The 57,671-nt window shown below is 40.1% G+C and carries 56 protein-coding genes (1 of these 56 running past the window's edge); 49 read left to right on the top strand and 7 right to left on the bottom strand.

The annotated features are described in order from the left end of the window. The 41 genes from FNZ24_RS07800 to FNZ24_RS07600 all read left to right on the top strand — a co-directional run. Window positions 1–308: the 3' end of a flagellar basal body P-ring protein FlgI gene (locus tag FNZ24_RS07800; protein WP_228768418.1), read on the top strand. Its footprint begins 754 nt before the window's first position; the window shows 308 of its 1,062 coding nt (coding positions 755–1,062); the start codon falls outside the window, past its left edge; it ends in the stop codon at window positions 306–308. A gap of 17 nt (window positions 309–325) precedes the next feature. After that, a complete protein-coding gene (gene flgJ / locus FNZ24_RS07795; RefSeq protein WP_153913923.1) occupies window positions 326–1,420 on the top strand; it encodes a flagellar assembly peptidoglycan hydrolase FlgJ in 1,095 nt (364 codons plus the stop codon). Then, window positions 1,420–3,354 (top strand): flagellar hook-associated protein FlgK, encoded by a 1,935-nt coding sequence (gene flgK, locus FNZ24_RS07790; RefSeq protein ID WP_153913922.1) that lies wholly within the window; start codon window positions 1,420–1,422, stop codon window positions 3,352–3,354. The genes flgJ and flgK overlap by 1 nt, the downstream gene beginning before the upstream one ends. An 11-nt stretch (window positions 3,355–3,365) precedes the next feature. Then, window positions 3,366–4,568 carry a flagellar hook-associated protein FlgL gene (gene flgL, locus FNZ24_RS07785; protein WP_153913921.1) on the top strand — a complete coding sequence of 401 codons (1,203 nt, stop codon included), beginning with the start codon at window positions 3,366–3,368 and terminating at the stop codon, window positions 4,566–4,568. Between the two features lie 111 nt (window positions 4,569–4,679). Further along, window positions 4,680–5,501 carry a flagellin gene (locus FNZ24_RS07780; protein WP_153913920.1) on the top strand — a complete coding sequence of 274 codons (822 nt, stop codon included), beginning with the start codon at window positions 4,680–4,682 and terminating at the stop codon, window positions 5,499–5,501. A 252-nt stretch (window positions 5,502–5,753) separates the two neighbouring features. Then, the gene (locus FNZ24_RS07775; RefSeq protein ID WP_153913919.1) at window positions 5,754–6,572 is read left to right on the top strand and encodes a flagellin; all 819 of its coding nucleotides are present in this window, start codon (window positions 5,754–5,756) and stop codon (window positions 6,570–6,572) included. A gap of 151 nt (window positions 6,573–6,723) precedes the next feature. Further along, complete coding sequence (locus FNZ24_RS07770; protein ID WP_153913918.1) at window positions 6,724–7,107, top strand: flagellar protein FlaG; 384 nt, start codon at window positions 6,724–6,726, stop codon at window positions 7,105–7,107. An 89-nt stretch (window positions 7,108–7,196) separates the two neighbouring features. Further along, the gene (gene fliD / locus FNZ24_RS07765) at window positions 7,197–8,564 is read left to right on the top strand and encodes a flagellar filament capping protein FliD (protein ID WP_153913917.1); all 1,368 of its coding nucleotides are present in this window, start codon (window positions 7,197–7,199) and stop codon (window positions 8,562–8,564) included. Window positions 8,565–8,586: 22 nt separating this feature from the next. Next, on the top strand, window positions 8,587–8,907 hold the full coding sequence (locus FNZ24_RS07760; RefSeq protein ID WP_153913916.1) for a hypothetical protein: 321 nt from the start codon (window positions 8,587–8,589) through the stop codon (window positions 8,905–8,907). 12 nt (window positions 8,908–8,919) lie between these two features. Beyond that, the gene (gene fliS / locus FNZ24_RS07755) at window positions 8,920–9,324 is read left to right on the top strand and encodes a flagellar export chaperone FliS (protein ID WP_153913915.1); all 405 of its coding nucleotides are present in this window, start codon (window positions 8,920–8,922) and stop codon (window positions 9,322–9,324) included. A gap of 471 nt (window positions 9,325–9,795) precedes the next feature. Next, entirely contained in the window at window positions 9,796–11,226 is a 1,431-nt protein-coding gene (locus FNZ24_RS07750; protein WP_153913914.1) for a sigma-54 dependent transcriptional regulator, read from the top strand. 133 nt (window positions 11,227–11,359) lie between these two features. After that, window positions 11,360–12,583, top strand: coding sequence for a sensor histidine kinase (locus tag FNZ24_RS07745; RefSeq protein ID WP_228768416.1), 1,224 nt, complete (start codon window positions 11,360–11,362; stop codon window positions 12,581–12,583). Further along, window positions 12,576–13,925: a sigma-54-dependent transcriptional regulator gene (locus FNZ24_RS07740; RefSeq protein WP_153913913.1), complete on the top strand. Its 1,350-nt coding sequence runs from the start codon at window positions 12,576–12,578 to the stop codon at window positions 13,923–13,925. Before FNZ24_RS07745 ends, FNZ24_RS07740 begins: the two co-directional genes overlap by 8 nt. A 204-nt stretch (window positions 13,926–14,129) precedes the next feature. Beyond that, window positions 14,130–14,471, top strand: a complete 342-nt coding sequence (gene fliE, locus FNZ24_RS07735; protein WP_153913912.1) for a flagellar hook-basal body complex protein FliE — start codon at window positions 14,130–14,132, stop codon at window positions 14,469–14,471. A 109-nt stretch (window positions 14,472–14,580) separates the two neighbouring features. Further along, window positions 14,581–16,200 (top strand): flagellar basal-body MS-ring/collar protein FliF, encoded by a 1,620-nt coding sequence (fliF, locus tag FNZ24_RS07730; protein WP_416384828.1) that lies wholly within the window; start codon window positions 14,581–14,583, stop codon window positions 16,198–16,200. Beyond that, the gene (gene fliG / locus FNZ24_RS07725; RefSeq protein WP_153913910.1) at window positions 16,190–17,236 is read left to right on the top strand and encodes a flagellar motor switch protein FliG; all 1,047 of its coding nucleotides are present in this window, start codon (window positions 16,190–16,192) and stop codon (window positions 17,234–17,236) included. The genes fliF and fliG overlap by 11 nt, the downstream gene beginning before the upstream one ends. Before the next feature lie 72 nt (window positions 17,237–17,308). After that, window positions 17,309–18,445 (top strand): flagellar assembly protein FliH, encoded by a 1,137-nt coding sequence (gene fliH / locus FNZ24_RS07720; RefSeq protein ID WP_153913909.1) that lies wholly within the window; start codon window positions 17,309–17,311, stop codon window positions 18,443–18,445. Next, window positions 18,414–19,751 carry a flagellar protein export ATPase FliI gene (gene fliI / locus FNZ24_RS07715; protein WP_153913908.1) on the top strand — a complete coding sequence of 446 codons (1,338 nt, stop codon included), beginning with the start codon at window positions 18,414–18,416 and terminating at the stop codon, window positions 19,749–19,751. The genes fliH and fliI overlap by 32 nt, the downstream gene beginning before the upstream one ends. After that, window positions 19,751–20,197, top strand: a complete 447-nt coding sequence (gene fliJ, locus FNZ24_RS07710; protein WP_153913907.1) for a flagellar export protein FliJ — start codon at window positions 19,751–19,753, stop codon at window positions 20,195–20,197. Before fliI ends, fliJ begins: the two co-directional genes overlap by 1 nt. A gap of 210 nt (window positions 20,198–20,407) precedes the next feature. After that, window positions 20,408–22,042, top strand: coding sequence for a flagellar hook-length control protein FliK (locus FNZ24_RS07705; protein ID WP_153913906.1), 1,635 nt, complete (start codon window positions 20,408–20,410; stop codon window positions 22,040–22,042). A gap of 96 nt (window positions 22,043–22,138) precedes the next feature. Beyond that, on the top strand, window positions 22,139–22,666 hold the full coding sequence (gene fliL, locus FNZ24_RS07700) for a flagellar basal body-associated protein FliL (RefSeq protein ID WP_153913905.1): 528 nt from the start codon (window positions 22,139–22,141) through the stop codon (window positions 22,664–22,666). A gap of 27 nt (window positions 22,667–22,693) precedes the next feature. Then, the gene (gene fliM, locus FNZ24_RS07695) at window positions 22,694–23,722 is read left to right on the top strand and encodes a flagellar motor switch protein FliM (RefSeq protein WP_153913904.1); all 1,029 of its coding nucleotides are present in this window, start codon (window positions 22,694–22,696) and stop codon (window positions 23,720–23,722) included. Window positions 23,723–23,732: 10 nt separating this feature from the next. Beyond that, complete coding sequence (fliN, locus tag FNZ24_RS07690) at window positions 23,733–24,119, top strand: flagellar motor switch protein FliN (protein WP_153913903.1); 387 nt, start codon at window positions 23,733–23,735, stop codon at window positions 24,117–24,119. Window positions 24,120–24,177: 58 nt separating this feature from the next. Beyond that, window positions 24,178–24,582, top strand: coding sequence for a flagellar biosynthetic protein FliO (fliO, locus tag FNZ24_RS07685; protein ID WP_153913947.1), 405 nt, complete (start codon window positions 24,178–24,180; stop codon window positions 24,580–24,582). 5 nt (window positions 24,583–24,587) lie between these two features. Further along, on the top strand, window positions 24,588–25,334 hold the full coding sequence (gene fliP, locus FNZ24_RS07680; protein WP_153913902.1) for a flagellar type III secretion system pore protein FliP: 747 nt from the start codon (window positions 24,588–24,590) through the stop codon (window positions 25,332–25,334). 12 nt (window positions 25,335–25,346) lie between these two features. After that, entirely contained in the window at window positions 25,347–25,616 is a 270-nt protein-coding gene (gene fliQ / locus FNZ24_RS07675; RefSeq protein WP_153913901.1) for a flagellar biosynthesis protein FliQ, read from the top strand. 3 nt (window positions 25,617–25,619) lie between these two features. Beyond that, window positions 25,620–26,426: a flagellar biosynthetic protein FliR gene (gene fliR / locus FNZ24_RS07670; RefSeq protein ID WP_153913900.1), complete on the top strand. Its 807-nt coding sequence runs from the start codon at window positions 25,620–25,622 to the stop codon at window positions 26,424–26,426. A gap of 7 nt (window positions 26,427–26,433) precedes the next feature. After that, window positions 26,434–27,564: a flagellar biosynthesis protein FlhB gene (gene flhB, locus FNZ24_RS07665; protein WP_153913899.1), complete on the top strand. Its 1,131-nt coding sequence runs from the start codon at window positions 26,434–26,436 to the stop codon at window positions 27,562–27,564. A 116-nt stretch (window positions 27,565–27,680) separates the two neighbouring features. Next, a complete protein-coding gene (gene flhA / locus FNZ24_RS07660) occupies window positions 27,681–29,780 on the top strand; it encodes a flagellar biosynthesis protein FlhA (protein WP_153913898.1) in 2,100 nt (699 codons plus the stop codon). Window positions 29,781–29,810: 30 nt separating this feature from the next. Continuing rightward, window positions 29,811–31,196 (top strand): flagellar biosynthesis protein FlhF, encoded by a 1,386-nt coding sequence (gene flhF, locus FNZ24_RS07655; protein ID WP_153913897.1) that lies wholly within the window; start codon window positions 29,811–29,813, stop codon window positions 31,194–31,196. 4 nt (window positions 31,197–31,200) lie between these two features. After that, window positions 31,201–32,082 carry a MinD/ParA family protein gene (locus tag FNZ24_RS07650; protein ID WP_153913896.1) on the top strand — a complete coding sequence of 294 codons (882 nt, stop codon included), beginning with the start codon at window positions 31,201–31,203 and terminating at the stop codon, window positions 32,080–32,082. Next, window positions 32,075–32,794, top strand: a complete 720-nt coding sequence (locus tag FNZ24_RS07645) for an RNA polymerase sigma factor FliA (protein WP_153913895.1) — start codon at window positions 32,075–32,077, stop codon at window positions 32,792–32,794. The genes FNZ24_RS07650 and FNZ24_RS07645 overlap by 8 nt, the downstream gene beginning before the upstream one ends. A gap of 44 nt (window positions 32,795–32,838) precedes the next feature. Further along, window positions 32,839–33,222: a chemotaxis response regulator CheY gene (gene cheY, locus FNZ24_RS07640; protein WP_080916243.1), complete on the top strand. Its 384-nt coding sequence runs from the start codon at window positions 32,839–32,841 to the stop codon at window positions 33,220–33,222. Window positions 33,223–33,236: 14 nt separating this feature from the next. Next, window positions 33,237–33,974: a protein phosphatase CheZ gene (locus tag FNZ24_RS07635; RefSeq protein ID WP_153913894.1), complete on the top strand. Its 738-nt coding sequence runs from the start codon at window positions 33,237–33,239 to the stop codon at window positions 33,972–33,974. Window positions 33,975–33,990: 16 nt separating this feature from the next. Further along, window positions 33,991–36,264 (top strand): chemotaxis protein CheA, encoded by a 2,274-nt coding sequence (locus FNZ24_RS07630; RefSeq protein ID WP_153913893.1) that lies wholly within the window; start codon window positions 33,991–33,993, stop codon window positions 36,262–36,264. Window positions 36,265–36,288: 24 nt separating this feature from the next. After that, the gene (locus FNZ24_RS07625; RefSeq protein WP_153913892.1) at window positions 36,289–37,470 is read left to right on the top strand and encodes a protein-glutamate methylesterase/protein-glutamine glutaminase; all 1,182 of its coding nucleotides are present in this window, start codon (window positions 36,289–36,291) and stop codon (window positions 37,468–37,470) included. Window positions 37,471–37,483: 13 nt separating this feature from the next. Continuing rightward, window positions 37,484–37,927, top strand: coding sequence for a membrane anchored protein in chemotaxis locus (locus tag FNZ24_RS07620; protein WP_153913891.1), 444 nt, complete (start codon window positions 37,484–37,486; stop codon window positions 37,925–37,927). 31 nt (window positions 37,928–37,958) lie between these two features. Beyond that, a complete protein-coding gene (locus FNZ24_RS07615; protein ID WP_153913890.1) occupies window positions 37,959–38,750 on the top strand; it encodes a ParA family protein in 792 nt (263 codons plus the stop codon). Beyond that, entirely contained in the window at window positions 38,734–39,837 is a 1,104-nt protein-coding gene (locus tag FNZ24_RS07610) for a chemotaxis protein CheW (RefSeq protein ID WP_153913889.1), read from the top strand. Before FNZ24_RS07615 ends, FNZ24_RS07610 begins: the two co-directional genes overlap by 17 nt. A gap of 8 nt (window positions 39,838–39,845) precedes the next feature. Continuing rightward, entirely contained in the window at window positions 39,846–40,340 is a 495-nt protein-coding gene (locus FNZ24_RS07605) for a chemotaxis protein CheW (RefSeq protein ID WP_102529032.1), read from the top strand. 99 nt (window positions 40,341–40,439) lie between these two features. Further along, window positions 40,440–40,838: a DUF2802 domain-containing protein gene (locus tag FNZ24_RS07600; protein ID WP_153913888.1), complete on the top strand. Its 399-nt coding sequence runs from the start codon at window positions 40,440–40,442 to the stop codon at window positions 40,836–40,838. A gap of 51 nt (window positions 40,839–40,889) precedes the next feature. Here the strand turns inward: FNZ24_RS07600 and FNZ24_RS07595 are convergent, their stop codons facing one another. Further along, window positions 40,890–41,189 carry an EscU/YscU/HrcU family type III secretion system export apparatus switch protein gene (locus FNZ24_RS07595; RefSeq protein WP_153913887.1) on the bottom strand — a complete coding sequence of 100 codons (300 nt, stop codon included), beginning with the start codon at window positions 41,187–41,189 and terminating at the stop codon, window positions 40,890–40,892. A 189-nt stretch (window positions 41,190–41,378) separates the two neighbouring features. Beyond that, the gene (locus tag FNZ24_RS07590; protein WP_153913886.1) at window positions 41,379–43,406 is read right to left on the bottom strand and encodes a hypothetical protein; all 2,028 of its coding nucleotides are present in this window, start codon (window positions 43,404–43,406) and stop codon (window positions 41,379–41,381) included. Window positions 43,407–43,755: 349 nt separating this feature from the next. Between FNZ24_RS07590 and FNZ24_RS07585 the strand changes: the two genes are divergently transcribed. After that, on the top strand, window positions 43,756–44,538 hold the full coding sequence (locus FNZ24_RS07585; RefSeq protein WP_153913885.1) for a VacJ family lipoprotein: 783 nt from the start codon (window positions 43,756–43,758) through the stop codon (window positions 44,536–44,538). Between the two features lie 50 nt (window positions 44,539–44,588). Continuing rightward, window positions 44,589–45,734 (top strand): response regulator, encoded by a 1,146-nt coding sequence (locus tag FNZ24_RS07580; protein ID WP_153913884.1) that lies wholly within the window; start codon window positions 44,589–44,591, stop codon window positions 45,732–45,734. A 372-nt stretch (window positions 45,735–46,106) separates the two neighbouring features. Here the strand turns inward: FNZ24_RS07580 and FNZ24_RS07575 are convergent, their stop codons facing one another. Next, the gene (locus FNZ24_RS07575) at window positions 46,107–47,579 is read right to left on the bottom strand and encodes a peptide MFS transporter (RefSeq protein WP_153913883.1); all 1,473 of its coding nucleotides are present in this window, start codon (window positions 47,577–47,579) and stop codon (window positions 46,107–46,109) included. Between the two features lie 606 nt (window positions 47,580–48,185). On the opposite strand from FNZ24_RS07575, the gene FNZ24_RS07570 reads away from it, so the two are divergent. The 5 genes from FNZ24_RS07570 to FNZ24_RS07555 all read left to right on the top strand — a co-directional run bounded on the left by FNZ24_RS07570 (window position 48,186) and on the right by FNZ24_RS07555 (window position 52,152). Then, window positions 48,186–48,749, top strand: a complete 564-nt coding sequence (locus FNZ24_RS07570; RefSeq protein WP_153913882.1) for an OmpA family protein — start codon at window positions 48,186–48,188, stop codon at window positions 48,747–48,749. 22 nt (window positions 48,750–48,771) lie between these two features. Continuing rightward, entirely contained in the window at window positions 48,772–49,596 is an 825-nt protein-coding gene (locus FNZ24_RS07565; protein ID WP_153913881.1) for a mechanosensitive ion channel family protein, read from the top strand. 153 nt (window positions 49,597–49,749) lie between these two features. After that, window positions 49,750–50,775, top strand: a complete 1,026-nt coding sequence (gene ltaE / locus FNZ24_RS07560; RefSeq protein WP_153913880.1) for a low-specificity L-threonine aldolase — start codon at window positions 49,750–49,752, stop codon at window positions 50,773–50,775. A 560-nt stretch (window positions 50,776–51,335) separates the two neighbouring features. Next, window positions 51,336–51,461, top strand: a complete 126-nt coding sequence (locus FNZ24_RS21825; protein ID WP_267463722.1) for a hypothetical protein — start codon at window positions 51,336–51,338, stop codon at window positions 51,459–51,461. 322 nt (window positions 51,462–51,783) lie between these two features. After that, entirely contained in the window at window positions 51,784–52,152 is a 369-nt protein-coding gene (locus FNZ24_RS07555) for a hotdog domain-containing protein (protein WP_153913879.1), read from the top strand. 132 nt (window positions 52,153–52,284) lie between these two features. On the opposite strand, the gene FNZ24_RS07550 is transcribed toward FNZ24_RS07555, so the two are convergent. The 4 genes from FNZ24_RS07550 to FNZ24_RS07535 all read right to left on the bottom strand — a co-directional run bounded on the left by FNZ24_RS07550 (window position 52,285) and on the right by FNZ24_RS07535 (window position 56,828). After that, on the bottom strand, window positions 52,285–53,586 hold the full coding sequence (locus tag FNZ24_RS07550) for an NAD(P)/FAD-dependent oxidoreductase (protein ID WP_153913878.1): 1,302 nt from the start codon (window positions 53,584–53,586) through the stop codon (window positions 52,285–52,287). A gap of 451 nt (window positions 53,587–54,037) precedes the next feature. Further along, complete coding sequence (locus FNZ24_RS07545) at window positions 54,038–54,403, bottom strand: cytoplasmic protein (RefSeq protein ID WP_153913877.1); 366 nt, start codon at window positions 54,401–54,403, stop codon at window positions 54,038–54,040. Between the two features lie 390 nt (window positions 54,404–54,793). Then, entirely contained in the window at window positions 54,794–55,942 is a 1,149-nt protein-coding gene (yiaY, locus tag FNZ24_RS07540; RefSeq protein WP_153913876.1) for an L-threonine dehydrogenase, read from the bottom strand. A 265-nt stretch (window positions 55,943–56,207) separates the two neighbouring features. Continuing rightward, on the bottom strand, window positions 56,208–56,828 hold the full coding sequence (locus tag FNZ24_RS07535; RefSeq protein WP_153913875.1) for a peptidylprolyl isomerase: 621 nt from the start codon (window positions 56,826–56,828) through the stop codon (window positions 56,208–56,210). Between the two features lie 267 nt (window positions 56,829–57,095). Here FNZ24_RS07535 and FNZ24_RS07530 point away from each other — a divergent pair. Then, a partial coding sequence (locus FNZ24_RS07530) for a DEAD/DEAH box helicase (protein WP_153913874.1) occupies window positions 57,096–57,671 on the top strand: 576 nt, incomplete at its 3' end.

Below are 57,671 nucleotides of genomic sequence, written 5' to 3'. Positions count from 1 at the left end.
TAGTTGGTCAAAATGTAAAATTGATGCCAGCTGCGGTAACGCATGGTGGATTAACGGTAACCATAGCAGAAGCAACGCAGGTCTCCCAACCTAATGCATTTGCAAATGGTCAAACTGTTGTCACTACTGAAAGCACCATAGATGTGGCTGAAGCCGACAGCAGAATGTTTTTATTCGACCCAGGTACAACCTTAGATGAGCTTGTACGTGCAGTTAATTTAGTCGGAGCAGCTCCTTCCGATGTACTTGCAATACTTGAAGCGTTAAAAATGGCAGGCGCTTTGCATGGTGAACTTATCATCATCTAAAAATTGTCGGTACGACTATGGAAAAGCTGTCAAATTCATCGCACTTTCTGGATCTAGGAGGACTAGATTCATTACGTTCTCAAGCCCAGAAGGACGAGAAGGCGGCGCTCAAAGAGGTCGCCAAACAGTTTGAAGGGATATTTATTCAAATGTTGATGAAAAGCATGCGTGATGCAAACGCTGCTTTTAAATCTGACAGCCCAATGAATAGTCAAACTACCGAATTCTTCGAAAACATGCGTGACCAGCAAATGTCAGTAGATTTATCTGACAAGGGAATGCTTGGTATTGCTGACCTGATGGTGCAACAGTTATCACCGCAAGATACTCCATTTAAGCCTGCATCAGTATTACGTGGCGATATCGATGCCAAAATCAATCACTCATTATTTGACGCAGCTCCTAAAGAAGCTTCAGTAAATCAAGCTTCTACTATGAATACATCGTCATTAAATGCGATTGAATCAGGTAAACCTGCGGTTAATATTAATCAGTTGTCCAGTAGCCATAGCGTTATTGATGAACAAACCTTTGAAAAAATACTCGCCGGTAATGCCGCTCCTTCTGTTGCCTCCAGTGGCAATCAATTGCCGCAAACCATTCATCAGGCGCCAACAGAGTTTGAAAATCCAGAACATTTTGTTTCGGTGTTATATCCCCATGCAGAAAAAGCTGCCAAAACCTTAGGGACAACACCTGAAGTGCTTTTAGCTCAGTCAGCACTAGAAACCGGTTGGGGCCAAAAAATGATCCGCCGCCAAGATGGTAGTGCCAGCAACAACTTATTTAACATTAAAGCTGATAGCCGTTGGCAAGGTGATAAAACTTCTGTGAACACTCTGGAATATGAACAGGGGATTGCGGTGAAGCAAAAAGCGGATTTCAGAATGTATGACAACGTCGAACAAAGTTTTAATGATTTTGTGTCATTTATTTCAAATGGCGAACGTTACCAAGACGCTAGAAAAGTAGCAGCTGAGCCTGCCAAATTTATTAATGCATTACAAAAAGCCGGTTATGCCACAGATCCTCAATATGCACAAAAAGTGTTGAAAGTGATGGAGTCAGTGACTAATGGACTTAAGTCTGTACTGCCTGGAGAGACTAACTAATGGCTGTTGATTTATTAAATATCGCCCGTACGGGTGTACTGGCGGCGCAATCTCAGATGGGCGTGACCAGTAATAACATTGCTAATGCCAATACTGTGGGTTATCACCGCCAAGTTGCAGAGCAATCGACATTAGAATCTCAGAAAATTGGTAATAGCTTTTATGGACAGGGTACTTATGTATCTGACGTAAAGCGTATTTATAACGACTTTGCAGCACGTGAATTACGCATTGGCCAAACCGCTATGAGTGGTGCTGAAACCCGTTACACCAAAATGAATGAGATGGATCAGCTTTATTCACAAATTGGTTCTATGGTGCCAGATAGGCTTAACGACTTTTTTGCAAGTATCAACAGTGTTGCTGATCTACCTACAGATCTCGCTATGCGTGACAGTATGCTCGGGGCTGCGCAGCAAACTGCAACCAGTTTAAATCAAATGCAGTCACATCTTGATTCACAGATGAAGCAAACAAATAGCCAAATCGGTGCTGTTGCGGATCGTATTAATGAAATTAGTAATGAACTGGCCAATATTAACTTAGAACTGATGAAAAGTGGCAATCAAGATAGTCAATTACTTGATCAGCAAGATGCACTTATTCTTGAACTAAGTGAATACTCTGAAGTGAATGTGATCCCACTAGATAATGGTGGCAAGAGTGTCATGTTAGGTGGGTCTGTGATGCTTGTATCTGGTGAAGTAGCCATGCAAGTGGGAACGACTACCGGTGACCCTTATCCAAATGAAGTGAGATTAACCACATCGACTGGCAATCAAACATTAGTCATAGATGGCTCAAAGTTAGGTGGTCAACTTGGCGAATTATTCAAGTTCAGAGACGAAACACTTATCCCTGTTAATCAAGAGTTAGGGCAGCTTGCTCTTGGTGTTGCTGATGCATTTAATGAAATGCAGTCTAAGGGTTTTGATTTAAATGGTGAGCTAGGGCAGAACATTTTTACTGATATTAATGATCCAACGATGGCAGCTGGCCGAGTAGGTGAATATGAAGGTAACACTGGGACTGCAAAATTAAGAGTTAATATTGATGATGTGAGCCAACTCACTGGCAGTTCATACGAGCTATCTTACACAGCGCCTTCTACATATGAACTGAAAGATACTAAAACTGGTGATATCCAAGCGTTAACTTATGATGCTGTGAATAACCAATTAACGGGTGGGGATGGTTTTTCTATTCAAATTGATTCAGTTCCAGCGGGTTTCGCTGATGGTGATACTTTTGAAATTAGACCTAACGCAGGTGCAGCAGCTGGGATCGGTGTCGTAATGACTGACCCGAAAGGCATCGCAGCAGCGGGGCCGCAAATTACTGCTGAGCCAACTAACTCTGGTGAAACAAGCGTAAAACTAACGAGTATTGACAGAACGAATCCAAACTTCCCAATTACAGACAGTGAATTAACTTTTCAGATTGATACTGTCACGAATACCTATCAAGCATTTGACTCAACAGGAGCTGCTGTTGGAGGCCCAACTGCATTTACACCTCCTCAAATCAGCACGCCTTATGGATTTGATTTCGAAATCGATGATAGTTCTACAGGCGGTGTTATTGATACTTATACCTTTGATTTGTCATTTGCTGAAGGTGATAACAGTAATGCAGTCGAAATGGCGAAATTAGTCGATGCAAAATTGATGAATGGTGGTTCTACCACGCTAGCCGGAGTTTTCGAAGGTACAAAGCTAGATATTGGTAGCCAAACTAAGGCTGCCTCTGTGTCAGTTGCTTCAAATGAAGCGGTTTATCAACAAGCTTATAACCGAGTACAAAGTGAATCAGGCGTTAACTTAGATGAAGAAGCGGCAAACCTCATGCGCTTTCAACAATCTTACCAAGCGTCCGCCAGAATAATGTCAACTGCGCAGGAAATGTTTAACTCACTGCTTAGTTCAGTTCGCTAGGAGAATCAGTTATGCGAATTTCAACCGCTCAGATGTTTAATCAAAATACGAGCAGTATTTCTAAAGGGCAGTCGGCAACTAATAAGATTCTTGAACAATTAGCCAGCGGTAAAAAAATCAATACTGCAGGTGATGATCCCGTTGCCGCTATCGGTGTTGATAATTTACGACAGAAAAACTCGTTAGTAGACCAATATGTCAAAAATATCGATTATGCCCAAAAGCATCTTGGTTTAAGTGAAAGCAAGCTTGGAAGTACTGAAACGATATTGAGCAGTATGCGTGAGCAATTTCAACGGGCTGCAAACGGTAGTTTGTCTCAATCTGAACGGCAAATGATTGCCGATGAAATGAAAGATAGCTTAGAAGAGCTAATGTCAATTGCCAACACAAGAGATGAATCGGGTAATTACATCTTTGCTGGTAATGATACTAATAATCCACCGTTTGCTTTTGATAGTAACGGTCAAATTGTATATAGCGGTGATAGCGGAGAGCGGCAAAGCGTTGTTGCCTCTGGTGTTACCGTCGGAACAAATGTGCCAGGTGATACGGTATTTATGAACGCTCCAAATCCGTTAGGTGATTATGGCGTCAATTATTTGCCATCACAACAAGGCGAGTTCACCGTTGAAAAGGCAGCTATTTTTGACTCTGCCGCCCATATTGAAGATACCTACACGTTTAACTTTGTTGATAATGCTGGGGTGATAGATTTACAAATTCAAGATTCTGGCGGCACAGTGGTTTCTACAGTACCTAATTTTGACCCAAGTAACCCTGTGAGCTTTAACGGGATAGAGGTTAAGTTGTCTGGGCAGCCTGTTGCAGGTGACTCTTTTACCATGGAACCTCAAGAAACTGTCAGTATTTTAGATACCTTGAATGAAGCGATTTCAATGCTTGAGGACCCTACAATTCCAAATACTTCCCAAGGGAATTCAAAGTTGGCACAGCTATTGAATAATATTGATAGTGGTCAAATTCAAGTCAGTACAGCAAGAAGTATTGCTGGCAATAGCTTGAAGAGTTTAGAGAGTATTTCTACTCATCACGCTGAAGAAAAAATTGTTAATGATAGTGCACTCTCCATGCTTGAAGATTTGGACTATGCAGCGGCAATAACTGAGTTTGAAAAACAGCAACTGGCATTAAATGCCGTGTCGAGTGTATTCGGCAAAGTAGGTTCTATTTCATTGTTTGACTATATCTAGCTAGGCGTTTGAATCTCGTAAGATATATGAACAAGAAAAACCAACGTTAAATTGTAAAATTTAGCCAAGCTCCAAAGTCTTGGCAACAAAACTAAGAATGAGGATAAATTTATGGCTATTACAGTAAATACCAACGTTACATCAATGAAAGCGCAGAAAAATTTGAATGCTTCTACCCAAGGATTGGCGACATCGATGGAACGCTTATCAAGTGGTTTACGCATTAACAGTGCAAAAGATGATGCCGCTGGTTTAGCGATTTCTAACCGTTTGAACTCACAAGTTCGTGGCTTAGATGTTGGTATGCGTAATGCAAACGATGCTATTTCGATTGCGCAGATTTCTGAAGGTGCGATGCAAGAACAAACCAATATGTTGCAGCGTATGCGTGATTTAACCATTCAATCTGAAAATGGTGCGAACAGTACTGCAGACTTAGCTGCTCTGAAAGCCGAAATGGACCAATTAGCAGAAGAGATTACTGCTATTGGTGATAGTACTGCTTTTGGTGATACTAAATTATTAACAGGTGGCTTTTCTGCTGGTAAAACTTTCCAAGTTGGCCATCAAGATGGTGAAGATATCAGCATCACAGTAAAAACAAGCAACGCGGCAAGTCTATCTGTAGGCGCTTTAACTAATGCGACTTCAGCAGGACGTGCCTCAGCGCTTACCAAAATTGATGCGGCAATTAAAAATATTGATACCCAGCGGGCAGACTTAGGTGCGAAACAAAACCGTCTAGCTCATAACATTGCTAACAGTGCAAATACTCAAGCTAACGTTGCAGATGCAAAGTCACGTATTGTTGATGTCGACTTTGCCAAAGAAACTGCTGAAATGACTAAAAATCAAGTGTTGCAACAAACGGGTAGCTCAATGTTAGCCCAAGCTAACCAACTGCCTCAAGTCGCGTTATCCTTATTAGGTTAATAAACTAATTAAGCTAATACGCAACTTTTTCGTTAGTCATTAAATTAAGCCATATTTTCTTTTTAAGATAAATATGGCTTTTTGCATCTGTAAGTTGTTGTTTTTAAATAAAGTAAGGCTTTGAGTGAAAAATGTTCAAAAAAAACTAAAGTATCTAAAATTGCTGCCGTTAAAGTATTTGTAACCCAATAGACCCGCCTGGCAATAGAGACAGGCAAGTTTTAAAGCCAGGTATAAAGAGGAAATCAAATTATGGCTATTACAGTAAATACAAACGTCACTTCAATGAAAGCGCAGAAGAACTTAAATTCTTCAACTTCAAATTTAGCCACATCGATGGAACGTTTATCAAGTGGTTTACGTATTAACAGCGCAAAAGATGATGCAGCGGGTTTAGCTATCTCTAACCGTTTGAACTCTCAAGTTCGTGGTTTAGAAGTGGGTATGCGTAACGCAAATGATGCAATCTCAATTGCACAAATTTCTGAAGGCGCAATGCAGGAGCAAACAAACATGCTTCAGCGTATGCGTGACTTGACGGTACAATCTGAGAATGGTGCAAACAGTACTGCAGATTTAACAGCAATTAAAGCAGAAATGGATGAGCTTGCATTAGAAATCACTGAGATTGGTAACAATACTGCATTTGGTGAAACCAAATTATTAGATGGTAGTTTCTCAACCGGTAAAAACTTCCAAGTAGGTCACCAAGATGGTGAAGATATTACTATCACAGTTAAAACAAGTGATTCTACTAGCTTATCTGTTGCGGCATTAACTAATGCGACGTCTGCTGGTCGTGCTTCTGCTCTTGGCAAAATTGACGCTGCTATCAAAACAATTGATAGTCAACGTGCAGATTTAGGTGCTAAACAAAACCGTTTAGCGCATAACATTGCTAACAGTGCGAACACTCAAGCAAACGTTGCAGATGCAAAATCACGTATTGTTGATGTGGATTTCGCTAAAGAAACTGCAGAAATGACTAAGAACCAAGTATTACAGCAAACAGGTTCTGCGATGCTTGCACAAGCTAACCAGCTACCTCAAGTGGCTTTATCTCTTCTATAATTTGAATAGTCTGTTTAAATATTAGAATTAAAGAAGGGAGATCTTGAAAGGTCTCCCTTTTATCGTTTTAATCTTGTTCGTTTTAGAGTGATAACTCTTTAACGAATCATATGGCTTTACAATAATAACAATTCAGAGGAGTAAGATGAGTATGGATATCAATTTTACTAGCGCCTCAAATACCCTTATTGATAATATGGGCACGCGTCAGTTAGCTGAAAGCAAAACTCAACAGGCTGAGGAAAAAACAAAAGTATCAGAGCTGGCTAAATCAGAACAGCATGAGCAAGACTATACTGATAAGAAACCTGAAGAAAAGAACTTATCGGAAGTCACAGATGATCTTAATGACATGGCGTCAATAATGCGTAAAGGCCTAGCTTTTAAAGTTGATGACGACTCTGGTAAAAATGTGATCAGTGTTATGGATATCGACTCTGGTGACGTCATTAGGCAGATCCCTAACGAAGAAGCGTTAGAACTGTCGCAAAAGCTAGCTGAAGTGGCCGGATTATTGCTTAATACTGAAGCGTAAATAAAGAGATTTTGTAGTTAATTTTTCGCAATCAATCTTTTGTGATAAAGAAGCGTAAACGATTTTATTGAATACTATGTGAGGAAACTATGGCATTAACAGCAACCGGTATTGGCTCTGGCCTAGATATCAACACCATTGTAGGTGTTCTTGTAGATGCTGAAAAACTTCCTAAAGAAGCATTATTTGATAAAAGTGAAGCGAGCATTGATGCGAAAGTGTCTGCTATCGGTTCATTGAAAAGTAAACTGTCTACATTCCAAGATGCTTTAGAGAAATTGAGTGACCCTGACGCACTTAACATTCGTAAAGTATCTACTGGCGAAAGTATTTATTTTGGCGCTACGGCTGATAAAACTGCACAAACAGGCAGTTATCAAATTCAAGTAGAGCAACTTGCCTCTTCACATAAAGTAGCAGGTACCAATGTTGCTGATCCCAGTCTCGGTGTGGGAACGGGCAGCCTTGATTTATCGGTTAATGGTGAAGCATTTTCTGTAGATATTGAAGCGACAGATTCACTTGAAGATATTGCCAAAAAAATCAATGGCGCAACTGACAACTCAGGTGTAACAGCGACAATCATTAAAAGTGATGCAGGTAGTCGATTAGTATTTAGCTCAGATGAGCCTGGTACTGATAACGAAGTGACAATTACAGCTACCGATTCTACAGGCTCCGGATTAAATGATATGTTCGGTGCTGGAAATTTGACGACACTGCAAAGTGCAGAAAATGCCATTTTATACATAGATGGCCAAAAAGTAACATCACAATCTAATGAAGTAACAGATGCCATTGCTGGTGTCACACTGTCGCTAACAAGTGCGGATGTATCTCAAACATCAACATTAAAAATTGAGCAAGATGACGAGCTCGTTAAAGAAAATGTTCAGGCATTTGTTGATGCATATAATACTTTGGTGACATCAATCAGTGACATGTCTAAATACGACACTGAAAAAGAAGAAGCGGCTGCGCTTCAAGGCGATTCAATGATCCGTTCAATTGAATCCCAAATGAGAAGTATGATCAGTAACCGAGTCGATGTAGATGGGCAAACCGTTGCATTATATGACATAGGTATTGAAACAGACCGCTACGGCAAAATGTCAATTGACAGTGAAAAACTAGATACAGCAATCAGTGAAAACATGGATTTAGTTGAAGGGTTATTTGCAACCCCCGATACTGGGATTGCAAATCGTTTAGATACCATGGTTGAAGGTTATGTCAAAACCGGCGGCTTAATCGATAGCCGCAATAACAGTCTAACCAGTGAAAAAAGTCGTTTAGATGATCAGCGTGAAGCTTTCAGTTTGAAAATGGAGCTACTTGAAGCACGCTTATTTAAACAGTTTAATGCGATGGACTTAGTGGTCGCCTCATTAAACCAGCAAAGTTCAGGATTAGTGGAACGTTTAAACTCACTTCCTGGTTCGGTAGCACAGAACTAAGTTTAATTACTGTTTAAAGTATATGAATCAATTAAATAATAAAAATGATGTTATTGAAGAAACACTTCAGTTATTAGAAAACACACCATCAGAAAATGAAAAATCTGACGAGTTGGTATCTAAATTGCTTGTATTGATTGGAGAGCGTCAAATTTTACTCGATAGTATTGATGAAAGTGATGTGGATGTTGCTAGAAAAACACTTCAGGATCAAATTGTGATTGGTGAAGGTTTTGAAAAAAGGGCAAATAATGTTCTTAAGCACATTCAATCTTTACTTCAAGCTAGAAAAAAAAATCAGCGCCAAATAAATGTATATCAGTCAATCGATTCAAATAAGTAGCGAAGGTGACCTATGAGAGGATCAATAAAATCTTACCGCAAAGTATCTCTAGATAGTGAGATTGCTGTTGCGTCCCCCCATCGAATTATCCAAATGATGTTTGATGGTGCTCTTTTGCGTTTAGCCCAGAGCCGCTACGCAATTGAAACTCAAGATCTACAAGGAAAAGGCGTTGCCATCAATAAGGCTATTGGCATTATTAATGGCTTAAATAATAGCTTGAATATGGATGTGAAAGACTCTGTTGCTAGTAATTTAAGTGACTTATATGATTTCATGTTACGCCGTATTTCAGAAGCTAATATGAACAATGATGTTAAAGCCATTGATGATGTAACAGTCATTCTACGAACCATTAAAGAAGGTTGGGATGCTATCCCTCAAGATATGCATCAAATGACATCTGAAGCTAGTTGATACTATATGTTACCTTTAAAAAATAGACGCCGATGGCGTCTTTTTTTTAAGCTCTATTTGATGATAAACACTTCAGTTAACTCGTCTATTTTATAGCGTACCTCTTAACTAAATCATTAAAGTTGCCTATAAAAACAACTGTTAGTGACTTAAATCAACAGCATGGTAGAATAATAGCTCGTGATACTTGATTCTCATGCTCTGATAATACAATATTTATTTTTTGCGTATTCGTTTAAACTTTATTGCAGGTTTGGCTATATTTAAGTAAAGATTAAAAAATATGAGTATGCATTCTGCTATGTTAATGTTTATATTATAATTGTGTCACTGAGCCGGTAGGTTTTGACATCAATAAATATAGCGCGATAATCAATATTCAAGTCGAGGCTCTGATTTTTGAGCAGTTAAAGACCTAATAACATGAATATGACCTTGAATAACTAATAACTAGAGCTTTGGCCTTCTTACATGATGCAAATAGAACAACGAATTTTAATTGTTGCTGAACCTTCTGAGCGTGTGTCTCGTCTTTGTTGTATTTTTGAATTTTTAGATGAAAAACACCATATCATCACTACAGATGATCTTGCGTCATTAACGCGCGAATCGCGTTTCAGAGCCTTAGTCATAGATACTGAATCTGTATCTCCTGAATTTATTAAAGATGTTCAGTCATCAATTCCGTGGCAGCCCGTATTATTAATTGGTGCTCTTGAAGTAAATGGTGTCAATGTTTTAGGCACTATTGATGAGCCCATTAACTACCCACAACTAACTGAGCTGTTACATTTTTGCCAAGTCTACGGTCAGGCTAAACAACCACAAATTCCAACCAGTGCTAATCAAACTAAGTTATTCCGTTCACTTGTTGGGCGTAGTGAAGGCATAGCCAACGTTCGTCATCTGATAAGCCAAGTTGCTTCTTCTGATGCGACGGTATTGGTATTAGGTCAATCAGGAACTGGTAAAGAAGTTGTCGCGCGTAATATCCATTACATGTCTGAGCGCCGTGACGGTCCTTTTATTCCTGTAAATTGTGGCGCTATCCCACCAGAATTGTTAGAAAGTGAGCTTTTTGGCCATGAAAAAGGCTCTTTTACTGGCGCGATTTCTACCCGAAAAGGTCGTTTTGAATTAGCTGAAAATGGCACGCTGTTTTTAGATGAAATTGGTGATATGCCTTTGCAAATGCAGGTTAAGCTACTGCGTGTGCTTCAAGAAAAAGTGTTTGAAAGAGTAGGTGGTTCGAAAACCATCACAACGGATGTACGGGTGGTAGCTGCAACGCATCGTGATTTAGAAACGATGATTAATGAAAACTTGTTCCGTGAAGATCTTTACTATCGTTTAAATGTATTCCCAATCGAGATGCCATCATTAAGTGAGCGTCGTGATGATGTACCACTGCTACTACAAGAACTGGTTAGCAGAGTCTTTAATGAAGGCCGTGGTAAAATCCGTTTTACTCAACGTGCTATAGAATCATTAAAGGAACATAATTGGTCAGGTAACGTTCGTGAATTATCTAACTTGGTTGAACGCCTAACGATACTTTTCCCCGGTGGACTTGTTGATGTTAATGATTTACCTCGTAAGTATCGTTATATCGATGTGCCAGAGTACAGTGTTGAGATCAGTGAAGAGCAACAAGAACGTGATGCTTTAGCGTCAATTTTCAGTGATGATGAACCTATTGAGATCCCTGAAACGCGTTTCCCAAGTGAGTTACCTCCAGAAGGCGTTAACCTTAAAGACTTATTAGCTGAGCTAGAAATCGATATGATCCGCCAAGCTCTAGAACAGCAAGATAATGTCGTTGCTCGTGCTGCTGAAATGTTGGGAATACGAAGAACGACGCTTGTTGAGAAAATGCGCAAGTATGGAATGAGTAAAGATTAACCAATTTACGATTTAACTGTTACAGTAAAAGCATGCCTTAGGCATGCTTTTTTTATGTCTATAAACAATAGTTATGTTTTGGCACATCAAATGCATTAGCTCTAACCAAAGATAATATTTTGACGGAGTGGCTATGTTTTCGGCACACAACAGTTCAGCGCAAACTATGATAGAGCCAAGCTCCCTATTAGATGTAGTGGATTCTTTAAGTGATAGCTATAATGACACGAGTACCAGTGTAAAAGGTGTTGAGAGCCTAATTACAGCATCTAGTAAAGGTTCAGCTGAGCACATTGGGCGTTCCACACCGCAAAAGGCGGCGAATATGTCGAATCAAATGGCGCATATCCTTCAAGCAATGCCTTCTGGTGTTGTGATTATCAATGGAGATGGCTTGGTCACTCTAGCTAATCCAGTTGCTACAGAATTATTAGGTCGACCGCTTCAAGGTGCTAAATGGTTTGATATCATTAATCGTGCTTTCTCTCCCCAAGAAGATGATGGTCATGAAGTCTCACTTAAAAATGGTCGTAGAGTTAAGCTAGCCATTACACCGCTGACACCGGAACCTGGACAATTAATTGTATTAACTGATTTAACAGAAACCCGTTTATTACAAAAAAACTTATCTCACCTGCAGCGCTTATCCGCACTAGGCAAAATGGTAGCGACATTAGCTCACCAGGTAAGAACGCCACTTTCTGCTGCGATGCTGTATGCATCAAACTTGGCAAGTCCTAAGCTAAATGATACAGCCAAAAAACGTTTTCAAACAAAACTCGTTGATAGACTTAATGAGCTTGAGCGCCAAGTAAATGACATGCTGCTAATGGCGAAAAATAAACAAGATGATGTGTCTGAACCCATGACTGCGGAAGATATCATTGAGCCTGTGCTAGCGAGCTGTGAACCTATAGTTGAAAACAAACAATGTAAGTTAAAATATTTTAATCACTCTAGTGAGAAGATATTAGCGAACGGGAATGCTTTAAGCTCAGCAATTAATAACTTAGTGATGAATAGCTTAGAAGCTAATGCTACCGAAATTAGGCTCATAACTGCTGCATCAGATACTCACATCCATATTGATGTTATTGATAATGGCAAAGGGTTAGCAGCTGATATGCAACAGCAAATACTAGAACCTTTTTTTACCACTAAGAGTCAGGGTACTGGTTTAGGTCTTGCGGTGGTTCAAACTGTGGTTCGCAATCATAATGGTACTGTACAAGTTTCGTCACAACCGAATAAAGGTTGTTTGATTCGACTATCATTTCCTATTTATCAGTCAATTAATTCTAAACCAGAACAACATACAAATGATAATGTAAATGGAGTGGAGGCAACTCATGGGTGAAGCAAAACTATTACTTGTAGAAGATGATGAATCTTTACGAGAAGCCTTACTTGATACCTTACTTTTGGCAAGTTATGAATGTGTCGATGTCGCATCTGCAGAAGAAGCGATCATTGCTTTAAAGTCCAATGAGTTTGATCTCGTTATCAGTGATGTACAGATGGAAGGCATTGGTGGTATTGGATTACTGAATTATTTACAGCAACAAAACAATAAAGTACCTGTTTTGTTAATGACAGCATATGCCACAATCGATAGTGCTGTGAGCGCAATAAAGCTTGGCGCTGTCGATTATCTGGCTAAACCATTTGCTCCAGAAGTATTATTGAATCAAGTATCACGTTATTTACCGTTAAAGCAAAACCTTGACCAACCCGTGGTTGCAGATGATAAAAGTTTGGCTTTGTTATCAATTGCGCAGCGTGTGGCAAGCTCTGATGCATCAGTAATGATTATGGGGCCAAGTGGTTCAGGTAAAGAAGTGCTAGCGCGATATATTCATCAAAATAGTACCCGTACAGAACAGCCTTTCATTGCGATAAATTGCGCCGCTATTCCTGAAAACATGTTAGAGGCGACCTTATTTGGCTATGAAAAAGGCGCTTTTACTGGTGCTTATCAAGCTTGTCCTGGCAAATTTGAACAGGCACAAGGCGGCACAATTTTATTAGATGAAATTTCAGAAATGGAATTGGGATTACAAGCTAAATTACTACGTGTTTTACAAGAACGAGAAGTAGAACGCCTGGGTGGTCGAAAAACTATTTCATTGGATGTCAGAGTACTTGCGACATCAAACCGAGATTTAAAAGAAATGGTTGCCTCAGGAGGTTTCAGAGAGGATTTATATTATCGAATTAATGTATTTCCTTTAACTTGGCCAGCATTAAACCAACGTCCTGCAGACATATTGCCGCTTGCTCGTCATATACTGGTTAAACATGCTAAAAAAGCCAATATCTCACCTGTACCAAGCTTAGATGAAGTAGCCTGTCGAAGACTACTTACTTATCGTTGGCCGGGAAATGTCCGTGAGCTCGATAATGTGATTCAACGAGCACTTATTCTTCATACCGGTGATGAGATCTCTACAAGCGATATTATTCTCGACACTAATGAAGTTGAGTTACAGCAATCTGAACCTTTACAAGCTAAGCCAGCCGTAGAGAACGATGGCCTTGGTGGAGAGTTAAAAGCCCAAGAGCATGTCATTATTTTAGAAACGTTAAATCAATGTAATGGCAGTCGCAAAGATGTGGCTGAAAAACTAGGGATCAGTGCCAGAACTTTACGTTATAAAATGGCAAAAATGCGTGACATGGGAATTCAAGTTCCTGCATAGCGCCTGATTACTTTATACATCACGTCTCAAGCAGGCCTAATTTATTGAATAATTAGGCCTGCTGCCTATTTGTTAGTCAAACAGCCAACCTTTAGTGATAAATCTGCTTAATCTTTCAATATACCTATATTGTTGGCATTCAACTTGCTAAATCTATTGTAACTGGTTTTTAGTCGTCAATTATCCGACGAATAGGAGATTACAATGCAGATTAGTTCAAATCCTTTTTTACAAGAAATGCAATCACTTCGTGGTGAAATTTCGCCTAATCTACGTTCACCTATTCAGCCAGATATGGTCCAAAAAGTGGGAAACACTTCTGGGGCAGATTTTGGAGAGTTACTTTCTCAAGCCGTTGGTGGTGTGACTGAGTTACAGAAAAACTCGGCTAACCTAGCCACTCGCTTAGAGATGGGGGATTCGACAGTAACTTTATCAGATACCGTCATCGCTCGTGAAAAATCTGGTGTGGCTTTTGAAGCCACAGTACAGGTAAGAAATAAGCTTGTAGAAGCTTATAAAGAAATTATGAGCATGCCTGTTTAGGCCTCTTTATCAGATTAGAAAGTAGGTAATTATTGTGAGTACAGATCTCGTATTAGATTCAGATACCGCTAGTAGCACAGGGATTCAGCAGGAAAATAAACCTGGTTTGATGAGTTCTTTTGGTAGTGCTGATTTTATGCGTCAAATTACTATGATTCTGGCATTAGCCGTTTGTTTAGTATTGGCTGTATTTATGATGATGTGGGCACAAGAGCCTGAGTACAGACCGTTAGGTCAAATGGAAACAAACGAAATGATCCAAGTGTTGGACGTTTTGGATAAAAATAAAATCGCTTATAAGATTTCTGGCGATGTCGTCAGCATTCCAGAAGACAAATATCAAAATGTAAAATTATTATTAGGTCGTGCAGGCGTTGAAGCCTCAAGTCAGCCAACAGATTATCTAAGCAAAGATAGTGGTTTTGGTGTGAGCCAACGTATGGAGCAAGCACGATTAAAGCAAAGCCAAGAAATTAACTTAGCCAGAGTAATTGAAGAGTTAAAAAGCGTAACCCGTGCAAAAGTGATTTTAGCCCTGCCAAAAGAAAATGTGTTCGCACGTAATAAATCAAAACCGAGTGCAACAGTTGTTGTTAGCGTTCGTCGTGGCAGTTTAGGGCAAGAAGAAATCGATTCAATCGTCGATATTGTGGCTTCAGCAGTACAAGGTTTAGACCCTACACGTGTTACCGTAACAGATTCAAATGGACGTTTACTTAACTCAGGTAGCCAAGATGCAGCATCATCTAGAGCACGTCGTGAACAAGAGTTAGTTCAGCAAAAAGAAGCTGAATATCGTAACAAAGTCGAATCAATTCTAATGCCTATTTTAGGACCTGAAAACTTTACCTCTCAGGTCGATGTGAATATGGATTTCACCGCGGTTGAACAAACTGCAAAACGATTTTCACCTGATTTACCGGCTATTCGTAGTGAAATGACTATTGAGCGTAATTCATCAGGTCAATCCATGGGCGGGATCCCTGGGGCGTTGTCGAATCAGCCACCAATGGAATCAGATATCCCCCAAGCAGCTGGTGAAGCAGAAACAACTTCAGTAAATGGTGACAGTCACCGTGAAGCAACACGTAACTTTGAGTTAGACACCACAATCAGTCACACCCGTCAGCAAGTGGGTCAAGTAAGACGAGTCAGTGTTTCTGTGGCGATTGATTACAAACCTGGCGCGGTTGATGAAAATGGTGTGGTCACAAGAGTGCCAAGAACCGAGCAAGAGCTGACGAATATTCGTCGATTACTTGAAGGTGCTATGGGGTTCACAAGTCAGCGTGGTGATACTTTAGAAGTGGTAACTGTGCCATTTATGGATCAATTAATCGAAGCATTACCTGAGCCTGAGCTATGGGAGCAACCTTGGTTTTGGCGTGCAGTAAGACTCATTTTAGGTGCATTATTAGTCTTAGTGTTAATTCTATTTGTTATCAGACCAATGTTGAATAAACTGCTGAAAACCAATGAAATTGAAATGCCAGAAGAGGCTCGTTTAGGCCATGAATTAGCTGAGATTGAAGACCAGTACGCTGCTGATACTCTGGGTATGTTGAATACGCAGGAGGCAGATTACAGTTATGCTGATGATGGTTCCATTCAGATCCCAAATCTGCATAAAGATGATGATATGATTAAATCAATTCGGGCTTTAGTGGCAAATGAACCTGAACTTTCTACCCAAGTAATTAAGAGTTGGTTACAAGACGATGGCAAATGATGAAGTTTCGGTAGCAGAGGCTACCAAAGGGTTCAACCCAGATGATTTAACGGGAACTGAAAAAACCGCTATTTTACTCTTGAGCCTTAGCGAAGCTGATGCGGCTTCAATACTAAAACATTTAGAACCTAAACAGGTTCAAAAAGTGGGTATGTCCATGGCCGCCATGGAAGATTTTGGTCAAGAAAAAGTCATTGGAGTTCATAAGCTTTTTCTTGAAGAAATCCAAAAGTTCTCATCAATTGGTTTTAACAGTGAAGAGTTCGTCAGAAAAGCATTAACCGCCGCGCTGGGTGAAGATAAAGCCGGTAATTTAATCGAACAAATTATCATGGGTAGTGGTGCTAAAGGTCTAGACTCGTTGAAGTGGATGGACGCACGCCAAGTTGCAACTATTATTCAAAACGAACATCCGCAAATTCAGACCATTGTTCTATCCTATTTAGAGCCTGATCAAGCTGCTGAAATTTTCAGTCAGTTCCCTGAAAATACTCGACTTGATTTAATGATGCGTATCGCCAATTTAGAAGAAGTTCAACCAGCAGCATTACAAGAATTGAATGATATTATGGAGAAACAGTTTGCTGGCCAAGGCGGTGCACAAGCTGCCAAAATGGGCGGACTTAAAGCTGCTGCTAATATTATGAACTTCTTAGATACAGGCGTTGAAAGCCAGATTATGGAGACGATGCGTGAGTCTGATGAGGAAATGGCGCAGCAAATTCAAGATCTTATGTTTGTATTTGAAAACTTAATTGATGTTGATGACCGTGGTGTACAAGTACTACTTCGAGAAGTACAGCAAGATGTACTGATGAAAGCACTAAAAGGTGCTGATGACCAATTGTCAGATAAAATCATCGGTAATATGTCTAAACGAGCTGGTGAGTTACTTCGCGATGATCTTGAAGCCATGGGGCCAATACGTATTAGTGAAGTTGAAGTTGCCCAAAAAGAAATCCTCGCTATTGCACGTCGCTTAAGTGATAGTGGTGAAATTATGCTAGGTGGTGGTGGCGGTGAAGAGTTCTTGTAACTTTGTCACTAACGAATTTACCTAAAAGCTGTTTTGTGAGTAAATTAATCTTAGTAGAAATTAGGTAGACAGATGACGGAATCTAAAACCAACAAATCAATTGAAAATGATGACGTAGATTTCAGTCATTGGCAGCTACCTGATGTGACCGAAGACCAAACTGATGCGCCATCTAATCTTTTTGGTTTTCAAGGTAATCAAAATCCTTCAGCACCAAGTGAAGATAAACCATTATTGCCACCAACTATGGCTGAAATTGAGCAGATCCGTGTTGAGGCTGAGCAAGAGGGATTTGAGCAAGGTAAAATTGAAGGTCATAGCCAAGGTCTTGAACAAGGTAAGCTTGAAGGATTAGAGCTTGGACACGCTGAAGGTTTTGCACAAGGTGAGCAACAAGGCTATGAAGTTGGTCAAGTCAAACTCAATGAAGTGCTTGAACAATTAACTCAGCTGGTAAAGCAATTCGAACAGCCTTTAATGTTACTTGATGCAGAAATCGAAGCCGAAGTGTTAACTTTAGCGATTAATCTTGCTAAATCTATCGTCGGTCATGAGCTAAAAACTCACCCTGAACATATCTTGTCAGTGCTACGTCAAGGCGTTGACTCATTACCTATCAAAGAGCAGCAAGTCAAACTCAGGTTACATCCTGATGATGCCACTTTAGTCACCCAACTTTATAGTGACGCGCAATTACAAAAAAACCACTGGGATATAGAAGCTGATCCTTCACTTAATCCGGGCGACTGTATTATCAACAGTATGCGTTCAAGTGTTGATTTACGAGTTGAAGAAAGAATGCGTCAGGTGTTGCATGATTTGCAAGAGCAAGCCAGTGGTATTCAAGCCAATGTACAAACCATTAAAACTGAACACCCACAATATACCACTGAGATAGTTGATCAGTTACCTAAGAAAAGTGACATTGAGCCCCGTGTTCAGGATACGGAGCAAGCGGAAACTACTTTTGATAGCGTCAATCAAACGAGTATGAATGACTCAGAAATACTAGATGGCAACGGGTCAAATGAGACGGCTATAAAAGATGACGTTTCAGAGCAAGCTCAAGAAAATGTTCAACCCTCTGATCAACAGCAATTGTTAGACTCTAATGACTTAGTGGAAAACACTGGGCTAGGAACTATAACTCAATTAGATACTGATGAAGGGGACGATAATGTTAAACCGTCAACATCAGTTACTGAATAAACTCAAAATTCAAAGCCAGAAAGTTAGCCCTCTCAGGCCTGTTGCCAGTGGGCAATTAGTGCGTGTTGTTGGTTTAACCCTTGAAGCAACAGGCTGCAGAGCGCCTGTTGGAAGTTTATGTTCTATTGAGACCATGGCCGGAGAACTTGTAGCTGAAGTAGTAGGTTTTGACGATGAATTATTGTACCTAATGCCTGTAGATGAGTTACGAGGAGTATTACCGGGAGCAAGAGTAAAGCCCTTAGGTGAACAATCTGGTTTGAATGTTGGTTTAAGTCTACTCGGCAGGGTACTTGATGGAAGTGGCTTGCCGTTAGATGGCTTAGGACCATTAAATACAGATCAACAAGCCTCTCGTCATGCTCCCCCAATAAACCCGTTAGCAAGACGAGCCATTTCAGAGCCATTAGATGTTGGTGTTAGAGCCATAAACGCCATGCTTACCGTCGGTAAAGGTCAGCGTATGGGACTATTTGCTGGCTCTGGTGTGGGTAAAAGTGTGTTATTAGGGATGATGACTCGAGGAACTACGGCAGACATTATTGTTGTCGGCTTAGTCGGTGAGCGTGGACGAGAAGTTAAAGAGTTTATTGAAGAAATCCTTGGAGAAGAAGGCCGAGCGCGCTCTGTAGTGGTTGCCGCTCCCGCTGACACCTCGCCACTTATGCGTCTTAGGGCGTGTGAAACCTCGACTCGTATTGCTGAATATTTCAGAGATTTAGGCTACAACGTATTGCTGCTGATGGATAGCTTAACTCGTTATGCTCAAGCTCAACGTGAAGTTGCTTTAGCTGTCGGGGAGCCTCCAGCGACAAAAGGTTATCCGCCATCGGTATTTGCAAAACTGCCACGCTTGGTTGAACGAGCGGGTAATGGTGGGCCTGGTCAAGGTTCTATCACAGCCTTTTATACAGTTTTAACGGAGGGCGATGATCAACAAGATCCTATTGCTGATGCATCAAGGGCTATTTTAGATGGTCATATTGTTTTGTCACGAACACTAGCGGATTCTGGCCATTATCCGGCTATAGATATTGAACAATCTATTAGTCGTGTCGCCCCAATGGTGATTGCGCCTGAGCATTTAGAGTCGATGCGTTTAGTGAAACAAATGTATTCTACTTATCAGCAAAATCGCGATTTAATCTCTATTGGTGCATATTCTCAAGGAAGCGACCCACGAATAGATAATGCCATTAGGTTACAGCCAGCCATGAACGCATTTTTAAGACAAGGCTTTAAGGATGTTATTTCGTTTAATGATAGTCAAACTATGGTCGGGCAAATCGCTGCTCAATGTAAATAATGCGCCGCACAGATCCACTGCTTACTGTTTTAAAAATCAATAAAGAAGCTGAAGAGCAAGCTGCTTTGCAGTTAAAGTCAGCTCAACTTGAGCAGCAAAAGTGTCAAGGGCAACTCGATGCGTTGAATAATTACCGACTTGAGTACATGAAACAAATGGGCGAAACCCAAGGCAAAACCCTAAGTGCTAGCGAATATCACTCATTTCATGAGTTTATTAAGCAGGTTGATCAAGCCCTTATTCAACAGGTTAATGCGGTAAAAGAAGCAGAAAAGCAAACGGGATATCGCCAAGTACACTGGCAAGAGAAGCAACAGAAGCGTAAGGCTGTCGAAATGCTGTTAGAAAAAAATAACCTAAAGGCTCAGTTAGTTGAGAATAAGCGAGAACAACAAGCTTCTGATGAATTTGCTATGCAGCAATATATTAGGAAAAGACCACGCTAGTATACCTTTCTAACGACACTCTAAACTCAATAACTGTTAATCATATTAATTACAGTTTTCAATGACCTCTTAATATCACTTTTTTATAAGCTGGCATTTTAATTGCTTATGTAAATAGTTAACTGGCAAAGCGTCAGCTTTGTGACTGTTGTTCTGTTTTTGATTTTGTGCCCAATAATTCAATATGAATGATGATAAGTGGAGTTTGTTATGCAACAAATGAGCAGTATTTTACTTGGAAGTAGTAGTAAAACAGCTAATGCACAAGTTGCTGGTGCTATGGAAGATACTGTTCAAACTACTGATAATAAGTCATTTTTGTCAGTGTTTAATCAAGCTTCTCAATCAGAGTTAGATAAGACTCAAAAAAATACCAATGCTGAAGTCATTAGCGAAAATAACGGAGAGTCAGTAACAGAAGAGGCTGATGTGGAGCTTATTTTTGCTCAGATCGGGTTAGCTGAAAACTTTGAAAAAAACGTAGGTACCGAGCAAAGTGGCAAAGACTTGCCGTTAAAGACAGATGTTTCGCAAACATTGCTTTCAGAAGACTTAAGTTCAGAAGACTTAAGTTCAGAAGACAGCCCTCCTGTGAATAAAGTTTTTCAAGAAAGTCTCTTACAGGCTGATAGCGAGTTGGTATTAATTGATGAGACGCAGCACTCGACTGATAAAGCACTTTTAAACACTGAATTACCTATCAATGAATTACCAATCAATGATTTATTGAATGATGCAGATTTGAATACAGCAAGCTTTTTAAATTCACTCTCTACTGAACAAGTTAGCGCACTTAGCCAATTTTCTTCGATGACTGAGGCTGAACTCGCGGCGTTAAATCCTGCAGAGCTTAATAAATTAATCACCAATTTCAATCAGCAGCAACTAGCCAATAATGGTTTAATTTTACCTTTAATGAGTCAGACTGACTCGAATGGTCAAACGGTCTTACATTCAGCAGATAAAAACCTTAACTCCGAATCACATTCTGCTGAACTTAAAGGCACCGATAGTGGATTAAGAGGAACTGACGCAGACAAAGTCGCAAACGCCTCGAGTGTTTCTGCTGCACAAGCGGCAAATGCAGAAAAAGTAGCAGCAGAAACTAAAGTTATTTCAGATTCGAAGAAATTAGATATTAATAATACAGACAAAGAAACGACATCAGTTAATCTGACGAAAGCAGAAATTAATGTCTCTTTAGATAAGCCGACTTCAAAAGTGGCTTTTAATAACGCTTTACTGAGTGCAGCAAAAGATAGCGCAGCAAATAGTTCTATCAATTCGAGTTCGATTCAGGATGCAGCGAAAGACAGTGAATCGATAGATGTTAAGTCGTTACAAAACCAAAGTAGTTTTACCCCTCAACACAAAAGTGATGTTCCTCAATTTCAACTTTCATTACGTCAAGGCGCTGAATCTGCAGTACAAATGCAAGATATGATTCAAAAATTTGCTCCCGTTATGAAACAGCAACTTATCACTATGGTTGGACAAGGAGTACAGCACGCTGAGATTAGGCTTGATCCTGCAGAATTAGGGCATATGGTGGTAAAAATTCAAGTTAATGGCGAACAAACTCAAGTACAATTTCAAGTAGCACAGACTCAAACCAAAGACTTAATCGAGCAGGCTATTCCTAAACTGCGTGAAATGCTCGCTGAGGAAGGGTTACAACTTGCAGATAGTCATGTTTCCCAAGACGGGGAAAGTCAGAAAAAATCTGAATATGATGAGCAAAATAGTAATGGCGATTCTATGTTGGATGAAATAGCAGCACAAGAACTCGACATTGCGACAAAACATGCAAAGAGTAGCAACTCAGCTATAGATTATTACGCCTAAGTCGGTAATCTATAGCCATCAAGTTAAAGACAGTCAACGCCATGTGAGATTCACAACGAAAATATCACCTAGTGGCAACAGAAAATGGAATGAATGATGGCTGAAGAAGAATCGTTAGAGTTAACAACAGAAAACCAACCTAAGAGTAAGAAAAAGCTCATCATCTTTATTGTGATTGGCGTTGTCCTTGTTGCGTTAATTGCTGGAGCAGTATTATTTTTCATGGGTGGTGGTGATGAGGAGTCGATTCCTGCAACACCAGGAACAGCTGCCTCTACAGAAACTGTGGTTGATGAATCTAAAAAAGGTAAGGCTAATTATGTTGGTATGCCAAGACCATTTTTGTTCAACCTTCCAGGAGTCGACCGAGCGCGTTTAGTGGAAATCAAAGTGCAATTGATGGTGCGTGGTGATGATGGTCAAACAGCAAAAATGCATATTCCATTAATTGAAGATGCGCTGTTAACGACTTTTAGTGCTGCAGATGTACAAAAGTTAAGTACTCAAGCTGGTAAAGATGAATTAAGACAATTGGCGTTACTGAATGTACAGAATACATTGCAACCAGTAGCTGGGCGCAAAATAGTTGAAAAAGTACTATTTACTGGCTTTGTAATGCAATAACGCCAGTGAATCAGACAAGGTGATGACGTGAGTGATTTATTAAGCCAAGACGAAATTGATGCGCTACTGCATGGGGTCGATGATGTTGATGAAGATGACATTAGCGAAAATGATGATGCCCGTGTATATGATTTCTCATCTCAAGATAGAATCGTTCGTGGCCGAATGCCAACGCTTGAAATTGTCAACGAACGTTTTGCACGCCATTTAAGAATAAGCATGTTCAATATGATGCGCCGAGCTGCGGAAGTGTCAATTAACGGCGTACAGATGCTCAAGTTCGGCGAGTATGTTCATACCCTATTTGTTCCCACAAGCTTGAATATGGTGCGCTTTAGCCCACTTAAAGGGACTGCGCTTATCACCATGGAAGCGCGTTTAGTATTTATCTTAGTTGATAACTTTTTTGGTGGTGATGGCCGCTTTCACGCAAAAATCGAAGGCCGCGAATTTACACCAACAGAGCGACGCATCGTTCAATTACTGCTAAAGATCATATTTGAAGATTACAAAGATGCTTGGGCTCCAGTGATGGATGTTGAGTTTGAATATTTAGACTCAGAAGTTAACCCTGCTATGGCTAACATTGTAAGTCCAACTGAAGTGGTCGTGATTAACTCTTTTCATATTGAAGTTGATGGTGGTGGAGGTGATTTCCATATCACCATGCCTTACTCGATGATTGAGCCTATTCGTGAACTGCTTGATGCAGGTGTTCAGAGTGATAAGCAAGATACTGATATGCGTTGGGGTCAAGCCTTACGTGACGAGATCATGGATGTGCAAGTGGGTATTGATGCCAATATCATCGAACATGAAGTAACACTGCGTGATGTGATGGAGTTTAAAGCGGGCGATGTGATCCCAATTGAACTGCCTGAACACATCATGATGCGAATAGAAGATTTACCGACTTATCGATGTAAATTGGGTAAATCGAGAGAAAATTTAGCCTTGAAGATCAGTGAGAAAATTCCTCGCCCAGAAACGGCTAAATCAGAATTACAATTGATTACACGCAAACAAGGTAAAGCGCGTGATATTTCAGAATTATAAGGTGACGTAAATGAGTGATGATACTGACGATTGGGCTGCAGCGATGGCTGAGCAAGCACTTGAAGAAGCGAATGTCGCTGAGCAAGTTGAACTTGATGAACTCGTCGATGAGTCTGCGCCAATTTCAAAAGAAGAAGCAGATAAACTTGATAGCATCATGGATATCCCTGTCACTATTTCTATGGAAGTTGGGCGCAGTTTTATCAGTATCCGCAATCTACTTCAATTGAACCAAGGTTCGGTGGTCGAGCTTGATAGGGTTGCTGGCGAACCTCTTGATGTTATGGTCAATGGTACCTTGATTGCTCATGGCGAAGTGGTTGTGGTTAATGACAAATTTGGTATTCGGTTAACTGATGTGATCAGTCAAACTGAACGAATCAAAAAATTAAAGTAGTTTATTTTTAAATTTAGTCTGTAAGGATTCATCTGTGCTAAATGCAGTTAGTTTATTGATGGTGACAAGCTCTGCTGTTACCGAAGCCGTTAGTTCAGAGCCTGCAAGCTCAGAGGTTGCTATTCGCGGCGCAGAAACATCCAATATTGCTGCATTATCAAGCATGATGGGCGGACTGATACTGGTTATAGCAATTATTTTTGTACTAGCTTATATCGTCAAAAAACTGAACTTAGTTCAGTCAAATCAAGGTGTCATTAAGACGGTGGCTATGACGCCTTTAGGTCAAAAAGAAAAGCTGGTATTAGTGGAGTTAGAAGGGCAACAATATTTACTCGGTGTTACTGCCCAGCAAGTTAACCTTATCGAAAAACTCGATTCTGCTGTTAATGTTGAAACCAGCTCATTTGCCAGCCGATTAAAACAAGCTAAACAACAAGCAAAAGAACAGGCTAAGGAATAGCAATAATGAAGAAGTGGATAGTATTAGCCTTTTTTGCAGCCGCTTTTTTTACTCCATTAAGTTTTGCTGAAGATGGAATATTAAAAGCCGTTACAGTCTCTACTGGCGCTGACGGTAGCACTGAATATTCAGTAACGATGCAAATATTGCTGTTGATGACTGCGATGAGCTTTATCCCTGCGATGGTGATAATGCTAACATCATTTACGCGGATTATCGTTGTGCTATCTATCTTACGTCAAGCATTAGGTTTACAACAAACCCCTTCAAATCAAGTGCTTATTGGTATGAGCATGTTCATGACATTTTTTATTATGGCACCAGTATTCGATCAAATTTATGATCGGGCCGTGGAACCATACATAAACGAATCACTGACAATGCAACAAGCCTATGAAGTAGGTAAAGAGCCGCTTCGTGCATTCATGCTATCGCAAGTAAGAACTACAGATTTAGAAACCTTCATTGAGATTTCGGGTTACACCAACATCGCCTCGCCAGAACAAGCACCGATGAGTGTTTTAGTTCCAGCTTTTATTACCAGTGAATTGAAAACAGCGTTCCAAATTGGATTTATGCTGTTCGTACCATTTTTAGTATTAGATTTAGTGGTGGCGAGTATTTTAATGGCTATGGGTATGATGATGTTATCGCCCATGATTGTTTCACTACCATTTAAGATTATGCTGTTTGTACTCGTCGATGGATGGGGATTAGTAATGGGAACACTCGCAAACAGTTTCGGTACATAGGGAGCGCAGCAGATGTCACCTGAGTCACTGATTGATATTTTTCGTGAAGCGCTATCTGTTATTGTATTGATTGTGTCAGCCATTATTTTGCCTGGTCTTTTTGTTGGCTTGATTGTGGCTGTTTTCCAAGCAGCGACATCGATTAACGAGCAAACTTTAAGTTTCTTACCTAGATTGTTAATGACATTGTTTTCACTGATGTTTCTAGGACATTGGCTAGTACAAACCATGATGGACTTTTTTTATACTATTGTGAATATGATCCCGCAGGTAATAGGTTAACCTGTGGAGATTTTATTTGAAGAAATCAGCCGCACAATAGCTGCCTATATATGGCCGTTATTCAGAATATCTTCAATGTTAATGGTAATGGCAGTGTTTGGTGCCAATACCACTCCCGCAAGAATTCGGTTACTTTTATCTGTTGCTATTACTGTGGCTGTTGCCCCTGTACTTCCTGCATTTGTGGAGCCTGTAGAGTTATTCTCCCTCAGTTCGGTATTTATATCTGCCCAGCAAATCTTAATTGGAACGGCCATGGGCTTTGTCACTATCTTAGTGATGCAAACCTTTGTTCTCACTGGTCAAATTATTGGTATGCAAACCAGTTTGGGTTTTGCTTCTATGGTTGATCCGGGGTCTGGACAACAAACTCCAGTGGTAGGTAACTTCTTTTTACTTCTAGCAACGTTGATTTTCTTGGCAGTTGATGGGCATTTATTAATGTTTAAGATGTTGGTGGCAAGTTTTGACACTATTCCCATTTCGAATCAGGGATTTAGTATTACAAATTATCGCAGGCTTGCTGAGTTTGGTGGCTATATGTTTGGTGCAGCTTTAACCATGTCTATCTCAGCTATCGTGGCATTGCTGCTCATTAACCTATCATTCGGGGTGATGACCCGAGCATCTCCGCAATTAAACATTTTTGCTATTGGCTTTCCAGTGACTATGGTCAGTGGTTTGTTAATTCTCTGGCTCACACTTGGTCCCATCATGTCCCATTTTGATGAGGTTTGGCTTCAAGGCCAATTATTGATGTGTGATATTTTGCAACTGACCTGTCAAATTGACGGTTCGATAACTCAGTAGGTTACTGATGGCAGAAGATACAGGTCAAGAACGCACAGAGGACCCCACCGCCAAGCGACTGCAACAGTCGCGTGAAAAAGGGCAGGTAGCACGTTCTAAAGAGTTAGGAACTGCTGCGGTATTATTAGCTTCTGCAGTTGGCTTTGCGATTGTAGGCCCTAATCTTGCCCGGAGCCTGCACAGTGTAATGACGCAAATGTTAACCATGGACCGGGATCAAATTTTTGATACCAGCTCAATGTTTCGTGTATGGGGCGTTATTGGAAATGAGTTAGCTTTCCCTTTGATTAGTTTTATTGCCTTTCTCGCCCTTATTGCCTTTATTGGCAATATTATTTTAGGTGGGATGACTTTTTCCGTTAAAGCCTTTATGCCCAAAGGTAGCAAAATGAACCCTGCTAAAGGGTTTAAGAGAATGTTTGGTACTCAAGCTTTGGTCGAGCTAACTAAAGGGATTGCAAAGTTTTTGGTGGTTGCGGTATCTGCATATTTTCTATTAAGCTTTTACTTCTACGACATCATGACCTTATCAACAGATCATTTACCGGGAAACGTTTATCATGCGCTAGAGTTATTAGTGTGGATGTTCATTATATTATGTTCTTCCATGTTACTTATTGTGGTTATCGATGTGCCATTTCAAATATGGAATCACAATAAGCAGCTAAAAATGACTAAGCAAGAAGTCAAAGATGAATACAAAGACACGGAAGGTAAGCCTGAAGTAAAAGGCCGGATCAGGCAGATGCAGCATGAAATGGCGAACAAACGTATGATGTCAGAAGTGCCAAATGCCGATGTTATCGTAGTAAATCCCGAACATTACGCTGTGGCAGTTAAATATGATGTCAGTCAATCTGCTGCGCCGTTTTTAATTGCAAAAGGAATTGATGATGTAGCATTTAAAATTAGAGAAATCGCCAGAGAACATGAAGTACCGATTGTATCCGCACCGCCTTTAGCGCGAGCGATATATCATACGACCAAAATTGAGCAGCAAGTGCCCGAAGGCTTATTTACCGCAGTTGCACAAATTTTAGCTTATGTTTTTCAGTTAAAACAATATCAAAAAGGTAAGGGTAAACGCCCTAAACCCATTCCAATGAACCAACCTATCCCAGATGATTTAAAGCATTAAATCGTTTATAAATTCCCCATTCAGTTTGAGTCGGTTTTTAATAATATTCTTTTGGCTTAGTAATTGCATTTTACTGTCGTCGGCGTCAAGAATATTACTATAAAGGTTTTTTACTGATGGATGTAAAAGCAGCATTAGGTCAAGTTAAGCAAGTTAGGTTCAGTACTTTTAAAGGCGTAGGTACGCCATTGTTAGTGCTTGCAGCCCTAGGTATGGTGGTATTGCCCATGCCTGCTTTTCTTTTGGATATTCTGTTTTCATTCAATATCGCCCTAGCTTTAGTTGTGCTGCTCGTCGCCATTTACTCTGACAGACCGTTAGACTTTGCTGCATTTCCCAGTGTACTTCTGGTGGCGACTTTACTCCGTTTGGCGCTAAACGTAGCATCAACTCGAATTGTATTATTAGAAGGACATAACGGTGGAGATGCCGCCGGTAAAGTTATTGAAGCTTTCGGCTCTGTAGTGATTGGAGGCAACTATGCTGTGGGTTTAGTCGTTTTCCTTATTCTGATCATTATTAACTTTGCTGTAGTAACCAAAGGTGCTGGGCGTATCTCTGAAGTGAGCGCTCGATTTACACTTGATGCTATGCCTGGCAAACAAATGGCGATTGATGCTGATTTGAATGCGGGAACATTGACCCAAGATCAAGCACGAGTTCGCCGAGCTGAAGTCACTAAAGAAGCTGATTTTTACGGGGCAATGGATGGTGCTTCAAAATTTGTAAAAGGTGATGCCATTGCTGGGATCATGATTCTGGTGATTAACATTCTAGGTGGTTTTGTCATTGGTATGGTTCAACATGACTTAGATTTTTCTAGCGCTGTTGAGATCTATACCTTATTGACCATTGGTGATGGTCTAGTTGCACAAATTCCAGGACTACTGCTATCCATTGCTGCTGCACTAATGGTGACTCGTCAAAATGAGTCAGGTGATATGGGTGGCATGATGATAAGTCAGATGTTTGTTAGCCATAAATCTATGGCGATAGCATCAGGTGTATTATTTATTATGGGTATAGTACCCGGCATGCCTCACTTTGCTTTCTTAACTTTTGCTGGAATAACCGCATTTGCGGCTTATATGATTTACAAGCGCAATAACGATAATAAAACTGCAGCGCTTGAACAAGCGGTTAAAAACCCTGCTGAAGTGAAAGATACCGAACCGAAAGAGCTTAGCTGGGAAGACGTTCAACATGTTGACACAATTGGGCTTGAAGTCGGTTATCGCTTAATACCCTTAGTAGATAAAAGCCAAGGTGGTGAGTTACTCGGCCGTATTAAAGGGGTACGTAAGAAGTTATCTCAAGAATTAGGTTTCTTAGTTCCGGCGGTTCATATTCGAGACAACCTTGATTTATCACCGAATTGTTACCGTATTTCATTGATGGGTGTCGTGGTTGGAGAAGCAGAGGTTAGACATGATTGTGAGCTAGCCATTAATCCAGGGCAAGTTTACGGCAAGCTAGATGGGATTGAGACTACCGATCCTGCATTTGGTTTAGAGGCGGTGTGGATTGCGCCAGAGCAACGTGAACATGCACAGACTTTAGGTTATACCGTTGTGGATACTGCAACAGTTGTTGCAACTCATATCAGTCAGTTACTGACGAACAACGCAGCTAAATTGCTGGGTTATGAAGAAGTGCAGCAGCTAATGGATATGCTAGGTAAAAATTCTCCTAAACTCATAGATGGCTTTATTCCTGACATTATGCCGTTAGGCTCAGTGGTTAAAGTCATGCAAAACCTTCTAAATGAAGGTGTTTCTATCCGTGATTTACGCACAATCGTGCAAACCCTGTTAGAATACGGTACAAAGAGTAATGATACAGAAGTATTAACTGCAGCTGTACGTATTGCATTGAAACGAATGATTGTTCAAGAGATATCTGGACCGGAATTAGAAATCCCTGTCATAACATTGGCACCAGAGTTGGAACAGATGTTGCACAAGTCTATGCAAGCGACAGGCGGAGAAGGGCCAAATATCGAACCAGGCCTTGCAGAACGCATGCAGAAGTCATTATTAGACGCTTCTCAGAAGCAAGAAATGGTCGGTCAGCCAGCCATTTTATTGACATCAGGCATGCTAAGGTCAACGCTGTCACGATTTGTTAAATATACTATCCCGAATTTACGAGTTATTTCTTACCAAGAAATACCTGATGAAAAGCAAATACGCATAGTATCTGCAGTAGGGCAATAGCGATGACTATCTGTTTGAAAGAGGTGTGTAGTGAAGATTAAACGATTTTTTGCCAAAGACATGCGTTCAGCCTTAGCTCAAGTGAAAGAGACCTTGGGTTCTGACGCTGTGATTATGTCTAATAAAAAAGTAACAGGTGGAATAGAAATCGTTGCGGCTGTTGACTACGACGAGCCTAAAGCTGATGTTGCTGTTAACTCACCCGTTCCTGGATTTATGAATGTCAGCGATGATCAAGTCTCTCTTGGGCAAAGTAAGCCAACAGTGAAGGCGCAAACTAAAGTCAGTCCGCCGCCAGCAGCAGATTCTTTGCAAGCTTTGCTTGAAAAGCAGCATAATCGTTTACAGCAACAGATTTCACAGCGTGTTGAAGAACCTGAGTTACCAGATTGGGCGAAACAATTACAAGATACCAAAGCTAATAAAGTTGAACCTAAAGTACAGCAACCGCAATTTGAGCAGCCAAGAAGTGGTAATAAAAATCCGTCTGCTGAAATGGAAGCGATGCGCGAAGAAATGGCATCTTTAAGAGGCTTATTGACTCACCAAGTGTCATCCTTGATGAAAGATCAGAAAAAGCGCACCGATCCTGTTGGGGCCATGCTTGAAAGTAAATTAATCAATGCTGAGTTTTCACCTGCAGTTGCTGCTAAGTTAGCAGGGCTAAGTCAGCAATATACACCAGCAGATTTAGTAAGAGCATTGCCGCAAAGTTTAGCTAATTTATTAGATAATCAAGGTGATGATATTGTTCGAACTGGCGGTGTGGTTGCTTTTGTTGGGCCGACGGGTGTTGGCAAAACCACTTCATTGGCTAAATTGGCCGCAAGATTTGCTGCACATCATGGTCCTGAACAGGTTGCACTGATTACCACAGACCATTATCGTATTGGAGCCTATGAGCAATTGGCAACTTATGGCAAAATAATGGGATGTCCAGTAAAACAAGCTCATGATCTTGCTGAATTAGAACAAATTCTTTATCAGTTTAAGAATCGTAAGTTAGTATTAATAGATACGGCTGGAATGGGGCAACGTGATATGCGCCTATATCAGCAGTTAGATGATTTAATGGCTAACACAAGAATACCGATTAGAAGCTTTCTAGTGATGTCGGCAACCTCGCAAAGAAGAGTATTGCAAGATGCTGTGGAGCATTTTAAAAGAATCCCGCTTTCAGGGGTGATTTTAACTAAACTAGATGAATCCGTCTCGATTGCCGGCGCATTAAGTGTATTGATTCAAAATGGGTTACCATTAAGCTATATAACCGATGGTCAACGTGTTCCAGAAGATATGCAAGTTGCTGATACGCTTATGCTTGCTAAGCAAGCGTTAGCAGCATTGAACGACACAAAACCTCAAACGTCACATGACACTGCGTGGTCAAATGACATGGCCTATGCATTCGAGTAAAAATATGACCAGAGATCAAGCAAGTGGTTTACGTATGATGAATCAACCAAATAACGAAAAAGTAAAAGTAATTGCAGTCAGTGGTGGTAAAGGGGGCGTGGGTAAAACCAGCGTGTCAATTAATACAGCTGTTGCACTTGCAGAAAAAGGTAAACGAGTACTAGTGCTCGATGCCGATCTAGGCTTAGCCAATGTCGATGTGATGTTAGGTATTCGAGCGGAACGTAACTTATCTCATGTATTATCTGGTGAAGCAGAATTAGACGATATTATTGTTCGTGGCCCAAAAGGTATTGGCATTGTGCCAGCCACTTCAGGTACACAAGCGATGGTTGAACTTACTCAAGCTCAACATGTTGGCTTAATCCGTGCCTTTAGCGAAATGAAAACCCAGTTTGATATTTTAATTGTTGATACCGCAGCAGGTATCTCCGATATGGTATTGAGCTTTTCTCGTGCATCACAAGATGTACTTATTGTTGTTTGTGATGAACCGACATCAATTACCGATGCCTATGCGCTAATTAAAATCCTCAGCCGTGAGCATGGCGTGTTTCGTTTCAAAATTGTTGCCAATATGGTCAGAAGTTTGCGCGAGGGCATGGAATTATTTGCCAAACTCAGTAAAGTGACCGATAGATTTTTAGATGTTGCTTTAGAACTGGTTGCGACCGTTCCATTTGACGAAAACTTGCGTAAATCGGTACGTAAACAAAAGTTAGTCATTGAAGCTTTCCCTAAATCTCCAGCGGCAATTGCTTATCACGGTTTAGCCAATAAAATTATGAGCTGGCCCGTTCCGCAGCAACCTGGCGGGCACCTTGAATTCTTTGTTGAACGTTTAGTTCAGCGTAAAGAGACACAAGAGGACTCGACGAGTGAATAAAGCCGCAGCGTATACTCAGTTTGATAATAAAACTTCAATTGTTGAACAGTATGCTCCGTTGGTAAAAAGAATTGCACATCATATGCTAGCAAGGCTGCCAGCATCAGTGCAGTTAGATGACTTATTACAAGCAGGGATGATGGGGTTATTGGAAGCATCATCGAAATTTGATGGTAGTAAAGGTGCTAAGTTTGAGACTTTTGCTGGAATTCGAATTCGTGGCTCTATGATTGATGAAATCCGTCGCGGCGATTGGGTTCCTCGTTCTGTACATCGTAATCAGCGACGAGTCGCGCAGGTGATTGATGAACTAGGACAAGAGCTCGGTAGAGACGCTAAAGATACTGAAATTGCAGAGAAATTAGAGATGACTCTTGAAGAGTATCATCATATTCTAAATGATGTTTCAGTAGGTAAAATCATAGGTATTGAAGATCTTGGTGTTTCAGAAGACGTCATCGTCACTGAAGAAGTAACCCATGATGAAAGCTTTGATTCGCTAGCTGAAATGCAATTTAAGTCTGCATTATCTGAAGCAATTACCACATTACCCGAAAGAGATGCGTTAGTTTTGTCGCTATATTATGACGAAGCATTAAATTTAAAAGAAATCGGTGCCATTCTTGAGGTCAGTGAGTCGCGTGTTAGCCAGATATTAAGTCAGGCAATGCTGCGTCTTAAAGGCAAACTCAAGCATTGGACACAGGTATAATTATTAATATAGAGCACAATGTGTGAAGCTCACCGGAGGAAACCTTGGACAAGAATATGAAGATTCTTATTGTTGATGATTTTTCAACAATGAGACGTATCATCAAGAACTTGTTGCGAGACTTGGGATTTAACAATACCCAAGAAGCAGATGATGGCTCGACCGCGTTACCGATGTTACAAAAAAGCGAATTTGATTTTGTTGTAACTGACTGGAACATGCCTGGAATGCAAGGAATTGACTTACTAAAGGCAATTCGTGCAGATGATTCATTAAAACATTTACCAGTATTAATGGTCACTGCAGAAGCAAAACGTGAGCAAATTATTGCAGCAGCGCAAGCAGGTGTGAATGGTTATGTTGTTAAGCCATTTACTGCTGCAACCCTAAAAGAAAAACTCGATAAAATCTTTGAGCGTTTAGCATAAGCTAAGGATAAGTTATGCAGGCAGCCACATCAGGGTTAATTGATCTTGAGCAAGCCAAGCAACTCGTAAAATTACTTGAAGATGGCCAACAAGAACAAGCTGATGAAGTCATTCGTGACTTGTCAGCTCCTCTTCAACGGGAGTTGTTTGATGAAGTCGGAAAGTTGACACGTCAACTTCATAGTTCATTAAATGAATTCCAAATTGATACGCGATTAGCCGAACTTGCTAACAGTGAAATACCTGACGCAAAAGAAAGATTGAACTTTGTCATTGATATGACAGAGCAAGCTGCAAATAAAACCATGGATGCAGTTGAAGAATGTTTACCTTTGGCCGATACAATAATTAATAACATTCAATCGGTCACACCAATGTGGGACAAATTGATGCGAAGAGACATCGCTCTGAGCGAATTTAAGTCTCTGTGTCATGACGTTCAACACATCATGTCTCATAGCGAGCATGACTCAGGTAGGTTAAAGGAATTGCTTAATCAAATTTTGATGGCACAAGATTTCCAAGATTTAACTGGGCAAATGATCCGTCGTGTTATTGATTTAGTCAGAGAAGTAGAAAGCAGTTTAGTGTCAATGCTAACTATCTTTGGCGATAATGCAGCAGACTCAGCACGGGTCGTTGATGAAAATAAAATTGAAGCAGAAGGTCCTATCTTGAACGCTGAAACACGAGAAGACGTGGTAACTGGCCAAGATGAAGTTGATGATCTGCTATCAAGTCTGGGTTTCTAATTAGGAGTCAAATTTAATGTCTTTTGATGTTGATGAAGAGATACTCCAGGACTTTTTGATTGAAGCTGGTGAAATTTTAGAGCTTCTACAAGAGCAACTCGTCGCTCTTGAAAATAATCCTGATGATGCTGATTTACTTAATGCTATTTTTAGAGGTTTCCACACCGTAAAAGGTGGTGCAGGTTTTTTAAGCTTGGGACCGATGGTCGATGTTTGTCATGAAGCAGAAAATACCTTTGATTTACTGAGAACCGGTAAGCGTCAAGTAAACGCAGAGTTAATGGATATCATTCTACAAGCTGTTGATGCTATCAACAGCATGTTTGAGCAGACTCAGCAAGGTCAGCAACAAGATGATGCAGATCCTGATTTACTAGAAAAGCTTAAATTGCTGAGTTCTGGTGCTCCACTTCCCTCTGAATTATCTGAGCCTGTCGCTGAACCCGCAGCCGTTGAAGAGTTTATCGAAGCGATTACTGAAGAAGCGGTTATAGAGTCACAGCCAGAGGTTACAGTTGAAACAACTTCTTCTGATACTTCAGGCAGCATAGATGATATTGATGAAAGTGAATTTGAAGCATTGCTTGATGCATTGCATGGTCAAGGGAAAAGCCCGACATCAATTATTGAAGAACCGATTAGCGAACAAGTTAACGTACCAGCGACTGAGTCAGTAACCGAAAACGCTGCCAGCGATGAAATCACCGATGATGAGTTTGAAGCCTTACTTGATGAACTTCATGGTTCAGGTGGATTCCAATCCTCAGCCAAAGCGAGTGAGCCAGCCCCAATAGCTGAAGAGCCTAAAGTCGATGCTGACGACATTACTGATGATGAATTCGAAAAGTTACTTGATGAGTTACATGGTAAAGGCTCTGCACCAGCAGCAGTGACCCCAGCACCTGCTGCACCTCAAACACCTGTCAGCCCCAGTCAGCCCGAGCCTAGTACGCCTAAAAATACTAAGCCTGTAGAAGCTGCAAAAGCAGAACCTAAAGTATCTACAGAGCCCGCTAAAGCACCAAAAGCGCCAGTAGCTAAACCTGCTTCAGCAGCTAAACCCGCTGCCCAAAAGGCTGAACCTGCCAAAGCTCAAAATGCTATGCCTCAGGGTGAGACTACAGTTCGGGTTGATACCTCTCGATTAGACCAAATTATGAATATGGTTGGAGAGCTCGTATTAGTGCGTAATCGCTTGGTTAGCCTAGGCATTTCTCGCGATGATGAAGAGATGTCTAAAGCTTTAGCCAATTTAGATTTGGTTACAGCGGACCTTCAGGGCGCTGTGATGAAAACGCGTATGCAGCCAATCAAGAAAGTGTTCGGTCGCTTCCCACGCGTTGTACGCGATTTAGCGCGGACTTTGAATAAAGAAATTGACTTAATCATGGTTGGTGAAGACACCGATCTTGATAAAAACTTAGTTGAAGCTCTTGCTGATCCATTAGTCCATTTAGTTAGAAACTCTGTGGATCACGGCATTGAAATGCCAATAACCCGTGAAGCAAATGGTAAACCAAGAACGGGTACTATTACCTTATCTGCTAGTCAAGAAGGTGATCATATTCTTCTCAAAATTGAAGATGATGGCGCCGGTATGGATGCGGGTAAGTTAAAGGAAATTGCAATTAGTCGTGGTGTGTTGGATGAAGATTCCGCTGCCAGAATGACTGATAATGAAGCTTATAATTTAATTTTTGCTCCTGGATTTTCTACCAAAGTAGAAATCTCTGATATTTCAGGCCGTGGCGTGGGTATGGACGTGGTAAAAACACGTATCACTCAGTTAAATGGTACTGTGCATATTGATTCGGTTCAGGGCAAAGGGACAATCTTAGAGATTAAAGTTCCACTCACATTAGCAATTATGCCAACTCTGATGGTTGATGTTGCTAAGCAAGTATTTGCTTTACCTCTTTCAAGCGTTAATGAAATTTTCCATCTCGATCTAACTAAAACAAATGTAGTAGATGGTCAATTAACCGTTATTGTGCGTGATAAAGCCGTACCGTTATTTTATTTAGAGCAATGGTTACATCGAAATAAAACCAACTTTACCCATGGTGATAAAAAGCAGGGACATGTTGTCATTGTACAACTTGGCACAATGCAAATAGGTTTTGTTGTCGATGCGCTCATTGGCCAAGAAGAGGTGGTTATTAAACCTCTTGGCAGTATGTTGCAAGGCACGCCAGGTATGGCGGGAGCGACGATTACTTCTGATGGTGGTATTGCACTCATTCTAGATGTGCCAGGTTTATTAAAATATTACGCCAAAAGTAAGAAATAAAAGTTCCATTATTTAAGGAATTAAATGGCTACTAAAGTTTTAGTTGTTGATGACTCAAGTTTCTTTAGACGACGAGTCAGTGAGATTGTTAATCAAGATCCTGACTTGGAAGTTGTGGGAGTTGCCGTTAACGGTAAAGAAGCCGTTGATATGGCTGCCCAGTTGAAACCTCAAGTCATCACTATGGATATTGAAATGCCTGTAATGGACGGTATTACTGCCGTTCGTGAAATAATGGCGTCAAATCCAACTCCAATATTGATGTTTTCTTCTTTAACTCATGACGGAGCGCAAGCGACTCTAGATGCATTAGATGCAGGCGCATTAGATTTTCTACCTAAGCGCTTTGAAGACATTGCCTCAAATAAAGACGATGCGATTAAACTCTTACAGCAAAGAGTTAAAGCATTAGGTCGCCGACGTTTATATAGACCTGTAACCCGATCAAGTTCAACTGCTGCAAGCCCAACGACAGCAAGCTCAACTAATGCAAGAGCTGCGGGCTCTAGTCTTAGTGGTTCATCTAGCAACGTAAAATCTGCTTTAGGCTCAAAGTTATCTTCTTCAAGTTCTACAAGTCAGCCAGCGGCTTCATCAAGCTCAGTTGCTTCTATTCGAGCGAGCGGGAAAAAATATAAAGCATTATTAATTGGGACATCAACAGGTGGCCCTGTTGCTTTACAAAAAATCTTGACAGCTTTCCCTGCTAATTATCCTCATCCAATTTTATTAATCCAACATATGCCTGCTGCGTTTACACCAGCTTTTGCTAATCGTCTTAATAGCTTATGTAAAATTCAAGTAAAAGAAGCACAGACCGGTGATGTACTTAAACCAGGTTGTGCTTACCTTGCACCTGGTGGCATGCAGTTGATGGTTGAAAAAAGTGGCTCTTTAGGCCGTTTGAAGGTTATCGCTGGTAACGCGGACATGAACTATAAGCCGAGTGTTGATATTACCTTTGCTTCAGCTTCAAAAGCCTTTGGTAGCGATGTAATGGCAGTCGTATTGACCGGAATGGGAGCTGATGGTCGTGAGGGTGCTAGAATGTTAAAAGCTGCCGGCGCTACGATTTGGGCTCAAGATGAAGCGAGTTGCGTTGTCTATGGCATGCCCCAAGCTGTGACTTCTGCAGGAATTTCTAGCCACTCAATAGCATTAGACAGCATGGCTGAAGCTATTATCAAAGAAACCGCTCGTGGCTAGGGCTAAGCGTGCAATGTCTACACAACACATGTTTGTTGTGTTTATATTGATTATTGCAGTGATATGTTTAGGCAGTTTATATTTTGATTTAGCGAAAAAAAATCGTGAACTTGAAATAGAAGTAAAAGCACTGAAAGCATCGCAAGTGCTGTTAATGGTTCCCGATGATCAAGCCGAACAAATTGCAAACTGGCTAGCTAAATATCCTGAACAAACTCAAGCTATGGCTGCTAGAGCCGCGAAGGGTGAAGATATCACCATGGCATTTGGGCCAGGTAGCGAGCTAGTTAGCTCAGAGACTCCTGATAGCCGTTTAATGACTGAGCAAGCAAAAAATTCTGCACTTTCAAGTCAAGCAGTCACTGAAAATGCACAAGGCGTCAAAGTTATCACGTTGCCTCATGGTGGAATTCGAGTGACAACGCGAGAGTCTGAGACACCTAAAAACAATAAATAAGTGCAAACAATATTGAGTGACGAGGCGTGATTTGAAAGTATGGACAATAGCTAATCAAAAAGGCGGAGTGGGTAAGACGACCACAGTTGCAAGCTTAGCTGGTGCGTTGGTAAAACGTGGACAGCGAGTGTTGATGATAGACACAGATCCTCACGCGTCACTGGGTTATTATCTTGGTATTGATTCTGAGCAAGTACCTAGTTCTCTTTATGATATTTTTCTCGCCCATAAAAACTTAACTTTAGAAGATGTAGAAAAACACATCGTTCCTACATCTATTGATGGTTTAGATTTGATTCCAGCCACTATGGCCTTGGCAACACTTGATCGGGCGCTAGGCCATCAGGAAGGAATGGGCTTAGTACTGCGAAATGTAACCTCATTACTTGAAGATAAATATGATGTGGCCATCATTGATTGTCCTCCGATTTTAGGCGTGTTGATGGTGAATGCGCTAGCAGCTAGCCAGCACATTGTTATACCGGTACAAACTGAATTTTTAGCCATTAAGGGCTTAGAAAGAATGATAAAAACCATGGGGTTAATGGGACGTTCTAAAAAAACTTCTTACAGCTTCACCATTTTACCGACCATGTTTGATCGCCGTACTAAAGCCTCGCCAACAGCACTAAAGTCGTTAGAGGAAACATACCCTGATACTTTATGGCCTGATGTGATCCCTGTGGATACTAAGTTTAGGGATGCCAGCTTAGCGCACATTCCTGTATCGCATTTTTTCCCAAGTTCTCGTGGCATGAAAGCTTACAATCGATTATTAGACTTTTTGTTAGCGAAGGAGTTTAAGCATGTCAAAATCGGTTGACGAGACTGTTTTTGATTTTTTCTCTGTCTTATTACAAGAGCCTTCAAAAGAGGTTCCAGTTACTGCTGAAAATGAACTTAATAGCACAAAAAAAGAAGTTGAATCTGTTAGCTTTAAAAAACAACACAGCAAAACAATTAGCAAACCTAGCTTAAAGAGCACTCAAGATAAAACGACTGTTGCGGCTAAGAGCCCACAAGTTGAATCGCAAAAAGTGCATACTGAGGTAAACAAAGAGTTTGCCGAACCTCAAGTGGATAAAGCTGCACTGTCGAAATTGTTATCGGCAGTTTCTAAATCGTCGATTAAGCATCATGAGCATGAGGTTAAAGCGTTAAAGACTGAAGAAAATACGCCTGAACCCATAAAAACTCAGCAGCAAGTTCAACAAGAAATAAAATCGAAAGCTCAGCAAGTTAGACAACAACTCGGTCAAGTTGTGGTTGAAAAAGAACTGACTGAAAAAACTGAAACTTTATCTTCTGTTGATAATAAAGAATCTCAATTTTCAGCCGATATAAAGCTAGATAAAGCTGAAACGAGTATTAGCGCAGTCGACAGTGAGCAAGACTCTCCTGTCACACAACAGTCAGCGGTACCGCCGAGCATTACGCGTAATTTACAAGATGTGTTAGATGACGAGTTTCAGGTTTTATTTTTCAATGTTGCGGGTTTAACATTAGCTGTGCCATTGGTAAGTTTGGGTGGAATTGTTAAAATAGAGCATATAAATCATTTAATTGGACGTCCTGATTGGTTTTTAGGTGTACAAACTCGTCGTGAACAGAAAGTAAATGTTGTTGATAGCTGCCGCTGGGTGATGCCAGAGAAATACACTAAAGAATTGGCTGACAGTATCGACTATCAATACCTTGTAATGTTAGAAGACAGTGACTGGGGACTTGCATGCGAATCTTTGGTTAATGCCGTTAGAATAGATAAATCTCACGTTAATTGGCGTGAAAAGCCTGGTAAGCGCCCTTGGCTTGCTGGAGTAGTAAAAGAACAAATGTGTGGTATTTTGAATGTGCAAGCACTTATCGAAATGCTAGATGCAGGATTAGGTTGTCAAGATTCGATTGACTGAGGTTATTTATGACAGACTCGAGAAATGTTGCAGCAGTTGCTGCTGGTAAAGAAGACGTAGTACTACAGTGGGTTACATTTAAATTAGACAATGAAACTTACGGTATTAATGTAATGCAAGTTCAGGAAGTATTACGCTATACCGAAATTGCTCCTGTTCCTGGTGCTCCTTTATATGTACTTGGTATTATTAATCTCCGTGGTAACGTAGTTACAGTCATTGATACCCGTTCGCGTTTTGGTTTAGATGCTGCAGAAGTCGATGACTCATCAAGAATTGTCATTATTGAAGCTGAAAAACAAGTCATTGGTATTTTGGTTGATAGTGTCGCTGAGGTTGTATATTTACGCCGTTCAGAAATTGATAATGCACCAAATGTAGGAACTGAAGAAAGTGCTAAGTTTATTCAAGGCGTGAGTAACCGTGACAACGAACTATTGATCTTAGTGGATTTAGACAAGTTATTATCAGATGATGAATGGGCTGAAATTACTCAGTTATAATAAAATAACTTAGTCATAGTGTTTGACAATCAAAGCCAGCATTATTTTTTGCTGGCTTTTGTGTTTTAATGACTTAATTCAATTCGCTAAGGAAAATAAATGTCGCAAGAATTGCTGATTACGATCGCTGTTTATGTTGTTAGTTGCGCTGTCATATGGATGGTTTTCAGTAAAAAGACAACAAAACTGCAGAGCAAAGTCGATGCGTTAACTGTTTTAGTAAAAGAGCAGGATCGACAGCGTGAAACGGTTAAAAAAGAACTTCAAGAACTCCGCAGTGGCACCATTGGCGTTGGTAGAAGAGTTGTAGAGCTTGAGCAGAAAATGGCTAAACAATCTGAACAGATTGAAGAAGCAAGTCAGCAAGACCCACAATCTAAGATGTATTCCAGAGCGTTAAAAATGGTGGGTTTAGGTGCTGGGGTTGAAGAGTTGATGCAAGAATGTGAATTACCTAAAGCTGAAGCTGAGTTGATAATTCGGTTACATAAAAAGTAATTGGGTTCTCTTAGCGTATTAGCTTAGGTGTATTAGATTAGTCATATAAGTTTAGGCTTTTTCAATAATTTTTTGGTGAAGGTTGTTCCATTGTTCAGGGAACTTGCCATCAAGCATATAAACAAATGCAATAAGCTCTGCAATTAATGTGTAGAGCTCCTCAGGGACTTCATCACCTAGCTCAAGCAATTGTAGAAAATTACTAAGATGTTCATCTTGATGGATATAAACTCCAGCATCTTTAGCTAAAGCAATAATCTCTTCCGCAATTAAATCCTTACCCGTTGCTGTGATAGTAGGAGCTTTATTTCCGTCAAAACTTAATGCTACCGCTTTCTTTACATCTTTCATGTCAATGTTCCTTTTATACCAATCAGCATAATAATATGCTCATTCTTACTGGTTAAAATCACTTATAACGTCGTTAGAAATTTTGTAGGTAGAGCAACTAGCTAGCTGCAATTCCTGCCTTGTTCTAAGCGATTTTCCCTAAGCAATATCTGATCACTTATTTATCCCGATTGGTATTACAGAGAAAATTTATGCATTGGTTTTCACTAAGAAATGATCCCCTGGTAACAATGTCGCAGGAACAACATCTATCTTAGTGCTGATATCCCTTGCTTGTAGACCTGCCTGTTGAATCTTCCCTGTAAGCGACGTTTGGTATTGCTCCACCTTAGACAACACCTGCTTGTCATTTCCTGTAAAGGTTAAATCCAAGTATTCACCTTGCTTAACAGCCATCACAAGTAAAGGTCCTTGAGCTAAGTTAAACTTTAATTGCAGACGCCAAGAATTGTTATCGTTTTCATTTTCATCTGTTGGTGATTTCTCAAATTTTCCTTCTAATTGCTCATCTCTTTGGCCAATTGAGTAGGGTAAAGCAAAGTACCAGGTTGTATTTTGATTTGTGTCGCTACTACTTTGTTGATACATACCAATGCTGCTAGCAAGCTTTGTCATCGACTCTATGCTGCCGGCTTTGTCTAATGCGGTTAATAACTGTGGAGTGAGTGTCGATGAGCTCAGCATCTTCTGCTGCAGCTTGTTCATGTATGACTGTAAACGCGGGCTGGTTGTGGTATTACTACTTTGCAACTTAAAGCCTAACAAAAGCTGGAATAAGCTGGTTATAGCCCCTCCAGAAAGGTTGGTATTGGCTGTCTGCATAGCTTGAGACAAATTTAAACTTGCTAAACTTTTAAGCTCTGCTTTTAACAGTGCAGGGTTAGCAAGTTCAGTTAAAGGGGAAGGGTCTAATTTAGGAAACAATTTTAATAATTGAGTCGCGAGGTTTTGCTGAACATTATCACCATCTGTGCGCATTGGCATGGCTCCAGCTTTTGACAAATTTTGATTTAATACCTCAAATGGTGATTTAAACGACTTACTTATTTGAGTTTGGTTTATTGCCATCGTTTCAGGATTCAACTTACTTAGCAGTAATTTCAATTCACTCATTTGATTTACAGTTAAGCTCGTTCCCGGTTTTAATAAGCTCTGATTTATTTGCAATTCCAGTTGTTTAAATACATTCAGTTCAAGCTTAGTATGCTGGTTTAGATAGTTTTTTAATTGTTCTAAGGTCTTACTGCTTAAGGGAGACTGAACAATAGCGCTTAGGTTTTGTGGTAATTGCTGATTGGCTGCGGTTTTTTGCTCCGTAAGGGTGTTTTCATTAAACGGGATCCGTTCCAGTTTTTTTAAAAATTGAGTGATGATTTGAATTGGTTCTGATTTAGCAATGACAGTACTTTCTAATGATTGTGAAGCCTTAATTGCTTGATTTGAAATTGGGCTAATAGACACGTTATCAATCAGTTGAATTGGGGTTAAGCGTAATTGTAGTTGCCCTGCTAATTGGGTTATCTGTGCTAGGTGAGGACCTGAGGGCAACTTATTGAGTGGCGAGACCATAATTTTAGTGCCATTGTCAAAATGAAGCCTGTTATTATTTATTTCGACAGAAGGTAACTGATAGCCTTGAGTCCGTGTTGCTAATGCCAAAAGCTGCTGAGATGAAACGCCATTTGATTTTGCTAATTGGAGTATTTCATCTGGGAGATTCAGTTTGATTGCTTGTGATGCTATTACAATTTGTTTAAGAACCTGCTGATTTTGGGCGTTGACTGCTGAAGTAGGCATAGCTTGTAGCTGGCTTAAGTTATCAGCACTAAGCATCACTTTTGCACCGGACTGTATTAACTGGCGAAGCTGCTCGTTGGTTTGAATTTGAAATAATTTCCCATCCACTTCAATAGCTAGGCTATTAGCTTTGGATGCACTAACTGAGCTTACTGAAGCTAATTGATCCTGAGTTAAGACTTTTACTGCTCTCAATGCAGTATTTACAGCGACAGAGCTGTCGGTGCCTTTAGTGGCTTTTTGTTGTTCTGGCGATGGTTTGTTATCACCGCTTAGGTTAGCTGTTTCAGGGTTAACTTGTGACTTAACACTATTTTGGGAAGCGAGACTGGTTTTGGAAGCATGACTAGAAAGAGAATCTGTAGATGATGCTCTTAATGTGGATAATTCGGAAGAGTTTGTTAATTTTATTGAAGTCATGATAAACCCAATATCACCTTTAAATATGTTCTATTACAATTTAACTGTTGATTTACAGAGTTTCAGCAGTATTCTTAGCGATAATTGTTTAGCCAGAATGTCAAAGTTCAACTTTCAAATCTAGCGTATTTGATACTAACCTTTATCGACTCACAACCACTAAGCTTTAACGTTTCAATTCATTTACTTTCGAATACAACTTGTGGTTTATTTTATGTTTTGAATGTTAGTTATAGTATTTATTTATGTTTTTGGTTTTAGTTATAGTATTGATTTAAATTAATATTATAGCCTTTATAGATGATTGGTTAGTTTGAATTTGCTCGTTTGTTTCCCTAAAGAGAAATGTATGAAGTATAGATGGATGTTACTTTCTTTGTTGTTGGGTTGCTCTTCTGCATCAAGTGAAGCAGAAGAAATAAGTAATGTTAGTGAACCGACTCAAAAACCAGCTGTGGAGATTATTTACAATGATCCACGTGATCCCATCGAAGGTTTTAACCGTGCGATGTGGGATTTTAATTATCTGATTTTAGATAAGCACCTATTCCGTCCAATTGCCCATGGTTATAACGACTATTTACCTTCCCCTGTTAAATCTGGTGTCAATAATTTTGTACGCAACTTTGAAGAACCTAGTTCACTAGTTAATAATGCATTACAGGGTAAATGGGGCTGGGCAGCTAATGCTGGTGGTCGTTTTACTGTAAATACAACCCTAGGGTTACTTGGCGTTGTCGATGTTGCTGACATGATGGGAATGGTCAGAAAGCAAGATGATTTTAACGAAGTACTAGGCTATTACGGCGTCCCTAATGGTCCATATTTTATGGCGCCATTTTTTGGTCCTTATGTGACTCGGGAACTCGCGACAGATTGGGTTGATGGTCTATACTTTCCATTATCAGAGTTCTTGTTGTGGCAATCAATTTTAAAATGGGGATTAAAAAATCTCGATTCCCGAGCATCTGCTATAGATCAAGAACGTTTATTAGATAATGCGCTTGATCCGTATACTTTTGTCAAAGAAGCTTATTTTCAGTATATGGATTACAAAGTTTACGATGGCAATGTGCCTGCTAAACAAGATGACGATGAGTTACTCGAAGAATATTTATCAGAGCTTGAGTAACACTGCCGAGGCGAAAAGCAACTTCGGCAGTTAGCTGCCGAGGGAGTTGTATGGCATTAACCGATGTCTCTGTGCTTTTAGTTGAAGATGATTCAGTTTTTAGGCAGTTATTAGCGGATTTTTTAATCCAGCAAGGCGCCGTTGTATTTGAAGCTTGCGATGGTGACGAAGGCGTCAGTGAGTTTCAATCTCACCCAGTTGATATTGTCATTGCAGACTTAAGTATGCCGAGGCTAGGTGGCCTTGGCATGCTAAAACAAATTCTTAAGATAAACCCCGCTATTCCTTCAATCGTCATATCCGGTAATAACGTTATGGCTGATGTAGTTGAAGCTCTTAGGTATGGTGCAAGTGATTACCTTGTAAAACCAGTTGCTGATTTAAAAATTATTGAGCATGCAATCGAACAAGCCATTTCTCCTGTGAATAATGAATTTGGTGTTGTCGACTTTAATGACAGTGACGCCGTCATTAACTCTGCGGCTAGCATGAGCCAAGATTTATCTTATCAAGAACTCAGTGATAATTTTACTTTGCTTGAACATAATGCAGAAGCGGCTAAAAGTGTTCAGCAGCAGCTTTTTCCTGCCTCTAATGTGAGTTATCCTGCCGCTAGGATCCATTACAGTCTTTGTAAAAATAGCGATGTTAGTGCATATTTCATTGATTCCACCATGGTGGGCGACAATCACTTAATTATGTATATGGCTCACTTCCACCCTGAAGATAATCGTTCAGCATTCGGTTGTGTAATGCTGCGAAGTTTTGTTAATCAAAAGCTCAAGCTATATAGAAATGGACTCAGTAACACTCTTATTGAGCCATTTAACATGTTGAGTTACCTCAATGACAGAATGGCAAATTCAGGTTTAAATCTTTATGTCGATATCGTTTATGTCGCGGTAGAGTTAACAAATTTTCGGGTGGCAGTTGGACAAGCTGGAAGCGGTTTAAGGTGTTATCTAAGAAATGATAATGGTTTGGCCCCATTAGCTATATCTGAATCTTTACAGCTTGGAACTGTGCAGTGGAATAAGCCCAGTATGCAGTTTAGAACATTAATGCCTAATGAAAAAATCTGTATTGCAAGCAACATCTCTCAACACAAAAATCGACTATTGAAAAATCAATTTGATGGTTTGTTTTATGATGAAGACTTACCTGCTGGTGGTTTTATTGAGCTCGAATTAATTTAAAGGCTTTTCTAAATTTCATTGGTTATTTCAGCTAGGGGCTGTTGTTCTTTCAAGGTTATTTTTGCAGCGAGTTGTTGGTCATTTATACAAGGCAGAGACTTTGTGGTGTAGTTATTCTACATAAAAAGTCGATAACGCAGTAAAAATAACCAACAAACGCTGCCCGAAGGGGTCGACTAAAAGTGCTTTACTCTTTGTTGAATGAATCTTTGTGAATAAAAGGGGCTTAGATGACTAGGCATCAATTCTTTCGCCTCGATTAAAACGCTTTTATTTCGAACGAAACTTAAGCGGCAAAGATCAACAGCCCCTAATAAAAGCATAAAAAAAACCTCGCATTAGCGAGGTTTTTTTGAAGTGTTAACCAAAGGATTAGCTTGGTTTAATTGCTTCATGTTCAGCAGTAACAGCAATTTCTTCTGCTAAAGCTTCTTCTTCAGTTTCATTATGGCCTTCAGCGCCGTGCATCCAGTCAACTAACTTGTCTGCCATGAAGTAAAGAATAATACCAGATACCGCTGAAGTGATTGCGATACCAGCGAAGATAGCCATTGCGTTAGCTAATTGCTCTTCTTTCTCACCGCCATGTCCAATAAATGAACCAACGATGCCGCCGACTTTGTTTGCAATTGCTACGAATAGGAACCATGCACCCATCATTAACGATGCGATACGAAGTGGAGCAAGTTTAGTCACCATTGAAAGACCAATTGGAGATAAACATAGTTCACCCATAGTGTGGAAGAAGTATGCACCGACTAACCACCACATGCTTGACTTAGCATCAGCGTCGCCACCCATTTCTAAAACCGCACCAATCATGAATAGGAAACCAATACCGAGTAAAACTAGACCAAGCGCAAATTTCACTGGCGAGTTTGGCTCGTTTTTACCGAGTCGTACCCATATAGAGGCAATAACAGGAGCGAAGATAACAATAAACATCGCATTTAATGATTGGAACCAAGTGGTAGGAACTTCCCAGCCACCAATCATACGATCGGTGAAGTCATTGGTGAACAAGTTCATTAGACCGCCAGCTTGCTCGAAACCAGCCCAGAAAATGATGGTGAAAAGACCCATTATCATGATGACTTTAATACGGTCACGTTCAACTTTAGTCAGTGGCTCTTTACGAACATCACCTTGCTCTTTTTGCTTTTCTTTTTCAAGTTTCGCAGCAGGGTAACGACCGATGTCACCTAACAGTTTTTGTGCAAACACAAATTGAATGATTAATGAAAGTACCATACCGATACCAGCACAAAGGAAGCCCATTTGGAAGTTACCGTCATATGCAGCAACAACTGAACCTACGATAATACCTGAAAGGAACGCACCTACGTTGATACCCATGTAGAAGATGGTAAATGCACCGTCACGACGATGATCGCCTTCTTCATATAAGTCACCAACCATAGTAGAGATATTTGGCTTAAATAGACCGTTACCAATGATTAAGGTAAATAGGCCTATATAGAAAACCGTTGTTTCAGCGCCAGGTGCCCAGCTATGTGGGAAGGCAAGTGTGAATTGACCAGCAGCCATTAATGCACCACCAATCATGATGGCTTTACGTTGACCTAAATAGTTATCTGCTAACCATCCACCAATGAGTGGTGTTAAATAGACAAGACCTGTGAAAGTACCGTAAAGAGAGATTGCATCGGCTTGTGTCCAACCAAGACCGTGACCACCTTCAGATTGAACTTTATCAACTAGATAAAGTACCAAAATGGCACGCATTGCGTAGTAACTGAATCTTTCCCATAGTTCTGTTGTAAACAGCAGGAAAAGCCCCTTGGGATGACCAAGCATGGTCCCCTGTGGTTTTGCATTGCTCATTAAGTCTTCCACCTTAAGCTTGTGATTTGCCTGCGGGACAAAGGTCGCCACAGAAATTGTTGTCTGCAATGGTAATTAATTTCAACGTATTGATATTTTCAGGCTTCAGCCTTTTAGTGTTTCAATTTGGTTGCTATAAAATTAATCACTTTGTTGTTTATTTATTATATTAAATATCGTCTTTTTAAAGTTTTAATCATGAAAACCTCAAAAAGCTAACCTTATATACCCTTTAAAGCCCCTAGAAGTCAATGGTAGTGGGGCATCTGGCTGAGTAAATACTTGTACAAAATCACCTTTTAAAACGATTTGTAGGATACGTATGTTGTAGCTTTGGGCTGTTTTGTACGTTTTGATTGCCAGAGGAAAGTTTGAGTAAATTTATCCATAAACTACTTTGGGGTGCTGTTTTAGTTTGCTTTATATAGGCGCGAGTTTGGCAATTGAAACTATACTTGTTTAATCAAATGTATTTGCTTTGCAAACTCTTAACAAATATATAAAATGTAACTCGCTGGATTTATACTGATAAATTGTTTTAGTTATAAATAATTAACTATTTCACAACTAATGGGCAGCCCCAAGTTTTGAGAGTAAGGTAGCTAAATGATGATTAGAGTGTTGGTCTTACTCATTTTCTTATGCTTTATACCGGCGAGTTTTGCTTGGGTAGATACGGACAAAGACGGTGTGCCTGATAAAAAAGATGCCTGCCCAGGTACACCATTAGGTGTAGTGGTGTTAGCAAATGGCTGCCAAGAAGTCACTGAATTAACAAGTGCAAGCAATTTGAACCAACAAACGGCGAGCGCTCAATCACAAGGTGTTTATCTTTCTCAAGAGCCTCCATTACTGATTTATTTTGACTTTGCACGTGCAGAGGTTTTAGCCACACAACTTCCTACAATTAAAAAAGCTTTACCAGTTTTACAAGAAAGCAAAGGGCTCATACTGGTCGGGCACACTGATAATGTGGGGCCGGAACAAACCAATTTAAGTCTTTCGTTGAGAAGGGCGTTGGCAGTCAAAAAAGTATTAATTGAGCAATATAATTTTGAAGCAAGTGCAATAACAGTGCTAGGAAAAGGAAGCCTTGAACCAGTGACAAACAATACCACAACTGAGCAAAGGCAATTAAACAGACGTGTTGAATTTAAAGTAAAAAAATAATTTTTATTAAGGGAGTAAGACAATGGAAAATATTGAAGGTTTGATGGCGCAAGCCCCAGAGCTTATCGTGACGTACGGCTTGAAAGTTGTCATGGCAATTGTGATATTTATTATTGGTAAATATCTGGCAAATGTGGCTAAGAATTTAACCACAAAAATGATGATAGGCCGCAAAATTGACCAAACAGTGGCATCTTTTGTTGGTAATTTAGTATGGGGATTAGTTTTTGTATTCACCATCATTGCTACCTTAGGACAGATTGGTGTTCAAACTGCTTCTCTAGTTGCTGTTATTGGTGCTGCTGGTCTTGCTGTTGGTTTGGCGCTTCAGGGGTCTTTATCAAACTTTGCCGCAGGCGTATTGATGGTTATCTTCCGCCCTTGTCGTGTAGGTGATTTTGTTGAAGCCGCTGGTGTCGCTGGTGTGATTGAAGAAATTACCATTTTCTCAACTAAGCTTCGTACAGGCGATAACAAAACGATTATTGCTCCAAACTCAGCAATGATGGATGGCACTATTACTAATTACTCAACTAAAGAAACCCGTCGAGTTGATTTGGTCATTGGTGTAGGTTACACGGCTGATATTGCAGAAACCAAGAAAGTTATTTCTTCTGTATTAGATAACAATCAATATGTACTTAAAGATCCTGAATACACTGTTGCACTAGGTGAGTTAGCAGATTGTTCTATCAACTTTGTGGTTCGTCCATGGGTTAAAACAGCAGATTACTGGCCGGCTCATTTTGAGTTACTAGAGCAAATTAAAAATGCACTCGATGCAGCTAATATTGAAATTCCATTCCCGCAAATGGATTTACACTTAAAAGATATGCCAGCTCAGTAATACCGAGTTAAGCAATCACTTTAAAGTCAGCATTTATGCTGGCTTTTTTGTTTGTGAGATTTAACTCAGCTATGACAATATTTTTTAAGGTAGAATGAGTTTCTTATATTTTAACACTGCTTTTAAACGAGCTTGATGTAGTTGAGAATAAACATGATAGATTTTCGAAGTGATACTGTGACCAAACCAACCGATGCGATGCGCAAAGCAATGGCTACTGCCGAGGTTGGTGATGATGTTTATGGTGATGATCCTACCGTCAACCGTTTACAAGATATGGCCGCAGAGCGTTTTGGCTTTGATAGTGCCTTATTTGTTAGTTCAGGTACTCAAGCTAACCTTTTAGCGCTTATGAGCCATTGTGAACGCGGCGATGAGTATTTGTGCGGACAGCAAGCCCATAATTATAAGTTTGAAGGTGGTGGGGCAGCTGTGCTTGGCAGTATTCAGCCACAACCGTTAAATAATCAAGCTGATGGTAGTATCTTATTGTCAGATATTGAAGCGGCAATCAAACCTGATGATGTCCATTTTGCGCACACTCGCTTATTGAGTATTGAGAATACTATTGGTGGTAAAGTTTTACCTCAACAATACCTTGCTGACGCGCAAACTTTAGCGTTCAATCGAGGGTTAAAAATTCATTTAGATGGTGCCCGTGTTGCTAATGCTGCTGTGGCTCAAAATGTTCAAATAAGCGAAATTACTCAATATTTTGACTCGGTATCAATTTGTTTATCGAAAGGCTTAGCCGCGCCTGTAGGCTCTATTTTACTTGGCGATGAACGTTTGATAAAAAAAGCGGTTCGCTGGCGCAAAATGCTTGGAGGTGGAATGCGCCAAGCTGGCATTATCGCAGCAGCGGCTGAGCTCGCTATTACTGAACAGGTTGATAGGTTAGCAGAAGATCATGACAACGCTGCTTTACTCGCTCAACATTTAACTGAGATGGCGGAATTTAATGTTGATGCTAAACAGGTTCAAACAAACATGGTGTTCGCTGAACTCGATAAACGTTTTGATGTTAACCATTTAACCTTGTTGCTATCGCAACAGGGGATATTAATTAGTGCAACTTATTCATTGCGTTTTGTTACTCATAAAGATATCAGACGTCAAGACGTTTTAACGTTTATTGATGCGCTTAAGAAGTGCCTGCCTCAAGCGAGAACTCAATAGCCACTGAATATTGTCCACCCAAAGGCAATTGAAAAGCATAACTTAGGTGAATTAGTCTGAATGCAACCTGTCGGTTTCGTTTCCTCGATGTGACTAGAACTGACAGGTTGCCCTAAATCAGATCAGCCCCAAGATTTGTTAGCTGCTTTCGTTAGCTAATGATTTCTAGATTTGAATAGAATCTAAATTCAAAGTCTAGGTCAACGTCTAAATCAAAGTCGTGGCGCTTCGCCCACACCAGACTAAAAGGGAGTGAACTGCGACTCCCTCTTAGAACACCCCGCAGCTCCGGCGAAATTTAAACAGCAAAATTTCCAACGGAGAATCATCCAGCTTTTAACCTCCCTTGTAGACTGCTTCAGCCTTATTCGAAAATGCTAACGCTTCCGATGGTGCATCCCTGCACCGCGAAAGCTAGCCTGACGTCCTGTCAGGCTCACGCTATTTTCTTCAACGTCCTCAATTCAAATGGAGTCTTTTAGATTTGTATCTTTTTTATCTTTAAGTTGACGCGATTAAAGTTAAATCGAAGAAATGAAAATTCCGGTGTAAGCACGGCTGTGACCGTCCATGACATGGACGTCATGGCCGAGCTTTCAGGGATGAACTTGCAGCGTGTCACAGTCGTGCTTGCACAAGAGCCTGCGGCAGGCAATGGATTAGATAGAAGTAATGGTCTTAAGTAACTAACCCAATTTATATGAGGTATAAAATTGTTGCTCTTAAAACGTTTTTGTCCAAATGTGAGTTACGATACCAACAGGTCCCCTTGTACGACCTAGTCGTGACCAACCAGCGGGTGTGTAAGGTCGAGTATGTGTTACTACAACTTAGGTATAAGTTATGCTTTTTTTGGTGCAATAAAGAGATAGTTTGCTTTCAATTAGGTCATAAGACTCTTTTATAATTTTATTAAAATATAAAATGGTGATATTAATCAATGGTTTAATTTTATGGTATTGAACTTGCTACCTCTTTAGGGGTATTCATAATTTAAGGATCAATATCATGGAATATTTAGGCCGTCATATTGTAAAACCTATTGATTTAAATTCTGATAAAAATCTATGCTGTGGTCAGTTAATGAACTGGCTTAACGAAGAGACTTCAATTTTTGCCCGCTGCCAAATGCACAGTAAATTACTGATGCCGAAATTAGTCTCAGAGATAAACTTCATGAGCCCAGCTTCTCTTGGGGATGTGATTGAGTTCGGTATGGAAATTATTAGTTTAGGACAAAGCTCTATTACCTTACGCTGTAAAGTCCGAAACAGTTTAAATAACGCCCCGATTGCTTTTGTGGATAAGGTCGTATTCGTTAATATTAATGAACGAGGCTTACCCGTTCCTCATGGAATAAGGGCAAATGCAGCTTAGAAATTAATTATGCATAGTGCGCAAGCACTAAAAAGCCCACTTCATTTAAATGAAGTGGGCTTTTTTATTATATTCAGCTACTTAATAAAATTCATTACCAAGATAGTGAGCAAAACTATTTCCGACTAATATTTAGTGGAGCTTAAGGTGCGGATGAATAATGCGTCCAATACCTTTGGCTAACATCATTAATGTCCCTTTTACTACACCATGTAATTCAATCAAATGGCGACGATAAAGTGATGTATAGACAAATCGGGCGATCTTACCTTCAACGAGTACACCACCACCCATAAATGACATTAAGTTACCTACTGTATGGAACTTAGATAAATTAACCAGCGAGCCAAGATCTTTATAGACATACTCATTGGTTGGCGCTTTACCATCAAGCATTAACATGATGTTGTCAGCTGTCATTAAGGCCATTTGCCTCGCTGATTGACCACGTGGAGGAACCCAGCTACCGTCTTCTTGTGGGCAGGCTGCACAATCCCCAATTGAGAAAATATGGTCGTCATAGGTGGTTTGCATGTTTTGCTTAACCATGACTTGATTAATATGGTTACTCTCTAATCCGCCGATACTATTTAGAAAGTCTGGCGCTTTAACACCAGTAGACCAAATGACCATATCTGAAGGAATTAAGTTTCCATCAGTAGTCGATAGACCTTCAGGGCTGACCTCGGTAATGCGTGTATTAGTCATGACGTTAACGCCCAACTGTTTAAGTTCGCGAGTCACTGAGTTTGAAATTTCAACTTTATCTACTTTCGGTAAAATACGCTCATCTGCTTCGATAAGTGTTACCTCAAGTAAACTGGTATCGATTTTATAACCAAAGCCACTTAACTGATCAACGGCATGGTGCATTTCAGCTGACATTTCAACGCCAGTTGCACCAGCGCCGACAACGGCAATTTTTATTTTTTCATCTAGCTGATGATGACTGGCGTATCGCATAAATTTATTCAATAAAATTTTACGAATAGACATCGCTTGCTCAGTGTTATCTAAGAACACACTGTGCTCTTTAACGCCGGGGATTTTAAAGTCGTTAGCAACGCTACCAATGGCAATAACAGCATAATCGTATGGGATTTTACGAGCAGGTAGTAGCTCTTGGCCTTCATCATCATTGATAGGGGCAAGAATGATGTGCTTTTCATCTCGATTAATATCTATCATGGCACCTTGTTGAAAGTGATAACCATGATCTGATGCGTGTCCACGGTAGCTAATTGCATCTAGACCAATATCAAGAGCACCCGTTGCTACTTCATGTAATAAAGGTTTCCAAACATGGCTTTCTGCGCAATCAACTAAAGTGACTTTTGCTTTGCCTTTCTTGCCAACTTTACGGCCTAATTTAGTGGCGATTTCCATACCACCTGCGCCGCCACCGATGATGACGATATTTGGAACTGCTTGCATCGTGTGATGCTCCTTTGACTTAAGATTAAAATAATTCGGTAAAATTTCTTTAAAACCACAACTATGAACCAAGTGTTTACTGGATAAATTGGTTGAATGCTTAGTCGGGGTGACGTTGATTAGTGTGGGTATTGAGCCCAAAGAGTGAAATCAACTACATAGCGTTAGCGCTAAATTTTAGTACAACATATGGGTCACCACAGCGAGTTGCTGGTAATGAAGTACATTAGAGGTTAGAAATTCAGATAGAGATGTTTATATATTAAACAGTAGGGGACGTCTAAATAAGTTCGTTAAAGTGTGATCGACTATTAAAACAGAATAAAAAAATGAGCAATGGATCACTAATTCCAATAAAAAATGTCGCCTAAAACACAAAACCGACAAGCAAAAACTTGTCGGTATCAGTATAGCGATTGTTATTTAACTCAATATCGCTATAAGTAAGCAATTACTGTGCTTTAGCTAAGCGACCGTTATAGTCTTCAACAAGATGAGCGATAATTTTCTCTGGGTCAGCATCTTGACAGCATTTGTCTAAGAATACTTTGAAGGTAACTAATGAATGGGCATTGTTGAACATACGGTTACTTTGCATAGCATAGTATGTGTCATCCGTATTGGATTTCCTGACGACAAACTCGCCACTTTTGAAGGCTTTTGTACCTGGCTCATCATGCCATTTTGTGATTCTGTTTAAGGCGATTTCGCTAGATTGATTGACTTCGACATGATTTAACCAGCTGGCTGGTTTTTCGTTTTCTTTGTAATGAGGACATCTTACTGTGTAGTTGTACACATGAGTGATTGCTGTCATAGCTTACCTACTTTTTTAAGAATGTAATTCATCATAGACCGCTAATTTAACTTTGGTCAACGGTTATTTATAGAAGTTAGATCTAGTTAACAAATGTTAATGGGTTAACTTTTTTTATTTAATAAATTCAGAGTGTTGAGTGGTTTATTTGTTTGTGTGTATTGCACGATTAATAGCCGAAGCGTGTACTTACTAGCTGAGTCTGATACATCAATAAGACAATAATGAGCTATGCACAACCTAATGCAGTTGTGCATAACCAAACATTGCTATAGCAATCATTTTTAATAAGTTTTGCTACTGCTTCTTTCTTTATACTTGCTATTAATTCTTTCTTTATACTTGCTATTAATTCTTTCTTTATACTTGCTATTAATTCTTTCTTTATACTTATAGTGCGTTGGTGAATATTTCGCAAATTTCAGCATGTGTTGCTTGCTTAGGGTTAGTTAGGCCACAAGCATCTTTTAATGCATTATCAGCAAGCACAGGGATATCTTCTGGGTTAACCCCTAGCTCAGTGAGATTCGCAGGAATATTAACGGCGACAGATAAGGTTTTGATTGCATCGATAGCTGCTTCAGCACCTTGCTCGTCGGTTAATCCTGCAATATCAACATTCATCGCTTTTGCAATATCTTTTAATTTTGCAGGTACTACTTTGGCGTTGTAACTCTGAACATGTGGGAGTAACAGCGCATTACACACACCATGTGGTAAGTCGTAGAAGCCACCAAGTTGATGCGCCATTGCATGAACATAACCCAGACTTGCATTGTTAAATGCCATACCAGCTAAAAATTGTGCGTAAGCCATTTGCTCACGTGCATCAATATTGTCACCTTGCTCAACGGCATTGATTAAATTCGCTTGGATAAGCTCAATGGCTTTAATTGCACAGGCATCAGTAATAGGTGTTGCCGCAATAGATACATAAGCCTCAATGGCGTGAGTTAACGCATCCATACCTGTTGCAGCCGTTAATGCTGCAGGTTTTTCTATCATGAGCTCAGGATCGTTCACTGATAAAATTGGCGTGGTGTTTTTATCAACGATAGCCATTTTAATATGACGTTTTTCATCGGTAATAATACAAAAACGCGTCATTTCACTTGCTGTGCCTGCTGTGGTGTTAATAGCGACAAGTGGCATTTGTGGTTTAGCAGACATATCTAAACCTTCATAATCACCAATTTTTCCGCCATTGGTTGCGACTAAAGCAATACCTTTTGCACAATCATGTGGTGATCCACCGCCTAAAGAAATCACAAAGTCACATTCGTGGGCATTTAGCATCGCTAAGCCTGCTTCAACATTGGCAATGGTTGGGTTTGGTTGCACGCCATCAAATACAAACACAGCAATGCCATTTTCAATGAGTTTGCTGGTGACTTTGTCAACTAAACCAATTTTTACCAAAGGTGTATCGGTGACGATTAATGCACGTTTAAAACCTAATGTTTTAATGTCATTAATCGCTTCATCAACACCACCTTGACCAATCACATTGACACTTGGGATAAAAAATTTAGTAGCCATAAAAACCTCATAAAAGCGTAAAATATAAAATGATAAAATTCTTTTCTGTCGTTAAAGTAACAACCAAACTCACTATAGTTTGTGATTAAAGTCATATATTCATACTTGTTTTGCTCGGTTTTGTAGTTTTAATACCAAAGAGGGATTCGGCGCAGATTTTACTATTTAGATTTGATCTAGAGCATATTTGAACTGAAAATGAAAATGCCTATAACTAAATTAGTTATAGGCATTTAAGTCTGTTTAATCAGAAGACTTTAGCTGTTTAGCTTGTAGGGCAAGCAGTTTCCACAACAGTGTTAATCACGATCTCAGTGACAGGTATATCGTTACTTGTGGTGGTGATGTTGATCTGATCTGCTACATCAAACCCTTCAACTACTTGACCAAATACTGCGTATCCTGGACTAGTACTATTTTGATAATCAAGATCTGTGTTATCTAGGGCATTAATATAAAACTGTGATGTCGCAGAGTTGAAGTCATTTGTTCTTGCCATCGCAACCGTATAATGAGCATTTGTTAAGCCTAGATTAGTTTCAAGCTCAATAGGGTCATTACCAGGTTTTGCTACTAAGCCTGAAGTAAACCCTCCACCTTGAGAAACAAAGTTATGAATCACTCGATGGAAAATAGTGCCATCATAAAATTGTTCATCTACGTAATTTTTGAAGTTTTGCCCGGTAATTGGCGTCGTAGTTGTATCAATAGCTAAGGTCATATCACCCAGAGTGGTAGACATTAAATAACAGATATCCATTTGAAGCTCTTTATCTTCAACTGGTGGGAGCGGGTCTGGCGCAACTGGATCTGGAGAGCTTGAATCTGAACTTCCGCCACATGCGGATAAAGTAAGAGCGAATAATACAGGGTACAACAGTTTCATTTGAGGCCTTTATTTTTGTTTTATTTATGTAGCTAGCATGTTGCTTAAATGGTTTGTTGAAAGCAACAGAAAAAAGATAAAGATACAAACTGTTACTTTGATATCTGATTTTTAAAGTATCAGCCCCCAACAGAAACAAACCATCGAGTGTGATTCTGCGATGGCATTATTAGCTTTATCACAATATAAAGCCTGTGAATAAATCGCCAAATTAGGCCATAGCCGTTACAATGACGCCATTATTGGTAGTGTAAATTAGAGAAAAATATGACTTTTGATTCAATTGGCTTTTCACAGCCTATTTTAGATGCTGTAACAGCTTGCGGTTATGACAAATTGACCCCTGTTCAGCAAGTTGTGATGCCATTGGCCATTGAAGGTAAAGACATCTTAGCCAGTGCTCAGACGGGGACAGGTAAAACTGCTGCTTTCTCATTACCTTTGTTGTCACTTCTAGAGCAGCAACTTGAAGAGCAAGACAATAAAACTGCTTGGCAAAGGCTTCGAGTATTAATCATGACGCCAACGCGAGAACTCGCAATCCAGATTGAACAAAATATTGTCAATTATGCGCAGTTTCTACCATTTGAGAGTGTGGCTGTATACGGGGGCGCCAGCATTAACCCTCAACGCAAAGCAATAGCTAAAGGCGTTGATATTTTAGTGGCAACCCCAGGCCGACTTTTTGATGTCATAGGCCAACATGATTTGGACTTATCATTTGTTACTCATTTAGTGATTGATGAAGCTGACCGTATGTTGGACCTAGGCTTTGTTAAAGATATTGAAAAGGTAAAGCGCTTAGTCAATCGTCAACATCAWGGTTTGATGTTGACGATTGAC

It is taken from the genome of Shewanella sp. TC10 (assembly GCF_009663145.1).
Taxonomy (GTDB): domain Bacteria; phylum Pseudomonadota; class Gammaproteobacteria; order Enterobacterales; family Shewanellaceae; genus Shewanella.
Note: the sequence above shows the minus strand (reverse complement) of the source record. Positions and strands in the feature narration are given on the sequence as shown.

Excerpts from the sequence above, each read along its gene's own strand:
- fliJ (WP_153913907.1), top strand. The coding sequence starts at position 19,751 with ATGCGCCGCACAGATCCACTGCTTACTGTTTTAAAAATCAATAAAGAA.
- FNZ24_RS07750 (WP_153913914.1), top strand. The coding sequence starts at position 9,796 with ATGATGCAAATAGAACAACGAATTTTAATTGTTGCTGAACCTTCTGAG.
- FNZ24_RS07760 (WP_153913916.1), top strand. The coding sequence starts at position 8,587 with ATGAATCAATTAAATAATAAAAATGATGTTATTGAAGAAACACTTCAG.
- FNZ24_RS07555 (WP_153913879.1), top strand. The coding sequence starts at position 51,784 with ATGGAATATTTAGGCCGTCATATTGTAAAACCTATTGATTTAAATTCT.
- FNZ24_RS07585 (WP_153913885.1), top strand. The coding sequence starts at position 43,756 with ATGAAGTATAGATGGATGTTACTTTCTTTGTTGTTGGGTTGCTCTTCT.
- FNZ24_RS07535 (WP_153913875.1), bottom strand. The coding sequence starts at position 56,828 with ATGAAACTGTTGTACCCTGTATTATTCGCTCTTACTTTATCCGCATGT.
- yiaY (WP_153913876.1), bottom strand. The coding sequence starts at position 55,942 with ATGGCTACTAAATTTTTTATCCCAAGTGTCAATGTGATTGGTCAAGGT.
- FNZ24_RS07620 (WP_153913891.1), top strand. The coding sequence starts at position 37,484 with ATGTCTACACAACACATGTTTGTTGTGTTTATATTGATTATTGCAGTG.
- FNZ24_RS07595 (WP_153913887.1), bottom strand. The coding sequence starts at position 41,189 with ATGAAAGATGTAAAGAAAGCGGTAGCATTAAGTTTTGACGGAAATAAA.
- FNZ24_RS07550 (WP_153913878.1), bottom strand. The coding sequence starts at position 53,586 with ATGCAAGCAGTTCCAAATATCGTCATCATCGGTGGCGGCGCAGGTGGT.
- FNZ24_RS07625 (WP_153913892.1), top strand. The coding sequence starts at position 36,289 with ATGGCTACTAAAGTTTTAGTTGTTGATGACTCAAGTTTCTTTAGACGA.
- ltaE (WP_153913880.1), top strand. The coding sequence starts at position 49,750 with ATGATAGATTTTCGAAGTGATACTGTGACCAAACCAACCGATGCGATG.
- fliI (WP_153913908.1), top strand. The coding sequence starts at position 18,414 with ATGTTAAACCGTCAACATCAGTTACTGAATAAACTCAAAATTCAAAGC.
- flgK (WP_153913922.1), top strand. The coding sequence starts at position 1,420 with ATGGCTGTTGATTTATTAAATATCGCCCGTACGGGTGTACTGGCGGCG.
- FNZ24_RS07545 (WP_153913877.1), bottom strand. The coding sequence starts at position 54,403 with ATGACAGCAATCACTCATGTGTACAACTACACAGTAAGATGTCCTCAT.
- fliG (WP_153913910.1), top strand. The coding sequence starts at position 16,190 with ATGGCAAATGATGAAGTTTCGGTAGCAGAGGCTACCAAAGGGTTCAAC.
- flgJ (WP_153913923.1), top strand. The coding sequence starts at position 326 with ATGGAAAAGCTGTCAAATTCATCGCACTTTCTGGATCTAGGAGGACTA.
- FNZ24_RS07650 (WP_153913896.1), top strand. The coding sequence starts at position 31,201 with ATGACCAGAGATCAAGCAAGTGGTTTACGTATGATGAATCAACCAAAT.
- FNZ24_RS07635 (WP_153913894.1), top strand. The coding sequence starts at position 33,237 with ATGCAGGCAGCCACATCAGGGTTAATTGATCTTGAGCAAGCCAAGCAA.
- FNZ24_RS07580 (WP_153913884.1), top strand. The coding sequence starts at position 44,589 with ATGGCATTAACCGATGTCTCTGTGCTTTTAGTTGAAGATGATTCAGTT.
- fliF (WP_416384828.1), top strand. The coding sequence starts at position 14,581 with ATGAGTTCTTTTGGTAGTGCTGATTTTATGCGTCAAATTACTATGATT.
- FNZ24_RS07610 (WP_153913889.1), top strand. The coding sequence starts at position 38,734 with ATGTCAAAATCGGTTGACGAGACTGTTTTTGATTTTTTCTCTGTCTTA.
- FNZ24_RS07575 (WP_153913883.1), bottom strand. The coding sequence starts at position 47,579 with ATGAGCAATGCAAAACCACAGGGGACCATGCTTGGTCATCCCAAGGGG.
- FNZ24_RS07570 (WP_153913882.1), top strand. The coding sequence starts at position 48,186 with ATGATGATTAGAGTGTTGGTCTTACTCATTTTCTTATGCTTTATACCG.
- fliO (WP_153913947.1), top strand. The coding sequence starts at position 24,178 with ATGGTGACAAGCTCTGCTGTTACCGAAGCCGTTAGTTCAGAGCCTGCA.
- fliE (WP_153913912.1), top strand. The coding sequence starts at position 14,130 with ATGCAGATTAGTTCAAATCCTTTTTTACAAGAAATGCAATCACTTCGT.
- fliN (WP_153913903.1), top strand. The coding sequence starts at position 23,733 with ATGAGTGATGATACTGACGATTGGGCTGCAGCGATGGCTGAGCAAGCA.
- FNZ24_RS07600 (WP_153913888.1), top strand. The coding sequence starts at position 40,440 with ATGTCGCAAGAATTGCTGATTACGATCGCTGTTTATGTTGTTAGTTGC.
- FNZ24_RS07705 (WP_153913906.1), top strand. The coding sequence starts at position 20,408 with ATGCAACAAATGAGCAGTATTTTACTTGGAAGTAGTAGTAAAACAGCT.
- flhB (WP_153913899.1), top strand. The coding sequence starts at position 26,434 with ATGGCAGAAGATACAGGTCAAGAACGCACAGAGGACCCCACCGCCAAG.
- FNZ24_RS07590 (WP_153913886.1), bottom strand. The coding sequence starts at position 43,406 with ATGACTTCAATAAAATTAACAAACTCTTCCGAATTATCCACATTAAGA.
- FNZ24_RS07565 (WP_153913881.1), top strand. The coding sequence starts at position 48,772 with ATGGAAAATATTGAAGGTTTGATGGCGCAAGCCCCAGAGCTTATCGTG.
- fliS (WP_153913915.1), top strand. The coding sequence starts at position 8,920 with ATGAGAGGATCAATAAAATCTTACCGCAAAGTATCTCTAGATAGTGAG.
- FNZ24_RS07775 (WP_153913919.1), top strand. The coding sequence starts at position 5,754 with ATGGCTATTACAGTAAATACAAACGTCACTTCAATGAAAGCGCAGAAG.
- FNZ24_RS07605 (WP_102529032.1), top strand. The coding sequence starts at position 39,846 with ATGACAGACTCGAGAAATGTTGCAGCAGTTGCTGCTGGTAAAGAAGAC.
- flgL (WP_153913921.1), top strand. The coding sequence starts at position 3,366 with ATGCGAATTTCAACCGCTCAGATGTTTAATCAAAATACGAGCAGTATT.
- fliL (WP_153913905.1), top strand. The coding sequence starts at position 22,139 with ATGGCTGAAGAAGAATCGTTAGAGTTAACAACAGAAAACCAACCTAAG.
- fliQ (WP_153913901.1), top strand. The coding sequence starts at position 25,347 with ATGTCACCTGAGTCACTGATTGATATTTTTCGTGAAGCGCTATCTGTT.
- FNZ24_RS07740 (WP_153913913.1), top strand. The coding sequence starts at position 12,576 with ATGGGTGAAGCAAAACTATTACTTGTAGAAGATGATGAATCTTTACGA.
- FNZ24_RS07780 (WP_153913920.1), top strand. The coding sequence starts at position 4,680 with ATGGCTATTACAGTAAATACCAACGTTACATCAATGAAAGCGCAGAAA.
- flhA (WP_153913898.1), top strand. The coding sequence starts at position 27,681 with ATGGATGTAAAAGCAGCATTAGGTCAAGTTAAGCAAGTTAGGTTCAGT.
- fliD (WP_153913917.1), top strand. The coding sequence starts at position 7,197 with ATGGCATTAACAGCAACCGGTATTGGCTCTGGCCTAGATATCAACACC.
- FNZ24_RS07630 (WP_153913893.1), top strand. The coding sequence starts at position 33,991 with ATGTCTTTTGATGTTGATGAAGAGATACTCCAGGACTTTTTGATTGAA.
- fliP (WP_153913902.1), top strand. The coding sequence starts at position 24,588 with ATGAAGAAGTGGATAGTATTAGCCTTTTTTGCAGCCGCTTTTTTTACT.
- FNZ24_RS07770 (WP_153913918.1), top strand. The coding sequence starts at position 6,724 with ATGGATATCAATTTTACTAGCGCCTCAAATACCCTTATTGATAATATG.
- FNZ24_RS07745 (WP_228768416.1), top strand. The coding sequence starts at position 11,360 with ATGTTTTCGGCACACAACAGTTCAGCGCAAACTATGATAGAGCCAAGC.
- fliH (WP_153913909.1), top strand. The coding sequence starts at position 17,309 with ATGACGGAATCTAAAACCAACAAATCAATTGAAAATGATGACGTAGAT.